The following is a 57671-nucleotide window of genomic DNA, read 5'->3' as shown; positions in this document are numbered from 1 at the left end:
AAATAGTAGTATGCAGATTCTGAAACTCCATAGGGTATTCCTTTTATATCACAGTATTTCTTTTGTATATTGAAAATCGAATTATAGCTTTCTTGAAGCAAGGTTTTAGGAAAGGGCTTCATTATTAAAAGAGGCATAAAATATTCAAACATGGTACCACTCCATGAAACCAGTGTTTTTCTCCCATAAACAGAAGTCATTGCTCTTCCCAGTCTAAACCAATGTTCAGTTCCTACATCGCCCTTAGCTATAGCTATAAAGCTTGCAGCCCTAGCCTCTGAAGCAAGTAAATCATAACAGCTGTCTCCCAAACTTTGATTTTCCATATCATATCCTATGGAAAACAATTTTTTTTCCTGATTATAAAGCACTTTAAAATCAGTTTCTTCTGCAAGCCTCTCCATACATATACACAAGGAATCTAACTTTTTGATATATCTTTTTATATTATCAATTCCTGTAATTATAAGCTTTAATAATTCTTCATTTCCTTCGCTGCTGTCACTGTAGGTCAGAACTACAATTTCAAGCTTATCAGCAAGATTTTCAAAAGATGTTGAATAAACTGTCCTTAATAAATCTTTATATATTTTATTCTCTTGAAACTTATTTACAGCCAAATCCATCCATGGAAAGAACGTTTGTATTTCCTTTATTCTTTTTGAAATATCTTTTTTAACCTTTGAGTTCCAATACTTTTTCTTTAAATGGATATTTTCTTTTTCATAATTTACTGCCCTGCTCCATATTTTGCGGATTAGCTTATTGTAGGACTCTAAGTCGCATATATTCTCAGATAAGGATATGATTATATCTTTATACATTTCTTTATTATGTTCTTCCTTTTCCGCAAGCCTTAAGGTGTCAATCAAACCTTTAACATAATTGTTTGTCACTATAGTGCTTTTCTTATACTCTTTTAAAGCTTCAATTACCACGTAGTAATATCCCACCAGATTACCGCTGTCTACTGTGGAAATATATTTTGGCCACAGCGGTTTCATGGTTTTAGTATCGTACCAGTTATACAAATGCCCGTGGAATTTATCAAGGCTCTTTATGCTTTCAATTATCCTTCCGGTTTTTTCTATAACTGAACCTATACCTATATATCCTAGGTCATAAGCAGCAATACTGCTTATTAACCCCATACCTATATTTGTAGGGGAGGTTCTGTGCGCAGTCCCCTTATAAGGTTCTTCCTGATAGTTATCCGGAGCTAAATAATTTTCTTCCTCCGTTATAAAATCTTCATAATAGGCATAAGTCTTGCGGCTTATTTCCCTTAAAAACTTTTCATCCTCAGAGGATATCTCCTCTTTTTTCTCTTTTAATTCTATGCTGATTAAATAAGCACTTAAGGGTGATAAAAACCATAAAATACATACCGGCATTATAAACCACGCAGTACTTCTTCCATACCTCATACTAAGCATTAACACTATCAAAGCTATTATGGATGCTCCCCACATGGTTTTAATATAGCTTATGAGGCTGTTTTTCACCGAAGTCTCTGCCTCTTCGGCAGTCTGCCATTGAAGAAGTTTTCTTCTACTTATAAACACCCTATATAAGCTCCTTATAACTGCATCTATCATTAAAATACTTTGATGAGGGATGAAGGAAATAATAAAAAATACCTGCTGCCATATATCTTTGGAATCGGAAAACCTTCCCTTAAGATTTATATCTTTTTTTGAGGTAATTATCCTTTCTGACATATGGAATAATAATGGCGTCCCTACTGACAGTAAAGCTATGATAAGATACAATTCACCCTGAGGAAGAAATAAAAAATGGGATAAAATTAATATTATTATAGACGGTGCCAAAAGGCTTCTTCTTAAATTGTCTGTTATCTGCCACTTACAGAGAGCACTGAGCCCACGGCTCCATAACCATGGAATTAGTTGCCAATCTCCTCTCACCCATCTATGAAGCCTTAGGCAGCTGGATTTATATGTGCTCGGATATCCGTCTATAAATTCTATATCCGATACTAAAGCAGCCCCAGCATATCCTCCTTCAAGAAGATCATGACTGAGAACGGTATTTTCAGGAATTTTATCCTTTAATATCTCATAAAAGGTATCTATATTTATAATACCTTTTCCTGTAAAGATTCCTCTTTGAAATAAATCCTGATAAATATCAGAAACCGCGGTGGTATAAGTGTCCAAACCGATTTCTCCGGAAAATATCATAGAAAACCTGCTCTTTTTCCAGGCTTCTATGCTTACTGATATTCTAGGCTGCATAATTCCGTATCCTCTGGATATAGCATCCTTAAAACCATCCATTACCGGTCTGTTTAAAGGATGCTCCATAGCCCCAACCAGCTTAAAAACGCAGTTTCTTGGAAGCATTGTATCTGCATCTAAAGTTATCAAATACTTTATTTTATTTATTTTGGTTATGTCACTGCTGATTACATTAAAGCTGTTTTTTTCCTTTCCCCTTAAAAGCTCCATAAATTCCATGAGCTTTCCTCTTTTTCTTTCCCAACCCAGATAAAGTCCCATGCTTTCGTTGTATTTTCTATTCCTGCTTAAAAAGAAGAATTTTTCTTCTCCTTTTTTGCAGTACTTATTATTTAATAATTTTATTTCTTTTAGAGCTTCTAAAGTTATTTTTTTATCCTCATCACAGCAGTGTGAAATAAAATCTTTATAATCCGCAAGGAGGGTAAAATACAAATTTTCACTTTTATTTGCCAGATAATAAACCTCTAAATCCTCTATAAGCTCCTTCACTCTGTGCTTGTTAGAAATAAGAACCGGTATAACCACCATGGTACTTATTCCCTTATGTAGCTTACCCTGTAAATCAAGTTTTGGTATCCTGCTGGGCTTAATAATATGGAGGAAGCTCCAGTTTAATATGGAGATAATCACTTCTAATAGGGGTATAGTTGTAACTGCAATAGATATAATGAGCTTACTTATAGAAAAATACCCTAATCTTTTAAAATAAATACTTAAAAGTATAATTTCCAAAACTAAAAAACTTACAGACAATATTCCGAAATAATAAAAATAAGGATGTCTCTTGAATCTGTCTTCAAGAGTCTGTTTACCTTTTTCTTTAGGGTTTAATCTTTTATATAATTCCTCTCTTCCTATATCTACTATGTAATATCCTATATGCTTTCTATAAAATTCTTCATCCTTTATAAAGGCTTCCTGAGCCAGCTTCAGCGCTTCTTCCGCTGCCGACTTTTCCGCTACCTTTGATAACCTTGCTGAAGTTTCCAAACAATGCCTGTAGTAATCTCTGGTTTCAAAGTCCATTTCTTTATAAACTGAAGAAGGATCCTGAGATAATATTTTTTCTACTTCGCTTACCTCCTCAAAAAATTTCTTCCAGTCTATACTATCTATGTTTCTTAGTGCGGTTATGCTGTTTCCAAGCTTCCTCTCAAGGCTTCTTTCAACGGAATGCTGCTTTTTTATACATTCTTCTATGCCCTTTATTTCTTCTGGAAGTGCTCCTTCAATCCATTTTATTATTTCTTTTATCTCAAGTGAATTATCTCTTAATATCCTTATTGTCCTTTCTGCAAATGAGGTGCTCACCCTTTGTATTTCCTTCATTAACCCCTTAGTCTTTTCTTGCAAATTACCTTGTACATATGTACCTATAATATCCTCACAAAAATTATCTGCGGTTATTTTATCTTCTTGAATTTCTGTAATCTCCTGTGTTAACTCAGCTATGTACTCCAATAAAATAACCTTAAGCATGAGAGGAACCGCCCACAGCTCTCCCATGCTAAAGCAGTATCTATCCTTTAAGTCAGAAATATACTCCCTGATACTGGATTCCTCTACCTCCCCCTGGCTTTTTTTAATAAAATCAGCACAGATAAAATAAATCTCCGGTGCAGATATACAGCTTTCATATCTCCAGGGAAGATTGGAATAGTACTTTAAAGGAAGATTCTTTTTTACAAATCTGTATTCCTTTTCTATTAAATAAATATTGTCTAAAAGCCACTGACAAGCATTTATTATTTCGATTTTCCCTTCTGCCAGGCCATTTATATATTCATATGCTTTAACTATTGTATGATAATTATTTTCCATATTAATGAGAATGCTCTTTTTATTTCTACTGTTACTTTTAACCATATTGCTCAGTCTCCCTTAATATAATTCCTATTAAAAAATTTCCAGATTAGTTTCCCCTGAGCAGGTTAAAGTTATACTTTTAAACTAATTATTCCTTAATATTAAAAAGCTGCCATAAAGTGAATTTCTATCATCACTATATGGCAGTCAGATAAACATATATTATATTTTAAAGGTTATAAAACTCTTCAAAAGACTTTAGTACATAATAATGGTCCATTATTCCGCCTAACTCTCTTACGGAATGCATTGCAAAAATTGGTGTTCCCATATCTACAGATCTAATATCTAAATGAGTCGATGAAATAGGTCCTATGGTTGATCCGCCAGCCATGTCAGATCTGTTTACAAATTTCTGAACAGGTATGCCGGCATTTTTGCATATTAACTCATATACCGCTGATGAATCACTGTCTGTAGTGTATTTTTGATTAGCGCTTACTTTGATAACAGGACCTTTATTTATAACCGGTCTGTTAGTAGGATCATGTTTATCCCCGGAGTTCGGATGTACAGCATGTGCAAGATCAGCTGATATCATAAAGGATCTTGAAAGAGCTCTGAAGAAATCCTCTCTCCCTCCCCCGAAACTTATTACTATCCTTTCAAGAATATTGGCTAATAACTGAGAATCGGCTCCCTGCTTTGTTGAGCTTCCCACTTCTTCGTTATCGAAGCAGACCATAACCTGAGTTCCTTCTGTATCTTTAGAATTTATTAAAGCCTTTATACCTGCGTGTACCATGGAAAGATCATCGAGTCTGGAGCTGGATATAAATTCCTCATTCTCTCCAACAAAGCATCCTTTTTGAAATTCGTATAAAAACAAATCAAAATCTATAATTTCATCAGAATTGATTTCAAGTTCACGAGATAAAATATTTAAAAGATAATTATTTTTTTCTAAGCTGTCATTTATTAAAGAAATCAAAGGAAGAGTATCCTTTTGTCTGTTAAGCTCTACTCCCTTACTTACTTCTCTATTCATATGAATAGCTAGATTAGGTATTATAACTAAAGGTCTTGCTATGTTTATAAGCTTATTCACAGGATATAATGGATTTTCTCCTTTTAAGGTAACCCTTCCGGCAATACCCAAAGGTCTATCCATCCAGGTTGATAATATAGGTCCTCCGTATACCTCTGTATTAAGCTTTAAATAAGTACCCTCCGATACTATTTCCGGATTAGGCTTTATTCTGAAACCCGGTGAATCAGTATGTGCCCCTATGAGTTTAAACCCTTTCTCCTGCGGCTTTTCCCTACCTGTTTTAAATGCTATTAAGGCTGTGCCGTTCCTTGTTACATAATAGCTTTTATTAGGCTCCAAGTTCCATTTTTCCTCTTCCTTAAGTTCTGTATAGTTATTGGATAGCAATATATCTTTAACGGTTTTAACAGCATGAAAAGCTGAAGGTGACTTATAAATAAAGTCTAAAAGCTCCGATGCCAATTCTCTCTGCATTTTAATGCCTCCTTTTAAGAAAATATATCTATATTGTAACATTTATTATGTCAGCTTTACCATATATTAAGATTTAATAATTAAATTTACTTTTACATTAAGAGTAAATAAATTAAAAAAATAAAATACTTATGCTATAATAGGCTTAATGTTTTTTATCATACCCTTTAAATTGAAATGGAGTGTTACTTATGCTATCTAAATTGCTGGTAAAAAAGTTCGTAAAAGATTATGACAATACCTCTTCTGAAAATGTCAGAAATTCTTACGGCTTTCTTGCAGGTATAATTGGAATAATAATTAATTTTATATTATTTGCAGTTAAGCTTGCATCAGGACTGATTGTGGGAAGTATAGCTGTTACAGCAGATGCCTTTAACAATCTTTCAGATGCTGCTTCGTCAATAATAACAATTTTAGGTTTTAAGCTTTCAAGCCGTCCTGCAGACGCAGAACATCCTTTTGGCCATGGAAGAATTGAATATATCTCTGCTCTTATAGTTGCATTTATGGTTATGCTGGTTGGTTTTCAGTTTATAAAAACCTCCTTTGACAGGATTATTAATCCATCTCCTGTGGTTTTTCAGCTTCTACCCTTTATACTTATATTAATATCTGTGATATTAAAGATCTGGCTCAGCAGATTCAACGGATATATGGGAAAGGCTATAGATTCCTCAGCCCTAAAAGCGGCCTCCTTCGATGCTCTTGGAGATGTAGTAACCTCAAGTACTGTAGCCTTATCCCTATTATTATCTAAAGCAACAGCTTTTCCTTTAGACGGGTATATAGGAATTCTTGTAGCCTTAGCTATTTTATGGTCCGGATATACTTTGATAAAAGAAACTATCAGTCCGCTTTTGGGGGAAGCTCCGGATCCTAAGCTTGTCAAAACCATAAATGAACTTGTAGTGAGTTATCCACATATAACTGGTGTTCATGATTTAATTATCCACAATTATGGTCCTGGAAGGTGTATGGCATCAATACATGCAGAAATCCCTTGTGATATTAATATAATGGAAATACACGATATAATCGATAAAGCCGAAAGGGAAATATCTGAAAAATTAAATATGTATTTAGTTATTCACATGGACCCTATATCCAATGACAGTGAGGAAATACTGGAGGCCAAAGCAGAGGTGGAAAAAATAATAAAATATAATCCGCTTATAAAATCAATGCATGACTTTAGAATCGTTGGTGAAAAAGAGAAGAAAAATCTTATTTTTGATGTTGTGGTTGATTACAATGCTTTAAAAAAAATAATGTCCGAGGAGGAGCTTAAAGAGAAAATCACTTCTGACATTAAAGATATACATCCTCAATATAACTGCATAATAACCATAGACCCTGACTTTATGTAGCTTTTTCTATATATCCTTAAGTATTTTATAATAGGTAACTATAATTTCATACTATGCATACTATATTATGAAATACTTGAAGGAGAGATATTATGAAAAACTATAACAGACACATGTTTCCCGGCGGCAATACTTCAAAGGGATTTCATTCCTTTTTTGGATATATACTTCCACAGGAAGACGCCAGAAGAATAATTTGTTTAAAGGGCGGCCCCGGTACAGGAAAATCATCTCTTATGAAAAATATCGCAGCCCATTTTTATGAAGAAGGATATACTGTAGAGCAGCATCATTGCTCTTCAGATTACCACTCTTTGGATGCGGTAGTTATAAAAGGTCTCAATGCCGCAGTTTTAGATGGAACTGCACCTCATGTAACAGATCCTGTAGCACCTGGGGCTGTAGATGAAATTATAAATCTTGGTATTTGCTGGAATGAAGAAGGTCTTAAGGAAAACAGAAAAGAAATAATTCAAATAAATAATACCCTTTCCAAAAATTATAAAATGATTTATAGATATCTTGGCGCTGCTAAACTTATCCATGAGGATTGGAGCTCAATAAATGCTGAAGCTCTTGATAATAATAAACTCTTAGCTTTCAAAGAAGAGCTTAAAGAAAATATACTGGGTACTATTCCTGTAAGTATCTTAGGAAGAGATAGGCACCTTTTTGCAACAGGAATTACTCCTCAGGGTATAATAACCTTTATCGAAAATCTCACAGAAGACTATAAAAATATATATGTATTAAACGGAAGTCCAGGAAGCGGTAAGTCAGAAGTTTTAAAGTATTTAATACAGGAATGCCTAAAAAGAGGAATGTTTGTGGAAGTATACCATGATCCTTTTATTCCTGAAAGAATAGAGCATATTCTTATTCCTGAATTATCTACAGCAGTTATAACTTCTAATGAAATAAATAAAAAACAGTTTGAAGGAACTCAAATTTACATGGAGGACTTCTGCCATAAAGCTTATATAGATAGCTTTTCAAAGGAAATAGAATATAATAAGTCATTATTTTATTCCATGACAGATAAGGCATTAACCATATTAAAAGATAATAAAGCTCTGCATGATGAACTTGAAAAATATTATATGAAGTCCATGGATTACGGAAAATTAAATGAGCTGGAAAAAACTCTTCTTCAGAAGCTTTTAAAGCTTCACATTGAATATAAAACTTCATAATGAATCACTAAAATAACACTTCAAAAAAGCAGCCTTGAGACGATTTTTATATCTCAAGACTGCTTTTTTCAGCGGCTTTTAAAATAATTACTTCTTATTATCATGTCACTTATGTCCCTTGCTTCTGAAACATAAGGCTTATCATTAACTCCCGCCTCTCCCATAATTCTGCCGTCTTCTAGAAGAGCGAAATTTCTATTGGTTTTAACCAGTATTCTTCCATAAGATTTATCTATAAACTTATCTTCCTCTATTCCAATTAAATATGCAGTGGTAGAGAACATATCTGCAGTTCCCCCAACGGTTTCAATTACTTCCCCTTTAATATCTGGATTATAAATTATAAAAGGGATCTTTTCATCGTATTTTTTCCACCAATCTCCAGAAAGCTCTGCATCAGCCATCTCTTCACTGTAAAACTTATGAACGCCTCCGTGATCTCCATATATAACTATTACTGTATCCTTTAAATCTCCGCTTTCCTCTAGTTTTTTGATAAATCTTCCTACCTCTTCATCCATATATCTTAAACTTTGAAAATAGGCTCCCAAAATATTCTTATCCAGATTTTCAGGAAGCTTTAAGTATTTCTTTTCTTCCGGTATTTCAAAAGGTCCGTGGGTACTTAAAGTTGAATAATTAAGATAATAAGGTTTCTTTATATCTTTTATTTTCTCTTCTATCTGGGATAATGCAGAACCGTCAGAAAGTCCCAATCCTATTATCTCATCTATTTTAAAGCTGTTAATGTCCCAAACCTCCTGAAATTTATAGGTTCCCTTGTGCATTTCTACCCAGTTCCAGCTTCCTGGCTTTTCTGCCTTTGCAGATATGGTTTTATATCCTTTTCCCTGAAGAAGCTTTGGAAGTGTTTCCACCTCCCTGGAAGGATATCTAAATACTACAGCTCCTTCTTTTGTAGGAAGCAGTCCCGTATTAAACATTAAATCAGCATCAGAGCTAGTTCCTCCGCTGTTCTGCTCATATAAATTATTGAAGTATAAGCTGTTTGAAAGCATCCTGTTAAGGTTAGGAGTTACTTCCTGATTATGCACCTTAGAGTTTATAACAAAATTCTCCAAGGATTCTATCTGTAGCGCAATGATGTTTTTTCCTTTAAGAATAGCCTTATAATTATTGTCCGAGATATTTTCTTTTTTCCATTTAAGCCAGTTTGATATTTTTTCTTCTTCCTGAGAGGATAGTTTATAGTCCCTTCCTTCATTTAAGGTTCTGTAGATATCATAAGTCCAATATCCTATAGGAGATAGGTTAGACATAGTTTGAAAAGGCGCCCAGGAATTTCTAAAAACCATTTGTCCAGGCATTCCTTTTTCCCATACATCTATCATTAAGTGATCAAAGAATATCCATCCGCACCCTAAAGCGGTGACTATAACAAATCCACCAGCATTTCTTTTAATATTTTTATAAATATCTTTGTTTCTGAATATATGTACAGTTAATATTATAATATCTATAAAAAATATAATATCTATAATTTTAAAGTTAACTATGCTCCTGGCTAATGGGTTAAAGAGTTCCGGATGCATAATGTGCCTTATGGAATAAAACCCCTGATAAGCTCTATAGTACCATAGGTTTAATACAAGCATTATACTCAAAATTACGTTTAAAGCCAGTGCGGAATACAGTTTCCCTCTGCCTTTAAACAGCAAAACAGGTGCTATAAAAAGCATTGAGAAAAATATATGAGTTCCAATGGGAGGCACTCCAAAATACATAGTAGAAAAATCAAGGTATGCTGAATTTGGAGTTCTGAATATAGCTAAAAATAGATTGGATTTAGTTAAAATTATTAAAAAACTTAAAAACCAAAAATAATCCTTATACCTAAGCTTCTTAAAAGCATTTTTTAAAAACGTCTTCATATTTCCCCCGTGTTTATAAAATTTAGTATGGAAAGGACTTTAAATGGATATTAAAGTCCTATAATTCTATTTCAACAAGTGAATGCAGTGCTCTTGTGCACATAACATACTTAATGAAGTCATTGGTACTGCTTTCTGACTTATTAATTACTATTACTCCGTCAAACTCAAGACCTTTAGCTAAATAAGAAGGTATTAAAACCGTACCTCCGCTGTATAACATGTCTTCAGTTTTAATGGAGGACACATAGGTTTTAGCTTTTATTAAAGCTTCATATTTCTCCAGTTCGTTTAGCGTTGGAGTTATTATTGCTATATTATCCAAACCTAGCGTCCTGAAGCTTTCAACCTTTTCCGCAACCAATTCACTAATTTCATCAATTTTTTCTAAGTGAATCTTTTCTACCTCTGAACCGCTTCTCACTAAAGGGAGTATCTTTTCTTCCTTCAGATAATTATTAGCATATTCCATTATTTCCTGAGTAGATCTATAGCTTTTATTTAAAGTAAAACTCTGAACATTTAGCTCTGGAAAAACATCCTTTATACTAAACATTCCAGGCTTTCTGTTAAAACCGCTTATCCTCTGATTTTCATCTCCTACGATAGTTAATGAAACCGCTTGAGTTATTTCCTTTATCACTTTTAATTGAAGTAGGCTTAAATCCTGAGCTTCATCGATTACCACATGCTTAATCTGCTCTTTATGCTTTATTCCCTTAAGCTTCAGCATCATTATAAAGAATTGGAGCTAAATCATCAATGGTTAGAGGCTTGTTGCCATTAATATGATTATAAATTTCTTCCACACTTTCCGGGATAATCCACAAATCTATTTCATCACGGGATTTCATAACCTCTCTAATTAGTTCCCTTATTTTAATTTTCCTGTTAAACTCAATATTATTTTGCTGTTCTTTTAATTTTTCTTCACTGAGGCTTTCTTTATAAGCTTTTATTTCTGCCTTTAATCTTCTGAATTCCTCATCCCTTTTGTCCTTTATCCTGCTTACAAGTATTCTCTTTATCTTTTCGCTTCTTCTAAAAAGAGGCATATATGAATAATGCTTATTGAAAAGCTCCTTTATCTCTTCTTCAGAAACTATTACCTCACCTTTAAAAATCACAGGATTAATATTAAAATAGCTTCTGTCCATGTCCTTAAGCTTTTCATCTAAATAATTCAGATAACTGCTGCTATTTTTATACTCTTCCTCTTTAATAAAGGCTTTATCACCACTTAATATTTTTTCAGTATAATCTCCAAAAGACATCACATCATCTATATTTAAAATATCTAAGGCAAAATTCATAAAAGTGGTCTGTTTTACTCCAGTTTCCCCCAAGGTTGGTAGTACCGTGGAAATGTATTCCATAAATATTTTGTTTGGACCTATTATCAAAACCTTATCCTTTAGTATATCTCTGTAATTATAAAGGAGGTATGCAACCCTATGAAGGGCTATTGTAGTTTTGCCGCTTCCAGCAACACCATTTACCACCACAGTTACCTCTCTTGGCTGTCTTATTATCTCATCCTGCTCCTTCTGGAGTGTCATTATAATATCCTTAAGCTTTTCTCCGGAGTTTGAGCTTAACACAAGCTGAAGGATGTCATCCTTCACATCCACAGCAGAATCAAACAAGCCTATAAGCTTTGCTTTTTTAATTACATATTGTCTTCTTCCCAAAATTTCAACATCGATTTTTCCCTGAGGTGAAGTATAACTGGATTCTCCTAGTGTACCTTTATAAAACAATGAAGCAATAGGAGCTCTCCAATCCACTACCGCAGGCTGATAGCTGCCCTCAGGAGTTACCCCAAATCTGCCAACATAAAAATCTTCTTTATCTTCATATTCCTTATCTAAAAAATCCACTTTTCCAAAATAAGGACTTTCCTTTAAAAGAGTTAATTCCTTGAGCCTTCTGTCTATGTTTGTAAAGGCTTCTTCCTTTACAAACCTTTCATGATCAAAGTACTCAGCTATTTTATCTTCATCATCTTTAAATTCCTCAAGAACTTTTTTTCTGTAATCAACTATATATTTACTTATGCTTTTTCTTTTATTAAGATAATTTAATATCTCCCCATTAATAATATCAATGGTTCCTGAAAGTTTAATCTTTTCCTTTTCCATTTCTAATGCTTTTTCTTTATCTACTTCCAAGGTGCTGCCTCCTTTAAGCACACAAAATTCCCGGCAATGCCGGGAATTTCGCATATTCTATTATTCTAAAGCTTTGCCAGTATTATCAGAGCTTTCTGAAGGTATCTCACTGCTTTCATTAACCATACTCATAAACTCATCTCCAAGAAGCGTTTCTTTTTCTAAGAGCTTTTCAGATATCGTTGTTAACAGATTGCTGTTACCTTTAAGCAGCTGTTTTGCTTTATCATGACATTCTTTTATTATTTCCAGAGTGACTTCATCTATTCTTGCTGAGGTTTTAGCACTGCAGTTTTGTACCGGTCTTCCATCTAAGTATCTGTTGCTTACTGACTCTAAAGCCATCATATCAAATTCCTCTGTCATTCCGTAAATAGTAACCATATTTCGAGCAGTTTGAGTAGCTCTTTCAATATCGTTAGATGCCCCTGTAGAAATACTGTTAAACTCAACTTCTTCAGCAGCCCTTCCTCCAAGCATTACTGTAATCTGATCCATCATTTCTTCCTTAGAAACCAGATATTTTTCTTCATCAGGAAGCTGAAGAGTATATCCTAATGCTCCCATGGTCCTTGGAACTATGGTAATCTTATGCACAGGATCTGTGTTTTTTAACAAAGCAGCCACCAATGCATGACCAACTTCATGAAAGGCAACGATTCTCTTTTCTTTATCTGACATTATTCTGTCACGTTTTTCTTTACCTGCTAATATGACCTCTACAGATTCTTCTAAATCCTCCTGATTTACAAGTTTCCTTCCCTGCTTTACAGCTCTTAAGGCAGCTTCATTTACAATATTGGCAAGATCTGCTCCTACCGCTCCGGGAGTAGCTTTTGCCACAGCAGTAAGATCTATGTCCTCTTCCATTTTTACATCCTTTGCATGTACCTTGAGAACATCCTCTCTGCCTTTTAAATCAGGTCTGTCTACAATTACTCTCCTGTCGAATCTTCCTGGTCTTAAAAGAGCCTTATCAAGTATTTCCGGCCTATTTGTAGCTCCCAGTATAACAACTCCTTTTGTAGGGTCAAAGCCATCCATTTCTGCTAAAAGCTGATTTAAGGTCTGTTCTCTTTCATCATTAGAACCCATAGCATTATCTCTGCTTTTACCAATAGCATCAATTTCATCTATAAATATTATACAAGGAGCCTTTTCCTCAGCCTGCTTAAAGAGATCCCTTACTCTTGCAGCTCCCATTCCAACGAACATCTCCACAAAGTCTGAACCGGAAAGTGAAAAGAAGGGTACATGTGCTTCTCCGGCTACTGCCTTGGCAAGGAGGGTTTTGCCTGTTCCTGGAGGTCCCACTAGCAAAGCTCCTTTTGGAAGCTTAGCCCCTATTTCAGTATATTTTTGCGGCTGGTGGAGAAAATCAACAATTTCTTTTAAGGATTCTTTTGCTTCCTCCTGACCTGCAACATCTTTAAAGGTTATCCCAGTTTCATTCTCTGCATACAGCTTTGCGGTGTTTTTGCCAAAGGACATCACACCACCGCCCATCTTCTTTCCCATTCTTCCAAACATTAATCTTCCTATTAAAAAGAAGAATAATAACGGTCCAACCCAGGTAATGAGAATTTCAAGCAAAAGAGGGTTGGATGCTACCGGGCCTGAAAACTTTACTCCGGCGCTTTTTAGTCCGGTTACCAGATCTTTGTCACCTATATTAGCAGTATATAGTATTTTATCTCCATAAACAGTGCCGTCTTTAGGATCTATGGTTATTTTATCCCTGGCAATGCTTACTTCTTCTATCTGCTTATTATTCAATAAAGCTAAAAATTCATCGTAGGTAACTTCCTTTGTATAAAATGATGATTTAGCATAGTTAAACAGCATTATTACTCCCAATACCGCAACTATATAAACAGCACCAAACTTCCACTTTTTATTATTATTATCATCATCGTTCTTATTGTTCTTGGTGTTTTTGTTATTCTGATTGTTCATAAATTACTGGTAATTTACCAGACTTTTGCCACTTCCTTTCTATTTAAGCTACTTCGCAAGTTCGTATATAGCAGCTCCGTATATCTTAGCACATTTTACAAGATCTTCAATTTCTATATATTCATTAGCCTGATGGTCTAAATCCGGCTTTCCTGGAAAAATAGGTCCAAAGGCTACTATATTCTCCATTTCCTTGGCATAGGTCCCTCCCCCTATAGCTAAAAGCTCCGGTTCTAAACCTGTTTGCTCCTTGTAAACCTTCTGAAGGCTTACGATAAGAGGATGTTCCTTTGGAAAATATAAAGGAGCTTGATGATCTAGATTCTTAATCTCTATATCGGTATTTAAAAGTTTTCTCTCCAATCTTGTCAGCATATCTTCAAGCTTGAAGGTTACAGGATATCTTAAATTTAAGCTCATGGTTATAACACCTTCCTTTAAGTCTATGTTTCCAACATTAAAGGAAAGCTTACCTGAGGCAGCGTCTTCAAGGTCTACTCCAAAGGATTTTCCATCTGTCTCCATACCTATATTTTCATTGCAGAATTTTATAAAATCTCCTATATCTGTACCTTCAAAAGGCAGCTCACCAAGAAAAGCAAGCAGCTGCATTATAGCGTTTTTCCCAAGTTCAGGAAGACTTCCATGAGCTGATACCCCATAGGATTTTAATAAAACTCCCTCATCAGTTCTTTCGTATGAGATATCACTTTGTTTATTTTCATACTTAAATTCGCTTAATAAGGATATAACATTTGCAGGGTCATCGGTAGCTATTAATGCTTCGCAGTAGTCAGGCACCATATTAGGCCTCTGCCCCCCCTTTAAGGACATTATTTCCATATTCCTCTTAGCTTTTGTACCTATAGTTTTAACCAGGTCAAATATAGTTAAACCTTTTTCAGCATATATAATAGGGAACTGCGCATCAGGAGTAAATCCTGCTGCAGGTGCCTTTTCTCTTGCATTGTAGTATGGAATTTCAGCACTTCCTGTTTCTTCATTGGTACCAAATATTATTCTAACCCTTTTTGAAAGAGGCAAACCTGTTTCCATTACGGCTTTAAGTCCATATAACGCTGACATTATAGGTCCTTTATCATCCATAGCTCCACGAGCATAGATTTTTCCATCATGAATTTCAGCTCCGTAAGGAGGATATTTCCAACCATCTCCTTCCGGAACCACATCTAAATGTCCCAATACAGCTATATAATCCTCTCCCTGTCCGTATTCAGCATAACCTACATACCCATCGAGATTAACGGTTTTAAACCCAAGGGCCTTACTAATTTCCAAGGCTTTTTCTAAAGCTTTTCCAACACCTTCTCCATAAGGCATCCCTGGAAGAGCGTCCTCCTCAAGACTTTTTATCTTCAGAACTTCCTGTGTATCTTTTATTAAGCTGTCCTTTAACTCTTCTATTTTTGCATTAATTTTTTCCATTTTTCAAACCTCCTATTTTATAAATCCAATTCTGTTAAAGGGATATACCCTTACCTGAGCTTTCCCTTTTATATCCTTTCCATCTATATATGGATTTTTCCACATTCTACCGTCATTGGAGTTAGCCCTGTTATCACCTAAAAACAGATACTTTCCTTCCGGAACTTCAAAGCTTTTAGTACTTTGAGCAGGATATTTAACATAGCTTTCTTCAAGTTTTTCTCCGTTTACACTAACTTCTCCGTTTTTTATATCCACTTTGTCTCCCGGCAGACCTATAACTCTTTTTATAAGCAGATCCCCAATTTCATGAGAATAAAAAACCAATATATCTCCCCTCTCTATTTTATTTCTATTATACATTTTAGTAACAAAGAGCTGATCCTTTTCATTGAGGGTTGGTTTCATGGATTCAGAAGGTATGTAAACCTTAAATATAAGAAAGGTATTGATTAAGTAGGCTATGATGATAGCCGCTATAATTGGAAATATCCAGTCAAAAACTATTTGTTTTATGAAACTATTTTCTTCTGTCTTATTTTTCATCTTCTACCCACATACCTTTCATTAAGTTCTCCATCTCATTTTTTCTCTTTAAGGTGGATTCCTTATCTACTTTATACTTTCCATCTTTTAAAATAAGAATATCTCCTTCCTTAACTTCCCCATCTACCTGCATTCTATCTATATTCACTATATTTCCTCTGCTGTCTTCGCACACTACCACAAGCTTTTCTTCAATTCTGTCTACAATCAATCGTTCATTTTCCAGCATAGCTTTACTCCTTTTCAGCAATAATCATATAATTTAGTATACCATAATAAAACCTATTTTAAATCCTGACAATGTAAGCTTATGTAAAATATATATAAATTTTTTATGTCTGTTCTGAAATTTAAAAGAGATGCTGAATTTAATCCGGCATCCCATTTAAATATTTAATAATATATTATCTTACCTCATTTTTTATAATATCTTCATAGCTTTCTCTTTTAAAGATTAAACGTTCTTGTCCATGGTTAATCATCACTACAGCTGGCTTTGGTATCTTATTATAGTTACTGCTCATTGAAAACCCATAAGCTCCGGTAGACAGCACAGCAAGAATATCGCCGCTGTATACCTTGGGTATACTTATGCCTTTAAGAAGTATATCTCCTGACTCGCAGCACTTTCCCGATATTGTAACTCTTTCCCTTGCCTCCTGAATGACTCTATTTGCTACAATGCATTCATATTGAGCACTATAAAGAGCAGGTCTGATGTTATCCGTCATTCCTCCATCTACAGCAACATATTTATTTATTTCAGGTATTTCTTTTATTGAACCTACAGTGTAAAGGGTTATTCCTGCATTCCCCACAATAGATCTTCCCGGTTCTATGGTTAAAATTGGTACAGGAATACCTAATTCACCGCTGCATTTATTTATTCTATTTATTATTGCATTACAGTATTCCTCAATGCTCTTAGGAGAATCACCTTCATTATAATATATTCCAAAGCCTCCTCCTAAGTCTAGTTCCTTCAGCATATGGCCTGTGTTTTCATATATTCTGGCTATAAGATCCATCATTATGTCGCAGGTTTCCTCATAAGGTGTTATTTCAAATATTTGAGAGCCTATATGGCAGTGTATTCCCATAAGCTCAATATTGGGAAGCTCCTCTGCCATTTTAACTGCCTCCATTACTCCATCACCAAGAGTAGAAAACCCAAATTTAGAATCAATCTGTCCCGTTTTAATATAGCTGTGTGTATGTGCTTCTATGCCAGGAGTTATTCTAAGCAGTACCTTCTGCACCTTGCCGTAGGATTCTGCTATTTTATTCAAATTATCTATTTCATAATAATTATCTACTACAAACCTTCCTGCTCCCAGCCTGACACCAAGCTCTATCTCTTCTATGGTTTTGTTGTTTCCATGAAAATAAACTTTTTCCATAGGAAAACCTGCTTTGTATGCGGTATACAATTCTCCGCCGGATACCACATCCAGCCACAATCCTTCCTCCTGTATCAATCTGCACATGGAAAGGGTAAGAAAAGCTTTCCCTGCGTAAGCAACTCTATTTATTCCTTCAACTGCATCAAATGCATTTAAGTATCTTCTGCAGGTCCCTCTTATAAGCTGCTCATCCATTACATAAAGCGGTGTACCATATTTCTGAGCCAAGCTAGTTACCTTGACCCCGCCTACGCAAAGTATATTTTCATTTAAATTCATAGTTCCGAAAAGTTTCATATTTTGTACCTCCATTCAAGATAAAAACCCCTTTATTAAAGGGGTAAAGTTTGTGAATATGCAGGGTACACCATTTTTTAAATATGCATATAAAAAAACAATGCAGCAAAGGACACCTTTGCTGCATGATAAAATGCGCTTTTGTGTACCCTGTAGCCCTCCACATGATTAACTCGTGTGACAATTGCACATATATTTTATGTACAACCAGAAAATTAAGCTTGCCAGATAATTTTCTTCGGCTGCGATTCCTTTCCCTGTTTCTCACTGCCTGCCGGCTAAAAACAGGTACTGTTAATAACAGCTCCTCTACCCAGGTTTAATACTATTTATTTACTTTGTATTATAATATCACATAATAAATAAAATGTGAATACTTTTTTATTATAGATTCTGAATATTCTATTTCATTAATAATATCTGTATTGTTATATAAATCATAATTTAGTTCTTTTTCTGTATTTGAAACTATCATAGTACATACTGCATCCCCGGTAATATTAGTAGCCGTCCTCATCATATCCAGTATCCTGTCTACGCTTAGTATCAAAGCTATACCTTCCACAGGAAGACCTACCTGCTGAAGTACCATAGAAAGCATTACGATTCCTGCGCCTGGAACACCGGCAGTTCCTATAGAAGCAAGGGTCGCTGTAAGTATTACCATAAGCTGTTGATTTATAGTTATGGGAATACCGTATACCTGTGCTATAAACATAACGGCCACCCCCTGCATTATAGCAGTTCCGTCCATATTAATAGTGGCTCCTAAGGGTATAGTAAAACTGCTTATTTTTTCTGATGCCCCCATTTTTTTCGTGCAGGTTTCCATGGTTACCGGAAGCGCAGCATTACTGCTGGAGGTACTGAAACCTACAAGCATAACAGGCCAGAACTTTTTAAAAAATATAACAGGGTTTACCCTTCCCAAGGTCTTTAAAATAATTCCGTAATTAATAACTGTATGAATCACCAATGTAAAAGCTACTACTAAAAAATACTTTAAAAGGGTGACAAGTATATCTAATCCCTGAGTTAATACCACCTGTGATATTAAAGCAAAGACACCTAAAGGAGCAATCTTCATTATAACCCCTATTATTTTTAAAAGCACATGATTTATATCAGTGAATAGGTTTATTATAGAATCACCCTTTTCACCTATAAGAGTCAAGGCTATACCAAATATTACGGCAAACGTTATAATTTGAAGCATATCTCCCTTTACCAGGGATTCAATAGGGTTAGTGGGTATCATATTTACTAAAAGATCCATTACAAAAGGTGCAGATTTTGTTTCTACAGATCCTCCCGCAATTTTCTCTACCCCCATTCCTGGTTTAAAAATGTTTCCCATTGCTAAAGCTAAGGTTATGGCAAGCGCCGTGGTAGATAAATAAAATATCAAAGTTTTACTGCCAATTCTTCCTAGCTTTTTTATATCTTTTATACTTGCAGTTCCAATGATTAGTGAAAATAGCACCAGAGGAATAACCACCATTTTAATTCCTCTTAAGAATACCTCTCCCATAGGCTTTAATATCCATAATATTATCCCTTCACTAAAAGGCTGAGGAAAAAAACTATTTCCCAATGCACCGAAAATTATTCCTAAAAATAAAGCAATTATAATTAATTTAGTTGTTGATATCTTTCTTTTCATAGTTCACCTCGCTTTGAATCTCTTAACAATCCCCTTTAAATTTTCAGTAAAATGAATAACTCCTATAACATAAAATCATAATAAATCAATTTAAACTATATTTTAGTTCAAAAATGAATTTTTCGCAAGGTTATAATTCACAAATGTAAATATAAAAAATGTATACGGTTTATTTTGATAAGTTATATCTATATAAAAAAAACCGCCAATTAAATCGGCAGTTTTTAATATATCTTATTTGATTGTTAATCCTTTAATTCTATAAGCTTTAAGGTTCCAGGTACGTCTTGAGGAAAATCAAGGAGATACCCTAATATGTATTTCATTCTTCCGTTCCAAAACCTTTCTGAATGGGAGGCTCCATTATCCGAATATATTACAAAATCTCTTTCATAGGAATACCCTTTATTAACCAACTCTTTTCCTATCTCCTTAATGGGCCTTGACATAAAATCTCCTTCATTTTCCCCAAAATCAAGCCATATTTTAAAACTTTTCATATCATAGCTGCCCTTCAGAAGCTCTGCTGTAATATTGTCTCCCACCCAAAATGAGGGAGATACTGCAGCTATCCTGGAAATCTTATGAGGATTTCTAAAGGCTAAATTAAAAGTCATAAGTCCTCCCATAGAAGCACCTATCATTACAGTATGTTCTCTATCAGATAAAGTTCTGTATTTTTCATTGATAAAAGGCATTATTTCATCTATAATCAGTTTCTCGTACTTTTCGCCCTTTCCTTCTATATCAGCCTGAAGCTTTGGAAAGCTGTAATCAAAGTAGCTTAGCTCATTAATCCTGTCATAGGTATTACTTATACCTACTATTAAATATTCCTCGGATAATCCCTTATTAAATAATTCCTCCATGGCATCTATTATACCCATAGAGTAGCCGGAAACAGAAAACCCCGGAAAAAAAGCTTCCATTCCGTCATGTATATATATGACTCCGTATTTATTTTCTTTGCTATCTTCATAACTTTTTGGAAGATAAATCAGTATATCTCTATAGTTATCTAGAGCTTTGGAATAAAAGTTTCTTTCTGTTTTAAATCTTTGAAAATCCACTTCTTCCCCTCCCTTTCAAGAGCATTTTATACATTATACTATAAAATATTATACAAAGAATTAATACAATATTAAAAAAGATCATAGGTTTAATATATATTATAATTAGCTTTCCTCTCTTGTAAGTAAATTAAATATGCCTTATAATTATTTTGACTATTAAGTCAATAAGTCAGCAATCTTAAGAACGAGGTGATATTTTGACAGAAGCTTTTACTAAAATCCCTGAAGAAAAGCAAAAGCATATATTAAATGTCTGTATTGAAGAGTTTGCAAAAAACGGTTTTCACAGTACCTCTACAGATGTAATCACTACAAAAGCAGGTATTTCTAAAGGAATACTTTTTCACTATTTTAAAAATAAAAAGAATTTATATATGTACATATTAAAGAGTGTTACTGAAGAGTTTACAAAACTTTTTACAGAAGAGTTAAACAAAATCAGTAGCCTTGAATTCTTTGATAGAATAAAAGAAGCAACAATTTTAAAATATAAGATTAGTATGCTTTATCCAAAGGAATCAGAACTCATGCTGAAAGCTTTTATAAACCCTCCCTCAGATCTTGAAAAAGAGATAAATAAGCTCTATATAAATATAGCCTCTTTATCTCAGGAAATATACCAAAAGCAGCTTTTTAATTATATGAAGGAAGAGACTTTAAAAGATGGTATTTCCAAAGAAAAAGCTATAGAAGCTTCAATTCTTCTATTAGAAGCATACTCAAACCGGCTTATGCAGCATTATAAAGGAAAAGAAGAGGAACTTCTGAATTCTATGGAGTCTGTTATAAAGGATTTAAATGAATATATCGAAATAATAAAATATGGCATTTATAAATAATCTAACCACATGAATTGATATTCTATAAATATAAAAGAAGCATTCATAAACCGCACTGGTAAATGAATGCTTCTTTTAATTGAAAATCTAATAATTGCATATTAATATTTTCTTTTATAACTTATAATCCTCCGTTACCTTCTCAAGGAACTCCTGATAGAGCATGCCTTCTTCAAAAAAGCTCTCCTTATCTGAAATTATATCAAAACGACCTGAGCTATAGTCCACAGTGCAGGAATAAATATATGTTGCATTTCCCGTAAAATTAACCTTTAATTCTCCCTGAATATTCCTGCTTACTGTACATCTTATCATTCCACCTTTATTTACCACATTTAAGACCTTACCCAGTTTATTTTCATGCTTAAGGGCAGTTCTATTGAAGATGCTGTCATTCCGGTGCCGCAGGAAGGTGTCAGACCCACGCCTCTTTCATAGGTTCTTACAAAAATACTGTCCTCTTCCAAAACCTTCACAAAGTTAACATTTACCCCCTGTGGAAAAAGTTCTGAATTATTGTTAGCAGAAAGTCCTATGGAAGTAAGTTCATTATCATCTATCTCCTCCACTATGGCCACAATGTGAGGATTGGTTATGCTTACTGCGGAAAACAGGTATTTATCCGTTAAATCTTCAAGCTTTTTAAAAGAAGCTGAGGAGAGTCATAATTTAAAGGTATGGAGGATACATTTAAATCTATAGTGTCTATTACTATTTCCACAGTAAATACACCCTTATAAATATCTTCTCGCCTAGACACATTATATTTAGCTTTCATAGTTTCTATTATGGCACTATTTTTATTTATGCTTTCCATAACGTATCTGCCTATACATCTTAATCCATTACCGCACATCTCGGCTTCAGAGCCGTCGGCATTAAATATCCTCATCTTTCCATCTGCTATTCTGCTGGGAAGAAGAAATAATATACCGTCGGCCCCCAATCCACCGGTCTTATCACAGAAAGCTTTTGCTATATCAGCTCTTTCTTCCTCAGAAAAGTCGTAGTTATTTTTTATTTCATCTATAATATAAAATTCGTTTCCTGATCCATGGCATTTTAATAAATCTATTTTCACCAGTGCACCTCTTTCCTTTTAAATTACTTAGTTGTAAAGTACTCAAATATACCGGCATTAATACTTTCAGCTATGTTGAAAAGATATTTATCCTGCTGCAGCTTTCCCCTGTCTTCAGGATTAGAGATATAACCTGCCTCTACCAGTATGGAAGGCATTTTTGTATCTCTTAATACCTGCAAGTTTTCCGTTTTAATGCTGTTATCCTTCCATCCATCCTTTGAAATTAAATTATTCTGCACTACCTTTGCTAATCTTTCTCTATCCTTTGCCTGTTCTTCATGTCCTTTTGTATAGTAATAGGTAGTTACTCCTTTGGGCTCGCCATTTTCAAAGGAATTTAAATGTATGGACACAAATATATTAGATTCTGATTTATTTGCAATATCTGTAATTTCCCTTAACCTTTTCCTTTCATCAGGATTAACTTCATCATCGGTTCTGGTCATCACTATTTTGCTTCCCCCGTATATAAGTCCCATTTTCATATATTCTGCAATTTTAAGGGTTACGTCCTTTTCATAGAGTTCTCCTACATGAGCCCCTGAATCTATACCCCCATGACCAGGATCCAGGGTAACATTATAAGAATAAGGTTCTGCTTTTTTGGCAATCAAAACGTATATCTCATTTTTATTTACCGGATGTTTATAAACAAAGTTTTCTTCATAAGTGGTTGGAAACACAATTTCTATGTTTCCTGATCGGGTTTTGATTTCCACATCCTCATTAAAGCCATAAGATGTGTTTTCCTTTAATTCTACCTCATTAAAGGATGCCTTTTCTAAAACAACTTTATAGCCTGTATTATATAGTTCACCGGTGAAATTCTCCGTTTCATCGGAAAGAACTATCTTATATCTTTCAAAGGAATCATTTTCTTCAACTGCTATAGCTCCTTTAAAATCCACTTTTTTTAATTTGTCCGGTGAAACTATAACCAGCTTATTGCTATTTTTAGCATTAGTCTTATTACCGGTAAAAGCCGAAGTAATAAAAGCTAAGAAACCAGATGTACCTACAATGGCACAAAGTAGATAAAACACGTTTTTCTTCATTGTCCTATTAACTTTCATATTTTCCCCCACACACATAAAAAATTATTGAGTAAAGTATACCATAAAATAAATTACACAGGATAGGATGTTTCCCGATAATTTAATAATATATTAAGATTATAGGATATTTTTAACATTATCTTCAAACACGATAATTTCTCTAGGTTTAATCATGGATGCAAGAATACCTAGAAGGGATATTCCTAAAAAAAGCATAAAGGCTGTTTTGTACTCTGTAATCCCATAAGCCCTGCTGCCATTAATTATTTCTCCCTGCCATTTATAATCTAAAATTAAACCTATGAGTATGCTCATAAAGGAGCTTCCTATAAATTCTCCTGAATTAACTATGCTGGTAGCTAATCCGCTATATCTTTCCTCAATGTTTTCCTTTATGTCAGTGAAGCATAATACGTGGGACATAGCCAATGCGCCCATAACAAAAAATAATACAGGTAAAACTATTAACGGGGGTTTTCCCTTTGCAATTATCAGTATATAAAACCATATTAATGATATTGATACAGATGCTATCCTGGGGTACATAACAAGATTGTCCTTAAATATATCGGACATTTTCCCAAGAAGCAGTGAACCTATTACAAATCCGTACATTACAAAGGAGATATAAAAAGCCGCACCTCCCTTTGTAATGCCATAAACAGAGGTTATATAAGTTACTCCCCAGAGCCCTGTAAAGGTAGTTGTACAGCCTACAAGGGAAAATAGAAGCAAAAAATTTCTCCAGGTGTATCTGCTTTTTATAACACTTTTAAAGGCTTCTTTAAGATTGCTGTCACTTGCGGAGTTCTCTCGCCCTGAAGCGGTAAATCCATATTCTTTAGGGGAGTCCTTCACATATCTAATGATAAGAAGTGCTATTCCAAAGCATATTACAGACATTATATAAAAGGAGTTTCTCCATCCTGCCCATACTACTAGAGCAGCTAATGGAAAGGTGGCAAGTACACCTCCTATATTTCCTATAAATGCAAGCTTTCCGGAAGCTTTTGAAAATTCCTTTAAAGTAAACCAGTTAGATTGAGCCTTAAGCACTGAAATAAAAATTACAGAAGTACCCAGTCCAACAAAAAATCTTCCCAGATATGCAAAGTACACATTAGAAGCTGCTCCAAATAGTACAGAGCCTAATGCTGTAAAAAGCATCCCTACAGCACTAATTTTTTTTGGTCCGATAGAGTCCAGAAGCACTCCTGCCGGCACCTGCATAAAAGCATGAGTATAATAGGTAATGGAGGCAATGTTGCCAAGCTGATAGGCAGAGAGGTTCAATTCTTTTGTCAGCTCATCAGCCACCACTCCTGAAGCCATTCGGTGGAATAAAGCCATTACAAAGGCTGATGCTAAAATAGACCAAATTCTCCATTTGTAAAATTCATAGTTTTTCTTCATAGTAATCTCCATACAATCAAATATTAATTATTTATTCCAATGAAGATTATATCATGACTAATAGATTAAACAAACAGAATTAAAGCCTTAATACCCCTTTTTAAAGTCTGCAGTATTGAGAAGTTTCTCATTAAGGGAATATCTTTTTAAATTTTCATAAAACATTTCTGTTCTTCTGTGAAAGCTGTTATCGCTTACCCAGGAATTATGAGGTGTAATTATCACATTTTTAAAATCCCACAGCCTGCTCTCCTTGGCAAGGGGTTCTTCCTCAAATACATCTAAAGCAGCTCCTTTAATATCACCCTTTTCCAGTTTTCTTATAAGAGCATCTTCGTCTATTACCCTTCCTCTGGAAACGTTAATAAGGCAGCTTTCTTCCTTCATTTCATCTAAAGCTTTTTCATTCAGTATATGATAGGTGTCCTCAGTGTTTGGCAGGGTCACTACCACTACATCGCTTTTATTTAATACTAAGTTAATATCCTTCATAGAATAACATTTATCAAAATGCTCCACAGCTCTTCCATCGGTGTTCACTCCCAATATCTCTACCTCAAAGGGTTTTAATCTTTTAGCTGCTTCTATGGCTATGCTTCCGGTACCCAGCATCCCTATAGTTTTCCCGTAAATCTCAGTGATATTATAAATAGGTTTCCACTTTCTTTCTCTTCTGTTTTCAAAGAAATCATAGGATTTTTTTGAAAGTTCCAGGATGTTCATCACTATCCATTCTCCTATAGGTATGCCATATCCGCCTTTGTTGTTTGTTAATATTATCCCTTGCTCTTTTATATATTCTCCCACTTCTTCGGAAATCTGATCCAGCCCTACTGATGAAAGCTGTATCCATTTAAGATTTTTAAATCTTTTAATATCCACATTATTAAAGGGATTATAACAAACCAGGATATCTATTTCTTCCATGTATGGTTTAAACTCTAAGGAGCTTTCCTTTTCATAATAAAGCTCATACCCCAAGCTCTCCAGCTCTTCTTTCTTATCCGTTAAAAATTCCTTAAAAGTAAAAAGTACCTTCATCTCACAAATCCTCCTTCTTACCACAATATAATTAAATTATAACCTATAATGCTTATTTATATATTAATAATATGTTAGTTTTATAGTCCAAAGAGCTTGAACATCTTCCTAAATACTAACTTAAGCTGATATACATAACTTTATTAAATTCAGGTAGAAATTCCTATGGGAACATGTTTAAAAAATTTTCCGCTGCTTTGGATAAAACTCTTCCTTTCTCAGAAACAATGGCTATCTGGGTAGATAAATGTGGTTCATCTATTACTTTAAATTTTAAATTTTGTCCCATTATGAGATGTAGCGATGATATAGGGACAATAGCAATACCAAGTCCAGAATCAGCCCATAAAAGAGTGGTACGTGAATCATCATTTATGCAAAAAACATTAGGTTCAAATCCGAAACTTTCACAGGTTGCTATTATCAGCTTTTCAAATCTTCTATAAATTATAAGAGGCTTATCCCTTAACTCTTCAAGGGTTATTTTTTCATTATCATTTCCTAATAAAAATTCTGAACTATAGGCAGCTATCATCGGCTCTGCCTCTAAATATCTTACATTTAACCCTTCTGATTTAAAGGGAGTTCTTACTATGCCTATTTCTATTATTCCAGAGTATATAAGCTCTATTATCTGGGGAGTTATCCCCTCATGCAGCTCATATTTTATATGAGGATAGCTTTTGCTGTAGCTGTTAAGCCTTCCGTTTAGAAGAGCTGAATCAATTGCTGAAATAGCACCTATCCTTAATGTACCTTTTAAACCTTTGTTAAAATCCCCCAGCTCCTTGTATACTGAACGTTCCAGCTCTAATATGTGCTTCGCCTTATCCAATAATATTTTACCTGCATCTGTGAGAGTAACTTTTCTTGAACCTCTTTCAATGAGTTTAACTCCCAGTTCCTTTTCTAGAAGCTTAATTTGATTGCTTAGTGCCGGCTGGGCTATATGAAGTTTTTTTGCTGCAGCTGTAATATTCCCCTCTTCTATCACCGCTGTAAAGAAATTTAACTGCTTTATATCCAAGGTTCTTCCCTCCAATCTATATATATTTATATATAATACATATAATAAATTAGTATTTTTATTATAGTACTGTATTTGATATACTACAATGGATTGATATAGATTTATGAGGTGAATTGTAAAATGAAAGATATGACAAAAGGAAATCCCACAAAAATTATATTATTTTTTGCATTTCCCATGCTTTTAGGTAATATATTTCAACAGCTTTATAATATGGTTGATTCTATCGTGGTAGGGCAATTTGTAGGAAAAAACGCTCTGGCTGCGGTAGGATCATCCTTTATGCTTATGAACTTTTTTTCAGCGGTGCTTATAGGTTTATGTATGGGAACCTCTGTGGTTTTATCTCAATTTTTCGGAGCTGGAGATTACATAAAGCTTAGGAGGGCTGTGTCTACCTCCTTTATCTTCATGCTTGTACTTACTATTATAATGTCTCTTTTAACTGTAGTATTGACAAAACCTATGCTGATATTGATGAAAACACCAGAGGAAATACTTTTAAGCTCCACCTCTTATCTGCAGATTATCTTCGGAGGTTTAATATTTACGCTGCTTTTTAACTATTCCTCTGCAATTCTTCGTTCAGTAGGAGATTCTAAAACTCCTCTTTATTTTTTAGTATTAGCATCACTTATAAATATATTTTTAGATCTTTTATTTGTAATTAAATTTAATATGGGGGTTATAGGAGTTGCAGCAGCTACAGTAATAGCTCAGGGTCTTTCTTCCGTATTGTGTCTTGCTTATGCCTTTATAAAGCTTCCTTTTATTAGAATTAATTATAAAGAAATAGTATTTGATAAGTCTCTATTTTCTCTAATAAAAAAGTACAGCCTCCTTACTGCTCTTCAGCAATCTATAATGACCTTTGGAATGGTCTGTGTCCAAGGTCTTGTAAACTCCTTTGGAACTGATACAATGGCAGCCTTTACTGCAGCTGGTAAAATTGACTCTATTGCATACTTGCCTGTACAGGATTTCGGTAATGCCTTTTCTACCTACGTTGCTCAAAATAAAGGAGCCGGCAACTTAGAAAGGATAAAATCAGGTGTAAAGTCAGCTGTTAAAACTATAATAATCTTTTGTATCCTCTCCTCTACAACAATTTTGCTGTCTTCAAGATATTTAATGCATATTTTTGTAAGTGCTGAAGAAGTTAATGTCATTAATATGGGGATTGAGTATCTTTCAGTAATATCAATATTCTACGTATTAATAGGTTTTTTATTTATGTTTTATGGATATTTTAGAGGTATAGGAAACTTAAAGACTTCAATTGTATTGACTATAGCCTCCCTGGGAACAAGAGTTTTTATGGCTTATTTTCTGTCTAGATTTCCTATGATAGGAGAAAAAGGTATCTGGTGGTCAATTCCTATAGGATGGGCTTTAGCTGACAGTTTAGGGCTTATCTTTTACAGACACAGCACACAAAAGGCCCAAATAATAGATACTTATGTGGAGGTAAGCTGAGTCTTTGGTTTAATGTGTTGTGATTAAATTAAATCTTAAAAAAGGGGTGTCCTACAAGGACACCCTTTAATAATTTGGAGGGCAAATTATATTTTATTTTTTACTTAAATATTTTCTTATATCAAAAGCAACAGCACCTATTATTATGACACCCTTTATAACCTGCTGCCAGTAAGTAGATACTCCCAGTATAACAAGTCCATTATTTAAAACTTCAAAAATTAATACCCCGGTTATTATACCTGAAACCTTTCCTATTCCTCCGGAGGTTGATACTCCACCTATAGTAGCTGCTGCAATAGCATCCAGCTCATACATTTGTCCATAATTATTGGTGGCTCCACCGGTTCTCGCTGCCAGCAAAACACCTGCAAGTCCATAAAGCGCTCCTGCTAAAGCATATACCTTTAAAAGTGTTAATTCCACATTTACACCGGAAACCTCTGCTGCTGCAGGATTTCCCCCAATGGCATATATATATTTACCAAAACGCGTTTTATTTAATATAAACCATATTAAAGCCGCTACTGCCACCGCGATTAAAATCAAATTTGGCACAATAAATTTTGCCCCGGAGGCCACAGTGGTAAAATCATTTCTTAATCCTCCTATTGGCTGGGCATTAGTATAAATTAAAGCCAATCCATAAACTATTACCATCATACCCAAAGTAGCAATAAAGGGCGGAACCTTTAAATAAGCTATGGATATACCATTCAGCAATCCTATGATCATTCCTATAACTATAGCAAGCAAAATAGGTACTATAAGAGGCATCTGCTGCAGGTTAGGAAATAACTTATAAGCATAGTCCGGTCTCTGAAGAAGACTTGCAGACACGCAGGCAGTCAACCCTACTATACGTCCTGCGGACAGGTCAGTTCCTTTGGTTATAAGCACTCCTCCAACCCCTAAGGCAATTATCATACGTACAGAAGATATAAGAAGTACATTTTTTATGTTATTAAATGAGAAAAAGCTGTTTTCCAAAAACCCTATACCTAGAAATAATACTAGGAGAACTAAATAAATAGCATTAGTGCTTGAAAATTCTCTAATAGAGCTAATATCTAACTTAAAACTTTTCTTTTCCTTTTCTGATGACATTTCTATAAGCCTCCTTGCTTAGCAAACTGAGTTGCATATTTCATTATTATTTCCTGATTTGCATCTTCAGAATTTAATGTTCCTGTGACTCTTCCTTCACACATTACCATTATTCTGTCGCACATTCCCAATAGTTCAGGAAGTTCTGAAGATATCATAATTATACTCTTACCTTTTTTTGCAAGCTCAGCAATTATAGAGTATATTTCATATTTTGCACCTACGTCTATTCCTCTTGTAGGCTCATCTAAAATCAAAATATCAGGATTACTTAATAGCCATCTTGAAAAAATAACCTTTTGCTGATTACCTCCGGATAAATTTCTTATTTGAGTTTTATAGGAGGGTGTTTTTATCCTTAAGGAGGTTATATTTTCCTTTACCGCTTTAACGCACTTTTTGCTGTTAATTGCACCTCTATGAAGATAATTAGAAATAGATGCCACCAGCATATTATCTTCTACGGAAAGTACCGGGAATATCCCCGTAACTCTCCTCTCCTCTGTAAGCAGTGCAATCCTATTTTTTATAGCATCTATAGGAGTACTGATCCTTACAGGCTGTCCCTTTAAATAAGTGATGCCTGCTGAAGTACTTCTAAGTCCAAAAAGTGCTTCCACCATTTCTGTCCTTTGAGCTCCTACGAGACCGGCTATCCCAAGGATTTCTCCCTTTTTAACGTCAAAGCTGATATTTTTAAATGACTTAGGATTAGTTGAGGTAAGCTCTTGTACCTTAAGGATAACCTCCTGCGGTACATTTTCTCTTGGTGGAAACCTATTAGTTAAATCTCTTCCCACCATCTTGTTTATAATTAAGTCAGTGGTTAATTCCTCCGCCTGCCAGGTGCCAAGATATCTGCCATCCCTCATTATTGAAACTTCATCGGATATGTTCAGTATTTCCTCCATTTTATGTGATATATATATAATAGCTACGCCTTGTTTTCTTAAGTTATTAATAATTCTAAAAAGATGAGCAACTTCTGTTTCCGTTAAGGAGGAGGTAGGCTCATCCATTACTATTATTTTTGACCTATAGGAAACAGCCTTAGCAATTTCCACCGCCTGAATTTGAGATACTGATAGCTTTGCCATAAGGGTATGAGGTTTAATACTCATTTGAAGTTCATCCATAAGAGCTTCAGTATCCTTGTACATTTTTTTATGATCTACAGGCTTTATGCCTAAAACATTTTTCACAGGATATCTTCCAAGCCATATATTTTCCATTACACTTCTATATGGAACAGGATGAAGCTCCTGATGAATCATAGAGATCCCATTGTCTAAAGCGTCCTTAGAATTTTTAAACTCTACCTTTTTTCCTTCTAAAAAAATTTCTCCTTCATCTGCTTTATAGATTCCAAAAAGACATTTCATAAGAGTTGACTTCCCTGCACCGTTTTCTCCCATAAGTGCATGAACTGAACCAGGTTTGATTTTTATGCTCACCTTGTCTAAAGCCTTTACTCCTGGAAAACTCTTGGAAATATCAAGCATTTCCAGAATGAATTCCTGCTGCATAGGAACACCTCTTTCAATCTCATTAATATATTAATTTGCTCAAGGGTATAAACCCTTGAGCAGTATAAAAGTAAAAATATTATTTCATCTTGTCAGCGTTTTCCTTTGTAACCGGCTGGTATGGAACCCATTTATATTTACCTTCTGTAACACCTTCTACAGCTTTTGTAGCATCCTCATTTTTAGCTAAAGCATAAGCTATATTAAGAATTGATTTACCTTGGTTCTTTGCATCATTTAAAACTGTTCCATATAATTTATTATCCTTTAAAGAATCAAGTGCAGGAGCTGTAGCATCAACACCTACTACTGGTATATATTTGCTTCCTGTATAATATCCTGCTCCTTTTAATGCCTCTATTGCACCTAACGCCATATCATCATTGTTGGCAAATACAACTTCAATCTTATCTCCAAAAGAAGATAACCAAGCACTCATCTTTTCCTGACCTTGAGATCTCTGCCAGTTACCAGTATCCCCAGCAAGTTTTTCAGTTTTGATTCCCGATTCATCTAAAGCCTTAATAGAAAATTGAGTTCTTAGAATAGCATCCTGATGTCCTGGTTCACCTTCTAACATAACATATTGGATTTTTCCGTCTTTGTTCTTATCTGCATCAGGAGTCTTTTTCCAGTAATCAGCAATCATTTGTCCCTGCATGGAACCTGACTCTTCAGCTTTAGCTCCTACGTAAAATAACTTTTCCCATTTAGCCATATCTTCTTTAACAGGCTCTCTGTTGAAAAATACCACAGGAATACCGGCCTGCTTTGCTTTATCTATAATAACTGATGCAGCAGTACGGTCAACCATATTAACAGCAAGCACGTCATATTTTTGAGTGATAAAGGTATCTATCTGGTCATTTTGTGAAGCCTGCTGACCTTGTCCATCGGTAAAGTTTAGTGATATTTCAACTCCGTCTTTACCTTTAATAGCTGCAGCTTCTTCTTCAATGGCTTTTCTTACAGTAGATATAAAGGTATCATCAAATTTATATAGCGCAACTCCTACCTTTATAGTCTTTTTGCCCTCTGCTCCGGGTTTTCCTGAATCAGATTTTCCGCTGCATCCAACTAATGCGGATGCTGCTATTAGGGTTGCAGCTGCTATAGCTAATATTTTTTTCATAATTTCTCCCCCTTATTGCTATTTTGTTTACGTATTAATGATATACTGTAAACGTTATTATAAACATAGAAATAATTGCTATATTGCTTAACTTTATTGCGGTTCTAACCACAAAAAAATGCTATATAGCAATTATTGGTGCCAGGCACCTGACAAGTGACAAATTAGTTATCACCTTATAACATTTTACTTTTATATTCTGTAGGACTTACCCCTTCAATCTTTTTAAATACTCTGCTGAAATAGTTAGGATCGCTGTATCCTACCTCAAAGCATATTTCCTTAATATTAAACTCTCCTTTTTTCAGCATATCTTTAGCAGCTTCTATTCGAAATTCAGTAAGGTAATCTATAAAATTAATACCGATGCTTTCCTTAAAGCATTTACTAAAATAAAAAGAACTTACATTAACATGAGCAGAAATTGATTCCAGAGTTATTTCTTTATTGTAATTTTTTCTTATATACTCCAGTGCAAGATTTAACATCTTTTTATTATGTTCCGGTTCCTCCTTAAACTCCTGATTAGAAAGATCATGAAAATTAAGCTTATTGAAATGAAGAATTTTTTCTTTTTCTCCGCAGTATTTTAATGCTTCTTCACTTTGAATATATGAATTCGGCAGTTCAAGTATATCCTTTGATACACTTCCTATTCCTATATAAGTATTTAAATTAAATTTGTCCCTAAGCATTCTTCTTATTTTTCTGGCCATATCCTCACTGTCTTTATCTCCCTCTAAATCCTCCTGTGCTTTGCAGAAAGCTATTATTTTATCTTTAGTAAGGCAATAGGCTATTATCCCAGTGCTCTCATTTCCCAGCTCTTCTATGTATTCTCTGATTATGGATAGTTTAAAAGAATTGCTGCTTATTATCCTTATTGCCATAGAATAAGCTTTCTGAAGGCTCATATTTACAGCTTCTTGATACAGTTTAAAATCTATAAAACTCAACCTGTCATGTATAATACTGCTGCAAAGCTCATTTTTCACCACTGGCTTAATGGAATAAAGCTTTTCTTTAAGCTCAAGCTCTCTTCTTCTCTTATCCTGAATATGCTTTAAATATTCCAGGGCATCTCTTATTTTTAAAGTAAAATCTTCCCTTTTAAAAGGCTTCAATATATACTGCTTAACATTATATTCAATAGCTTCCTTAGCATAATTAAAATAATCGTAGGCGGTAACAATTATGAAATAGGTATCCGGAAGATTTTTATGCATTTCCTTTATAGCTTCAATACCGTTTATTCCCGGCATTTTGATATCTATTATAACTAAATCCGGTCTTATTCTCTCCCCAAGCTCTATAGCTTCTCTTCCGTTTTTTGCTTCATATATTGAACAGTCACTGTTAAAATTATTTAATATTATGTTTCTTATGGCTCTTCTTTCAAGTTCCTCGTCATCTGCTATAAGTACATTAAACATAAACATCCTCTCCTATGCTGGAATTTTAACATAAATCTTTGTGCCCTTATTTTCCTCGCTTAATATGGTTATAACGTCTTCATCCTCAAAAAATATCCTTAATCTATTAACCACATTTCCCACTCCTAAACCGGTAGTTTGTCCATGAACCTTTGATATGTTATTGCCCTGCAATATTTCTTCAATCTTTTGATAGCTCATCCCAGCACCATTATCCTCTATCTTTATAATACAGTGATTTCTTATTTTTAATGCTTCAATATTAATTATGCCTCCCTCTTCCATGCCTTCTATACCATGAGTCAAAGCATTTTCAACCAGGGGTTGAAGTATCATTCCTGGGATTTTAACCTCTAATACCTCTTCATCCAGTTTTATATTGAATCTTACCCTGTCACCAAATCTTATACTTTGAAGAAAGAGATATTCTTTTATAATTTCAAATTCTCCTCCTATGGTGGTTATATGGTCAATCATATTAAGGCTGTACCTAAGAAGAACAGCTACTGAATTAAGCATTTTTTCAGTATTATAAGCTTCCTCCTCTACAGCAGTTAAAACTATAGAATTTAAAGCGTTGAATAAAAAATGAGGATTTATCTGGGATTGAAGAACCTTGAGCCTGGACTCCTTTATCATATTTTGCGCTGTGAGATTTTTAAGCTCCTCATCCTTTAACCTCTTCTCAATAGCGGCTTTATCCTGTATTTCCTTAACTAAATCATTTATATCCTTTACCATTGCATTAAAACCCTCAGTTACCACCTGAAGTTCATATATCTCTGGAGTTTCAAGCTCAGGTACATCAAATTCTCCCTTAGAAACCTTTTTAGAAAGATCTGTAAGGCTGTTCAAGGGCTCTGTAATATCCTTAGCCATGAGCTTGGCAAAGGTGGAAGCAAAAATCAGCATAAACGCAACAGAGATTAACAAAACTGCATTTTTTCTCGAATTGTCCTGAGATATGTTTTTGTATAACTGCTCGTTATATTTTAAATACTCATTTTGTATTTTTAAGGAATATTCATTTATGAATGTGGTGATTTCCCTGGTTTCCTGAAGCCTTTTATAAAATTCTTCTCCTCTGTCATAAATATAAAACACCAATATTGCATCCTGGGAAGATTCAAGAAAGCTTTCAACAGTATTTTTTAAATCCTCTACTAAATAAAAACCTTCATTTAGTTTATAGTCATCCAATTTTTTAACATTTTCAGCTGCCAGCTCATAATGTACAATATAATTCTTCAAATCACTATCGGTTTTTGTTAAAAAATACTTTTCTAAATATAGCTTTGAGGAATTTATTTCCTTATTGATGTTATTAATTACAAACATTTTATTTATCATATCATTATATTGATTTTCCATAGATTTAATTCTCAAAATTGAATACATGTTTATGGATATAATTGATATAATAGCTATGGAAATGAATCCTAATAATCTTATTCTTAAGCTTCTATAATTCACTTTACTCTAGCTCCTTTTTTTTCCTCCTCTAAAGTTTCATTAGTTATAATCTCTATTTCCGTTATATATTCATTTTTTTCCAAGGTTTTACCCTCAAGTATATCCATCATAAGATTTACAGCTTTATATCCCATGTCATATGGTTTTTGTGCCACAGTAGCATATATTACCCCTTGATTTATGTATTCCATGGTTTCAGGGAGATCATCAAAACTTATGACATGAACTCTTCCCTGCATTTTTATATCTGCAACAGCCCTTGCTGCACCCATTCCGTCTAAGGCGCTTGTACAAAATATTGCATCAACATAAGGTGCTTCTTTTAATATTTTTTTAGCAGCAAGTTCAGCCTCTAAAGCATAAGAATTAGAGGATCGAGTTTCAACGATTTCAATGTTACTGTATTTTTCTATATAACTTTTAAATCCTTCAACCCTTTCCAGCTGATTGGTGTTATTACTCCCTCCCATAATAATTCCAACCTCTCCGTTCATTCCCAATTTATTCATTAAAGCTCTTGCACCAGCCTCTCCTGCTTTTATATTATCTGTTCCCACGTATGCAGCCCTATTTGATTTTTTTGCATCGGTATCTACAGTTATTACAGGTATACCTTTTGACATGGCTTTATTTATATAAGGAGTGGCGGACTCCTCTGCTAATACATAGGTTATTATTCCATCCTTTTTAGCTATTATTGATTTTTCTATTAGTCTTAGGCTTTCCTCAAGAGAGCTTGTTTCCGGTCCATCGTATTCAAGTATGCAGTCCCTTTTTTCAGCTGCATCCTCTGCACCTTTCTTTACAATATTCCAGTAATCGTTGTTATAAACATGAGCAAGAAGTACTATCCTTTTCTTATCCTTTAAATTTTCTGTGTTATCTATTTGTATAGTACTTTTATTCCATATAATTGATAAAAGAAGTATACCTAAAGCTGCTATAGTTAGTACGATATATTTATATCCTTTCATAATTTCTCCTTATATTATATAAATTTACAGTATAATTCTATATTATAACATTAATGTTATAAATACATATAAGTAAAATAAAAAACGTACTATAAATATAGTACGTTTTTTTATTTAAGACTGAGGAGCTGTGAATATGTCGGCTATTTTCCATTCCTCTTTTTCGCTTACTTTAACCATTATAATCCTTTGATTATTTATTCCTCTTTTTACAGGACCTTTATAAGCGTCATCAAAGCTATATTCAACCTCTGCACAATAGGTATCTGCTAACGCAGTTTTATAGTCTTTAAGCAAGTCTTTTATTGTGCTGTCTATCCTTATAATCTTGTTAATTTTTATGGATTTTATATGGCTTAATTCACCTAACCTGTCTTTATAGTTTTTATCATAATCCGCTAGGAACATTGATTTTGCTTTGTTATAATCTTTAGAAGTCACGGCTTCAGAAAAGTTTAGTACTGCCGCAACCTGAGGTAATGAATTTTTCGCCATATCTTCCATGGTGATAAAGTCAAAGGTTATCTTTTTCTTTTCCGTATGAAGCTTAAGGAATTCATCATCGTCATATACCGCCATATTTAACTCTAAGACTTTATCTAATTTTTTTACTGTAGCTACGGATTCCTTGTTGCTTGAAGTTTTATAGACTAAAGTTGTTTTTCCGGTATTAATATTAAGAAGATACAGATCTCCTCCTCTTACCACAGTTCCATGGGCCAAACCAACTATTATAAATAAGTTTTCATCGTCAGCCCATTCAATGAATAAAGGAGAATATGCAGCAGTCTGGTTACTTTTATTTACGATATTAATATCTCTATATTGATTAAGCTTGTTGTCCTTTATAACTATAGTAGAAACGCCTTCTTCAAAAACACCTTCTACTATTTCTGACTCTTCAAGCATTTCGCCCTTGCCGTCTAATAAAGCACTGAATTTTCTACTCGGTGATGTTTTCCACGAAGAAGGATATTCATACTTTTTTCCCTGTTCTCTAGGCTGAACTATAAACTCAGGTATACTTATACCTTCTTCAATCTTCATAGATCCCTTTAATCTGTTTGCTAACTGCGAGTAATCCGGTATGGTATCCATAGCCTTAGTACTTTCTTTTATAACATTATCATTAATAGTCTTATTCTCAATATTTGCTGAAATTTTGTCAGTACTGTTAACTGCTATATTATTATTACGCGGGACCTGATTTAATATATCTGAACTAAAGACTGTAAATATAAACAAAGCTGCTGCAAAGGCTGTTATAACTTTAAATCTGTTTTTTATAAAAGCGTATTTGATTTTTACAATAGGGTTTTTTGAGTATCTCTTTTTATCTATATGATTTATTATCCTTGTTCTGGAACTGTTAAATCTGATATTTTCCCCTGCTAAAACAGAATAAAAAACATCATCTATGCTTTTTTCTTCTTCGTAAAGCTTTTTACATCCCCTACATCCATTAAGATGTTCCTCCATGGCTTCCTTGACTTCCAGAAAAACTTCGCCTTCCATGTAATCTTTTAAATATTTTTTAAATGTACTGCAGTTCATCAGCTACACCTCCCTTACACCATGATTCTGGTTTTGATCTCTGAATTCTTTAAATTTATCTCTACATTTATAAAATCTTCGTTTAACGGCAGATTCACTTATATCCATAATTTCTGAAATATCCAAAAAAGTAATCTCTTGAGTGTATCTTAACAGTAAAATCTGTCTGTCAGTTTCGCCTAAGGTATCTAAAAATGAAAGTATCATTCTTCTGGTTTCATTAAATTCTGCCTGCTCTTCCGGCTGTGGAGCTTTAGATTTAAGTTCATGTACATCTTCTAAATTAGCTTCATACACCCTTCTATATTTTCTTACATAATCAATACATTTATTTTTTGCAATTTGAATTATCCAATTTGAAAACTTATATCGGGAATTATAGGTATATAGTTTATTATAAACTGTTATAAAAACTTCCTGAGTAATATCTTCCGAAGCTTCTTTGTCCTTTAAAAAGCTATATACATATTTTAACACCATAAGTTCATATTTATTTACTAGTATATTAAAGCTATCTATATTGCCGCTTAATACCTCTTTCACAAGCTTTAAATCTTCGTTCAACTATTTCACCCCTTAGAAGCTTTGGAATCTTTACCCTGCTTATTTATACTTTTCACTATTATATACGTAATTAAATAATATATCGTTACAATAAAACAATAAAGCTGTTAAATTTACGCTCAACAATTATTAATAAATTGTAAATTAGACAAATATACTTTACAATTAATATACATATCAAAAGGTGGTGTGATTTGTGTTAAAAAACAAATTTAAAATAATGATATTTTTTCTTCTTGTGCTATCTGCTTCAGTGTTTTTTGGGGGATGTCTCCATAATTCAAAAAGAGACTTAAGTAATGATTCTGAATCAAAACCTGTACAAGCCCCTCAAAATTTAGTAGAGAATAAAGATAAATCTTCAGAAAGTAAGAAGGATAATGAGGAAAAAGAAATTCTTTTAAGCTTTGCCGGAGATTCTACTTTAGGCACTGATAAAAAATTTAATCAATCTACTTCTCTGCCAGCAATGCTTAAATCAAAGAATAATGACTATTCCTATTTTTTTAAAAATGTAAAGCCTATTTTTGAAAAGGACGATTTAACTATTGTAAATTTAGAAGGACCGCTTACAAGGCATGATAAAATAAACACCAATAAACAGTTTAATTTTAAAGGCGATCCAGAACTTGCAAATGCCCTTACCTCAGGGTCTATAGAAGCGGTAAATCTTGCCAATAACCACACCTTCGATTATGGTGAAACAGGCTTTAAAGATACTAAAAAAGCTTTAGAAGGTGAGAACATCAAATATTTCGGTGCAGGGCATAAATATATAACCGATATTAAAGGAATTAAGTTTGGATTCCTTGGTTATGAAATCTGGAATGAAGGCTCCAGTTTAAAAACAAAAATTCAGAAGGACATTCAGGAGCTAAAGTCTCAGGGTGCTATAGTTATATTAAACGCTCATTGGGGTATAGAAAGAGATTACAAGCCCTATTCCATTCAAAAAAATATGGCTCATTTTGCTGTAGACAATGGTGCAGATCTAATAATCGGTCATCACCCCCATGTGGTTCAAAGTGTGGAAAAATATAAGGATAAATATATTTTCTATTCTTTAGGAAATTTTGCTTTTGGAGGAAACAGTAATCCTTCTGATAAAGATACTATGATAGTTCAGGTGCTTTACAAATTTAAAGGAAGCAATCTTGAAAATACCGGTGTCAAAGTAATACCTGCCTCCATATCTTCTGTGAACCACAAAAATGACTACTGTCCTACTCCAGCATCAGGAACTGAAAAAAACAGGATACTTAAAAAGATAAATTCTCTTTCTATAAATTTAGATTTTCAATTTGATGATAAATTTCATTTCGTAAATTAAAAATAAAATTTCCATAAAAAAAGAGTTTAAAGATTTTTTATCCTTAAACTCTTTTTTTATAAATTATAAATATTATCCTAAAGGTTTAACCTCAACTATTTCTAAGAATAACGAATTGTCATTAGCCTTTTCTCCAGCTTCCTTTTTAAGCTTTTCTTTTGTATCCTTATCCTCAACCATCTTAACAACTAACCTTGCACCCTTATTTCTGTCGTTCTTTTCTTGAGCTGCAGGATTATAAATGTAGTAACTTATTACTCCTATTTTGTGGTTTTTAAAGTTCTCTAAAGTTTGGTTTGGAGCAAGTCCCATTACTAAATATTTATCATTTATAGCTCCAGGAACAGCAACTGCAAGGTTTGGTGATCCGTCTGGATTTGTTGTAGCTATAGTTACAGAACCTTCTCTCTTATTAATAGAATCCACTAAAGCTTGTCCAGTTAATGATCCTTTTTCATAAAAAACTTTTGTTGAAGCTTTAGATATGCTGTCTGTCTTTGCATCTTTTAAGGATATCTTTCCTTCATCGGATGAGGATGCTCCTCCGCAGCCTGTTAACGCTGCAGCCATAACAATTCCTGATAATAACACAACTAATTTCTTTTTCATAATTCCTTGTCCTCCTAATGTCATACCTTATTTGTTACTTATATCGTTGGTAGACTGTTTTAATTATAGTGTAATTTGCACGCTCCTTATAATTAACATAATAAGTATGTTAACGGAGTCAAATTAATGTTAACATATTGTTAAAATTTAATCAATATTTTTTTACTTAAGGTTTATCGGAGGCAGAATAAAGGCTATTGAAAAATAGTTTATAAAAGTCAAATATCTATTTATATTAGTATTGATAAGTAGAAGTGTTTTCACATATAGTTATAGTTAATTCTTTGTTGTTTATAACTTTTTTGTAAGAAACCAGGAATTCATTTAGTTCTACATCCTTTAAATCTATATTTTTATAGCTTTTCAATATAATATCGCTTTCTGCAATTAAAATTTCCAATTCATTTACGCTGTTTTTAATAGTATAGGTAGTAAAGGATTTTGCTGCAATTCTCTCTTTATATTTTTCATAAAAGCTAGCACTTTTCCTAAAGGCTTCGTAATTTGGACTTTTGGGGTCTATACCTAATTTATCCATATCTATCCCAAAGTTTTTCATCTGATTATTTAACGAATCCATGTCTACTCCATATCTATCCATGAGCTTTTTCTGAATATTAAAGAGTTTCTCCTCAGAAATATTATTATGCTCCATATATTCCCTTATTTTGTTAGACACCTCTGCCATAGTTATGTCTCCCGAGGACATAGAATAATAAAGCCCATATATATACTGTTCAAATTTATCTACATCTTTTTCATTAGCTTTATTTTTAAGCTCATTAAAATCTATAATATCACTCATCAAACATTCTCCTCCCAGCATTAACACTCTTTTAAAATTTTCAAACATTTAATCTTTTATTATTTATACATATTGTAATGAGTTGTCTATTCTAATATATGTGTAACTCTCACATATTAATAAATATGTTATCACTCTTTTATTAAAATTTCAGTAATAATATTAAACATTTTTTTAAGAAAATTCAGGAAGCTTTAACTTACAGTTAAAGTATATTACCATATAATTAGGAGGTGTTACTGGCATGAAGAAGAAAAAGAGAAAAAAAACAATTCTCACCAAAAATTTAATAGTTACTGCTTTCATTCTTACATTGTCCCTTACAGGGATAATGCTGATTAACTCTAAAATATCTGCAATGGACAACCATCCTCATACCAACAAATCAAAAGCTGAAGGTGTCAGTGCTGCTGATAAACAGCAAAATCCCTCTGTGAATTCAGATGAAAACTCCTCTGAATTAGATTCTTACATAAACTCTGAAGAGGTTTCCAAGGAAGGCTATGAAGCTGATAATAAACTATCAGAAGGCTCACAGCATAATAAATCAACAGCTTCAGAAGCCGAAACTCTTTTGAAAGAAATGGAAAATAACATAAAAAATTATATGGGAGCAGACTTAAACAGCTTAGGATTTATATATTATGATACCAGCACCGGAGAGAAAATATCCATAAATGAAAATAAAATTTTTTTAGCTGCCAGCACTGTTAAGGTTCAGCTTAATATGATTGCCTATGACTGGGCAGAAAAAGGAAGGTTATCTTTAGATGACTCTATAAAGTACAAGGAGTCAGATAATGAAGACGGTACAGGAATACTTCAGAATCAGGATAAATCACAGCCTTTTAAAATTCAAGAGCTTCTGGATTATTCCATAATATATTCTGATAATATTGCAACTAATATGCTATTCAGAACACTGGGAGGATATAAAAAAGTTAGGAGTATGGTAAATAAAAAGTTTGGTATAAACATGGATACTTCCGGCAATTATATCACCCCTCAAGGTGAATTTACTATTTTGAAATATCTTTATGATAACAGGACAAACAGTAATTATGCCCATTTAATTGACGTTATGAAAGGTACAGTATTTCATGACAGAATTGACAAATATATTCCTCAGGATATATCTGCACATAAAACCGGTGAGTATGATTATTATGTAAATGATGTAGGTATTATTTTTACTGAAAACCCCTATATTTTAGTAGTATATACTTATAATATTGAGAATGCACATGAGAAAATAGCTGAAATTTCTAAAATGATTTATAATTATCACATTAACAAATAAATTATAAGCTAATTACGAGAACGTTAGAAAATTTCTGTAAAAAGTCTTCTAACGTTCCCAATTAAAAACTTTGATTTTTTGTAGCCTAAATATTTACATAGTCTTTTTCTTTATTTTGTTTACTGCTTAAAAATCAACTACTTATAATATCTGTTTAAATCATATGCTGAATAAATACCCTTATTAGTTACAATTCCACTAACTAGCTCAGGTGGCGTAATATCAAAGGATGGATATAGTCCCTTAACACCTTCCATAGCTGTTCTTACTCCCATTGCCTGAAGAACAAAATCCCCATCTCTCATTTCAATATGAACAGAGTTTATGTCTTCATGGGATTTGTCAGGAATACCTGTTGCAAAGTAAGGTATTCCAAAATGCTTGCATAGTATAGCAATTTGATATGTTCCTACCTTATTAACAACATGTCCATCTAAAGATATTGCATCAGCAGCTGATGTAAATAAATCTATTAATCCATTTTTCATGGCATAAGCTATCATATTATCTGTTACAACTGTTACATCAAATCCCTGATCATAAGCAACGCTTGCAGTGAGCCTGGCCCCTTGAAAATATGGTCTTGTCTCTGCACACATAATCTTAATATCTTTTTTTCTTAACTTAGCTTCCTTAAGCATTAACCCAACAATAGTTTCCCCAAAACATTGAGTTAATACTGTTCCCTTATCCGGAAACATATCAACTAAATACTTTGCTACTTCTCCTATTCTTAAGTACTTATTATTTATTTCTTCTAATGTATGTAAAAATATTGATTGATCAGTTTCTTTACCATTTTCTAAAGCTTGAACTGCTTCTTCATAACATTTTTTTGTAATAATCTCCATACGAGCTGCTGTAGTTGGTCTTGCATGCGATAACGTATATGCAGCCTTTTTCAAATATTCTAATTGCTCATTTTTAGACATATTTTTGCATTCATATGCAGCTAAAGCCATCCCCATTCCTGCCGCTAAATAAGGTCCTGCACTTTGAGTTACCATATCCGTAATTGCTTGTGCCACTTCTGAGTGATGCTTACATATAACAAATTCAACTTTTGTTGGGTAAATTCTTCTATCTAATATGCTAACTTTTCCCTCTTCATACCATGCAACATTTTCATATTGAAGCATAAATGCTAGATCTTTATCTGCTCTTATCATTTTAACTTCCTCCAATTACATTAGCCTTCTTAATATATTTATTATTTCTTCCTTAGTTGGCATAACTGGCGATGTAAAAATACAACCATCTTGAAGAGATTTTTCTGCCAATATATCAATATCCTCTTCCTTAACTCCAATATCAGTTAAAGATTGTGAAGTTCCAACTCTTTCTGATAACTCTTTAATTAATCTAACTGCATAACTTGCTTTTTCTTTCTCTGTCATGTTTATGCATTCTATAGGTTTTATGCTTTCTGCAATTAAAGCATAGTCCTTTATACATGAATTTTTATTGAATTCCATTATTTCTGGCAATAATACCGCATTACATAAACCATGTGGTAAATTATAAGTTGCTCCTATTTGATGAGCCATAGCATGTACCAAGCCTAACCCTGCATTACCAAAGCTTAATCCTGCTATGTATTGACCATAAGCCATAGCATCTCTTGCTTCCACATTACCTAAATCTTCTACAGCTTTAGGCAGATATTTATAAATGAGTTCAATGGCTTTAATTGCTAAAATATTAGTTAAAACCGAATTATTTTTAGAAACTAATCCTTCAATAGCATGTGTTAATGCATCCATCCCTGTTTGAGCAGTTATACTCTTAGGTAATCCCATCATAAGTTCTATGTCATTAACTGCTATAGACGGCATTGCATAATCATCCTTAAATATTAGCTTTCTTTTTTCCTTTTCATCGCTAATTAAATAAGCTCTTGAAATTTCACTAGCAGTACCCGCTGTTGTATTTATTGCAACCAGCAACTTGCCTTTATTTTTACTCTTATTTCCACCTTGGTAATCTTTAATACTTCCACCATTTGATATTAAAACATTTATTGCCTTAGCGCAGTCATTTGCAGATCCTCCACCAATAGCCACAATAAAGTCACAATTTTCTTCTTTGTACCTAGCACTGCCGTTTTCCACATTATCTAAAGTTGGATTAGGAGTAACATCCTTATATATGGTATATGCAATTTGTGCTTCATCCAATACTTCTGTAATTTTACTAACTATTCCTATTTCAAACAGAACCTTATCTGTAACAACAAGCGCCTTCTTTACTCCTTCCCTTTTTAGTAAAGGTATTAGCTCTTTTCTCGAACCATATCCAAATAAACTCATTGGTGCTGCTGCAAATGTTTTTATCATATAAACCACCTACTTTTTCAAATTATATCTTTCCCTTAATATATCTTGCGCTTTCTCTGGTACCATCTGTGGCTCTCCCATAAGCTTTGCATAATGATATGCCTTTGCTGCATCTTCAACGTAAATAGCTCGTATGTATGCTTGCTCTGGAGTATTACCTACAGCTACAACTCCATGATTTTGAAGTAAAGCTGCATTTCTATTTGCCATAACATCAACTGCATGTAATCCAACTTCTGAAGTTCCGGGCATTCCAAATCTAGCCACTGGTATATCTCCCCCTAAGAAAGGCAACATCTCAACTAATATTAGAGGAATTTTTTCATCTACAATTGCAAATCCTGTTGCATATGGTGAGTGGGTGTGTATTACTGAATTAACATGATCATAATGTTTATAAAGTTCAACATGTAACAACCATTCTGAAGATGGCTTAAACTTTCCTTCTACAACTTCTCCATCTAAGTTAATCACAACAATATCTTCTGGTTTCATTGCTAAATAATCACCATTTGTTGGTGTAATAAATACTTTATTGCTTTCCCTATCATAATAACTTACATTTCCACTAGTTCCAGCTACTAGACCCTCTTTATATGCTCTCGTAGCTACTTCTTTTACTCTTTTTTTAATTTCATTCCACTCTTTCATTTCTTTCTCCTTTTTTAGTGTAATTTTTAAAATGGTCCCCAATTTATCTTCACTGCAAACAGTAAAAACACCCATGTAACTGCGTATACAATTAAAACTACCTTATATGCAAACTTTACCCACTTTCCAAAAGGAACACGTGCAAGTCCACACATTGCCATAAGTGACCCTAGTGTTGGATAAATTATATTTGTTATGCCGTCTCCAATTTGGAAGGCTAAAATGCTAACTTGATTTGTAAGCCCAACTACCTCTCCTAATGGGAACATAATAGGTATTGTAGCTGCAGCTTGTCCACTTCCTGATGGTATTAAAAAATTTATTAGCCCATGTATTATTGTCATTATAATTGCTGAAGAATATTTGCCAAACATATCTAATTTTTGTGAGAGTCCATAAATAACACTATCTAGGATATTACCATTTTCAAGGATAATTTGTATTGCACGACCAAGACCAACCATCATGGCTGCACCAAACATCACACCAGCTCCACTTGTAAAGATATCTATAGCCTTATTAATTGGCATTTTGGTAATAATGGCAACAATAATAGCAACCACCAAAAATGCAGTCATCATTTCATCAAGATACCAGCCATACTTTATTGGTCCAATAATTAAAGCGATAAATAATCCAAGTAACGCTAATAAAACATACTTATCCTTTTTATTTATTGTATATTCATCGAAATTTTTCGAAAAACCAAGCCCTTCTGTGCTAATTCCATTAACTAAACTTTTCTCAGGATTTTTTTTAACCTTATTTCCATACCATACAATAACACTTGCACCTGCAATTGTTGCCGTTAGCCAGCAAACTGTTCTAAGCAGCATTCCTGAAAATAGTGGTAATCCCGCTATAGCCTGAGATGTACCTATTGTAGAGGCACAAATTGGTCCAAGTGCAAAACCTATTCCTCCTCCTACAACTATCATTGCCAGTCCAACAATTAAGTCATATCCAAGTCCCAAAGCTATGGAGACTCCAATAACTGTAAATGGAATCTGAATTTCAGGTCCAACTACTAATCCTAAACAAGAAAATAAAAATGTAACAATATAAACTACTGCACTTGATGGAATTTTTGACTTATTTATTTTCCTAAGCAAAACCCCTATACTGTTTTCCAATGCTCCAGTTGAATTAATTATTTTGAAAGCCCCTGATGAAATTAATATCATAAATATAATATTTGAAGCTGCTTGTAATCCCTTAGGAATAGCAGTAAACATCTCAAAAATCCCTGCTGGATTTCCATCTACCTCATGGAAAGTTCCCGGAACAATAACTAATCTATTTGTTCCTTCTACAGCAACTCTTTCAAAGGCTCCTGGCTGTATTATCCATGTCAAGGCTGTGGCAAAAATAATGATTGCAAATAATATCACATAAGTATTAGGCATTTTGCTATACCATTTATTTTTCTTATTCTCCATAATAATTCCTCCACAATTTCTTTTAGTCAATGTGGTTTTTTATTAATTATTGACTGTTTTTGTTTGGTATATTAAAATATTTTATATAATAAATTAAAAGAGAGGTTTATACATATGATTCCAGCAGTTCGTCGTGAACAAATCAAAAAAATGATACTTACAAAGAAGAATGTTTCAGTAATCGATCTTTCACAGTCCTTTTCAGTCAGTGAAGAAACTATAAGGAGAGACCTTAAAATTCTTGAAGAAGAAGGCATTCTTACCAGGACACACGGTGGTGCTATTATAGAAAATCGTGTTGCAAGTACTGTTAGCAATACAGTTCTTGAAAACATATTTGTTGAGAATAAACAGCAAATAGCTATACAGTCTAAGCATTTCATTAAAAATAATGATGTAATTTATTTAGATTCATCAACAACATCTTTTCATATTTGTAAAGAAATTCTCGATCTAAACCTTACAATTGTCACCAACTCTTTAAGTATTATTAACTTGCTAAGTGAGCATTCAAACATTCAAGTTATAAGCGTCGGTGGTTCTTTGTCTACCTCCAGGAAATGCTTTATAGGTAGAAATGCAATACAATCTTTAAGTAAGTATTACTTTGATAAAGCATTTATATCTTGCCGCTCTTTAAGTATCGAAGAAGGTATCACTGACTCTAATGATAATGATGCAGTTATAAAAGAAATTGTATTAAGCCGTTCAAAAAATACTTTCCTAGTAGCTGACCACTCTAAATTTAATCGTGTATCATTTTCATACATTGCTTCTTTAAAAGATATTAATCATATTATTACAGACTCCCCTGTTGATAATGACTGGATAGAATATGCAAAAGTTAATAACATTACTATTTGGGATACTACTGAAAATCCTACTCATTTATACAAAGAGCAGTATTAGATACCGCTCTTTGTTATGTTTTTATACTTTTTAGAATGGTCCGTAGTTTATCTTAACTGCTATAAATATGAATATCCATGATACAACGAATACTGCTAAAACTAATTTAAGTGCAAATTTAACCCATTTTTCAAATGGTACTCTTGCAAGACCACACATAGCTATAGTTGCTCCAACTGTTGGAAGAATAACATTAGGTATGGTGGCTCTAGCTTGCATAGCTAAAACTGTTGTTTGCTGAGTCATGTTTAATAATTCTCCAAGTGGTGATAAAATTGGCATCATTGTAACTGTTAATCCACTTCCTGATGGTATAAAGAAGTGAACAATAGCAGTAATAAGAGATATACCAATTCCTGCAAGAGTTGGACTTAATGCTGATAATGGCTCTGAAATTGAATTTATAATGGTATCCATAATCATTCCGTTTTCTAATACAATTTGAATTGCTCGTGCTATACCAACTACTAAAGCAATACTTGCTGTGTTTTTAGCTCCTAATGTAAATCCATCAATAATATCTTTTGTTTTTAATCCATATAAATAACCTGCAGCAAGTCCACCTATTATAAATACTGCACTCATTTCATCTAAATACCACCCAAATTTACTTGCACCAATTACTATTGCAAAGAACATTGCTAATAGTACAAGGAGTACTCTCACATGTTTTGCTGTTACTTTATATTCATCAAAGCTCTTTTCAAAACCTAAACCTTCTGTGTTTATACCTTTAACAAGACTCTTATTCGGATCTTTTGATATTTTTTTAGCATATAACGATATTACTGATGCTACTACACATGTTGTAACAAACCATAATAACATACGGAATCCAAAACCTGAAAAAGCAGGTAACCCAACTACAGAGTGAGCTGTTCCTATAATTGAAGCATTTATTGGACCCATAGCCCATCCCATGTATCCGCCTCCCATTACCATAGCTAGACCAACTATTAAATCATAGCCAAGGCCAAGAGCTATTGATACACCTATTAAAGTAAATGGAATTTGTATTTCCGGGCCAACAATCAAACCAAGAGAAGCAAATATAAATGTCATTATCCAAATAACTAGTGTTCCTGGAACATTACTTTTCTTTATGAATCTTAATAAAGAACCAACACCATTTTCAAGTGCTCCTGTCTTATTAATAACAGCAAAAGCTCCCGTAGATAAAATAATTATAAAAATAATATTTGCTGATGCACTCATTCCCTTTGGAATAGCTACAAATAAATCAAATAACCCTGTTGGATTTGACTCAACTACTTTGTAAGAGCCTGGAACAACCACCGGTCTCGAAACCCCTTCAACGGTCTCTCTTATGAAAGATCCTGCAGGCAATATATATGTAAGTACTGCTGCTGCGACTACTATTAGAAACAGTATTACATATGTATCCGGCATCTTTTGCCACCATTTCTTCTTTCCTTCTTTTATGTTCGTGTTCATTATTATTTATCCCCCTAATTTTTTATATTAAATGAATAATTTATTTTCATATTGTACCTCTTCCCCTTAAGATGAATAGGCTTTTTAAAATGTGTAAAGTTTATGCTATTTGGAAAATACTGAGGTTCTAAACAAATTCCCATTCTTTTCCCATACTTTATACCATATTTTCCAATATGTTCTCTTATATAGTTGCCACTATAAAATTGTAATCCAACAGCATCAGTAGAAAGCTTCATTTCAATCCCACTGTTATCTCCATATAGAATAGCAGACACTTCTTCTCCATCTAAAACAAAGTTATGATCATATCCATTAGCATATTTTATTTGCAGTTCTTCCTCATCAAATAAATTCTCTATTTTAGTTAACTTACTAAAATCAAATACTGTGTTTTCAGTTTTTATAATTTCTCCTGTTAAAAGACCATTACTTCCAAGTGGTGTTATGTACTTTGAATTTATTTGTAATTCTTGAGAAAATGAATCTACATTATCTAGCCCATTTAAGTTGAAGTATGAGTGATTTGTTAAATTAACAACTGTATCCTTATCTGAAATTGTTTTATACTCACTAAGTAATTCATTATTATCGGTCCATCTATAAATTACCTCCAACTCTAATTCTCCTGGGTAATTTTCTTCTCCGTCTGGGCTAATATATTTTAGTAACAAACCGTCTTCTAAAATTACGTAATCAAAAACCTTCTTATTAAATCCTTCTTTACCACCATGCAGATGATTTTTCCCTTCATTTGCAAAAAGCTTATATTCTTGGTTATTAAGTTCAAACCTAGAATCATTAATACGATTTGCACATCTTCCCACAAGGGCTCCAATAAATCCACCTGCACTATCATAGTCTTCAATTGTATCAAAGCCCATAACCACATCTGTTAACTTGTTATTTTTATCCTTTATCAATATAGATTGTATAATGCATCCATAGTTTAAAATTTTAACAACATTACCTTTGTTATTTGTAATAGTAAAAATAAATACTTTTTCATTTTTCTCAGTCAATCCAAATAATGCTTTTTCTATTTTCATAATTATTTCCCCTAATTATGCTTATTTATTTCTTCTATATAAGCTTGTCCATTTAAAAATAATGAACGTTTCTTAATTGCATTTTTTGAAATACTAATCATTTTTCTTTCAACTGCTGCCCTTGCCTCAGAATTACTTATATTTGTTAAATCTCTAACTTTTGCAACCCCAACAATTCTTCTAATAATTTCCATCCCCATAGTTCCGGCTGCGTCACTTAGAATGCCTTCAATATAGTACTTTTTAAATTCTTCTGTTTTAGCTAACTCTTCTTTAACTATCTCATCATACTTTGCATTTATCTTCTCAACAAATAAATCTACTATATTTCTAATACTTTCTTTAACCCATGAAATAAACATTTCTTTTTTGCTACTATCATCTAAAGTAGCTTCAGCATGATACAATGCAAAAATTAAGTGAGCAATAACATTTCCCAAGTCATATCCTATTGGCCCATAGAATGCAAATTCCGGATCAAACACTTTTGTCTCTTTATTTGTTACGAATATAGAACCTGAATGTAAATCTCCATGAATTAAAGCTTGTGCATTATTCATAAAGCCAAACTTTAATTTTGTTCCTTCTAAAACTAATTCCCTATCTTCATAGATTTCCTTGCGAACATAATCTTTCATTTCGTCAATTGTATAATTTTTATTACTAAAGTTTTGTAAAGCTTCTGAATAAACAAGTTGTTCACTTATATCACATAAATCTGGATTGATATATTTTTTTACCATTCCTTTTTTTTCTTTATGATCCATAGCTATATCTGTAGTCGGTAATAAAATATTAACTAAGTAAGTTGTAATTTGATCTGCGAAATTTGGAAAAGTTTTATAATTTAAAAGAGCATTTCTCATAATCTCATATTCCTTTAAATCTTCCATTGCACAGCAACACATCACTGAATCATAACCATATACTTTTGGCACATACTCTTTTGCATACTTTGCCTGGTGCATTAATATTTCAGCTTCAATTCTATTTCTATCAGTATCAACAATTCTCCCTGATTTGCTGCGTGTTTCCACACCTGAGTGTTTTAAGATTACGGATTTTCCATCTTCATCCATAACTCTAAATACATAATTTAAATTTCCGTCTCCAATTTCTTTACATTTTAGTTTTGCATCTTTTTTGAAGAAATCATACTTTTCTTGTACATATTCCATTATATCTTCTTCATTCATCAAAAAGTACTTATCAAATTTGCCCATATACGCTTCAGCCCCTTTCTTTATTTTAGTTGTTAAGTATTGTTTTATTTGTGTTTTTGTTGTTTTAATATTAACATAAGTGTGGTTTTTTTGTCAATATCCATATGTAAATGTTTTTAGTTGTTTTAAAGATTACTTTTGTGTGTTTTTGTTGTTTTTAATTATTCGTTAATTTAGAGTTTTATATTCTATTAAAGCATTCTTATTCTTTATATCTTTAAATGTAAATTAGAGATTTTTCTTTCAATTAGTACACATATTACACTAAAAAAATATTTTCATGATATTATATTATTTTAAATAATTCTTATATAAAAAAATCCAGTAGCAGATAAATAACAAATAAATTACCCGCTGCTTACCAAGTAAAGCAGCGGGTAATTTATTCAACACTAATATCCCAATATCTTTTCAATTCCAGTTTCTTTTTGATCTATGTCATTATTTACTTCCCAAATATTTTCCGCCTTAAATCCAAGAAATCTTTCAGCCTTTTCTGTGCTTTCAAAGCCTTCATGATCCATAAAAGTTCCCCTTACTTCTGCATTCGGCATATATTTATTAATTAAATCTATGCTTGGCGTGAGACATCTGGTATTAGGCGCAGCTATATAAAACACTTCATGCCCTTTAAAGTCCGCTTCTATAGCTAATCTAAAAGCTCTTGCACAATCTTCTTTATCAATATAAGACCATAGGTTCCATACATAAAAATCAACATCTTCATCCTGAGCAAAGTTCATATCATTTTTGACCTTCTTAACATCTGCAACATAAGTAATTCTCAGGCTTGAAATCGTCATATCCGGGAACCTATGAGCAAAGGAATCCGCAATTTGTTCTCCAACAATTTTTGATATTCCATAGCTGTTATCCGGAGTAGCTGGATGCTCTTCATCCACAGGAATATACTGTGGAACTACAGGTTTATGTGCAAAGGTAACTCCTAAAGCGCAATCGCTGGAGGCTATGGCCACCTTTTTTATTCCCTGAATGCCTGCAGCCATCAATATATTGTATACTCCCATTACATTATTTTGAAACACTCTTGGATCGTTATCTTCCTTATCTGGCTGAGGTATAGCAGCAAGATGTATAACCGCATCGCAGCCTTTTATTGCATTGAATACTTCATCATAATTTCTTATATCAACATTTATCTGTTCAGTAGGGCATCCCTTCCAAAAATTTCTAGTAAGTGCAGTTACCTCATATCCACTTTTCATTAAATGTTTTATTACATTTTGTCCAACCAATCCATTGGCACCTGTTACTGACACCTTCATTTATTCTCCTCCTTTTTCCACTTCATTTTATATGTTCTATCAGTATTACAATATTTTTTACCTTAGTTTATATAGTTGCTTCAGCAGATATGTTAACTGCATCCCAAGCAGTTGCATAAGGAGGTGTATACCCTAAATCCATTAAGGCAATTTCCTCTAAGGTCATATCATTATATATAGCGGCAGCAAATACACCTATTCTTAATGCGGCGCCATCCTTGCCAAGGGTTTGAGCACCAAGAAGCCTGTGGGTATCTTTTTCATAAATAATCTTTATATACAAATCAGTTTGGTCCGGATAATATGAAACATGATTTTTAGCTTTTATAAAGTTAGTTTCATAGTTTATTCCTTTAGCTTTTGCCTGAGCTTCGCTTATCCCTGTCATGGCTGCCTGAAGTTTCATAACTTTTAACATGGAACTGCCTAAGGTTCCGGGAAAACTCCTGCTGCCTCCTGCCATATTTTCTCCGGCTATTTTCCCCATTTTGTTAGCAGTGGTAGCAAGGGCAATATATGTGTTTTCCTTTAATACTCTGTGATAAACAACGGCACAGTCACCAGCTGAATATATATTCTTATAGTTAGTTCTCATATAATTATCAATTATCACAGCACCTTTTTCAGTAAGCTCAATACCACTGTCCTTTAAAAATTCAGTATTTGGCCTTACGCCAATGCTCATTATTACTATATCTGCATTATAAGTATTCTCAGAGGTTTTAACTGCTTTTACATACTCTTCTCCTATAAGTTCTTCTACCTTTTCTTTTACACGAATCTGTACTCCTTTGCTCCTCAATTCCTCCTGTACCAATTCAGAGATCTCCTTATCAAAAACGTTTAAAACTCTTTCTCCCGCCTCGATTATACACACTTCCTTGTTTAGCTTCACCATGGATTCCGCAAGTTCCACACCTATATATCCTCCACCTACAATGGCTACCTTTTTAATCTCCTTACTTATCAATGTCTTTTTTAGCTTAATCGAATCCTCCAAGGTCTTTAGTGTATATACATTTTTAAGTTCTTTCCCCTTAATTGGCGGTACAATAGCTGAGGCTCCAGAAGCAACCATAAGCTTATCAAAGTTATCTTCAAATACTTCTCCATTTTTTAAATTTTTAACTATGAGTTTATTTTCTTTAGGAAACACTTTTATAACTTCATGATTGGTTTTAACCTTTATATCCTTTTTATAAAAATCCTCTGGAGTTCGTTGAATAAGAGAATTGAAATCTTTAGTTATACCTGAAATATAATAAGGAATTCCACAGGAGCCGTAAGATATATATTCTCCCCTTTCATATACTATAATCTCTGCATTTTTATCCACCCTTTTAGCTTTTGCAGCTGCACTCATTCCCGCAGCTACTCCACCTATAACTATTATTTTCAATTACTATCACATCCCATTCTTATTAAGAAACTTCACTTATATACATTTTACTTATAAAATACATATAATCCTTAAAGGTTTTGTGAATATACTATAAAAAAAGAGACAAAGCATATATGCTTTGCCTCTTTCTTTATTATTTATTTATAAGTTGCTCCGCTTTATTTACTATGTTTTCTACAGTAAATCCAAACTCTTTGAATATTTCCTCTGCTTTTCCTGAAGCTCCAAAATGGTCTAAAGATATTATATCACCATCTAGCCTATATATTTATGCCATCCAAAAGAGCTTGCAGCTTCTACAGCAATTCTCTTCCTCACATTTAAAGGTAATACCTTTTCTTTGTATTCTTCGCTTTGTGCATTAAACAACTCCATTGAAGGCATACTTACTACTCTTGCTGCTATTCCTTTTTCTTCTAACTCCTTAGCTGCATTGTAGATAAGCTCAACCTCTGAACCTGAAGCCATTAATATAACATCTGGTGTTTCTTTGCTGCTTTCTTTTAAGATGTATCCACCCTTTAGAGCTTCTTTTCCCGTCTCATCGAATAAAGGAAGCTTTTGTCTTGTAAGGACCAAGGATACAGGGCCATCATTCTTTGTAACAGCTAAATACCAGCCCGCAGCAGTTTCTTTAGAATCTGCAGGTCTATATACAGTCATATTAGGTATACTTCTTAAAGCTGCTAAATGTTCTATAGGCTGATGTGTAGGTCCATCTTCTCCAACTCCTATACTGTCATGAGTAAGTACATAAGTAGTTGGAATACCCATAAGGGCAGACAGCCTCATAGATGGCTTCATATAATCACTAAATACAAAGAAGGTTGATACAAATGGCCTTAAACCTCCATGAAGGCATAGTCCATTACCTATAGCTGCCATAGCATGTTCCCTTACACCGAAATGCAGGTTAGCTCCGCTTCTATCTTCTGCTGAAAAATCCCCTTTATCTTTTATATAAGTTTTTGTAGAAGGTGCCAGGTCTGCAGAACCTCCTATAATGTTAGGTATAATTTCTGCAAGCCTATTGATTACAACTCCTGAAGATTCTCTTGTAGCCATTGGCTTTTCAAATGTCCAAAAACTTTCTTCATTAAGGGCATCAACATTTACGCTGCCGCTGAACCATTTTTCCCATTCCTCAGCAAGAGCTGGGAAGTTCTTTTTATAATCCTGGAAAAGAATATTCCATTCCTGTTCCTTTTGTTTTGCATTTTCTCTAAACGCCTTCATTTCTTCCTTTACTTCTTCAGGCACAGTAAAAGGCTCCTGGTTCCAGGAAATCAAATCCTTAAATTCTTTAATATTCTCTTCTCCTAAAGGCTCGCCGTGAGCTGAAGCTTTTCCCTGCTTCTTTGGAACGCCATAGCCTATTATGTTCTTAACTATTATTATTGTAGGTCTTGAGGTATCTTTTTTACCTTCCTCAATAGCCTTACTGATTTCTTCCATGTTGTTTCCATCTTCAACCCTAAGTACCTGCCAGCCATAACCTTCATATCTCTTTGCCACATCTTCACGGAAAGCGATATCAGTGTTTCCTTCGATGGAAATATTGTTAGAATCATAAAGCATTATAAGTTTTCCAAGAGCCAGAGTACCTGCAAGAGAACTGGCTTCTCCGGAAATACCCTCCATAAGGCATCCATCACCGGCAATAACATAAGTATAGTGATCTACTATATTGTAACTTTCTCTATTGAATTTTGCTGAAAGATATGCTTCTGCCATAGCCATACCTACTGCATTTGCCACGCCCTGTCCAAGAGGTCCTGTGGTGGTTTCTACTCCATCAGTGTGCAGATATTCAGGGTGTCCTGCAGCTTTGCTGTGAAGCTGTCTGAAATTCTTTATATCTTCCATGGATACATCGTAACCAAAGATATGAAGAAGTGAATATATAAGCATAGATCCATGTCCTGCTGAAAGAACAAATCTGTCTCTGTCCACCCACTTAGAATTTGCAGGGTTGTGTTTTAGATGTTTTGACCATAGAGTGTAAGCCATTGGAGCGCAGCCCAATGGAAGACCTGGATGTCCTGATTTAGCTTTTTCAATAGCTTCAGCTGAAAGTACTCTTATAGTGTTTACCGCCATATTGTCTATATTATTCATACTGTTCCTCCTTATTTATTGAATACTGAATTCCAATCCTTCATAAATTTTTCTATTCCGCTGTCGGTTAAAGGATGTTTCAACATTTGTATTATAACATTGTATGGAACAGTTGCGATATGTGCACCTGCTTCAGCAGCATGTATTATATGCATAGGATTCCTTATGCTAGCAGCGATAATTTCAGTATCTATTCCATGTATTTCAAAGATATTTACTATTGAATTTATTAATCCCATAGAATCGGAAGTAATGTCATCTAACCTGCCTAAAAATGGACTTACATAAGTGGCTCCTGCTCTTGCAGCAAGAAGTGCCTGACCAGGATTAAAAATTAAGGTTACATTTGTTTTTATTCCTTCCTTTGAAAGAACTTTTACAGCTTTTAATCCTTCTTCTGTTATAGGAAGCTTAACTACCATGTTTTTATGCATTGCAGCTATTTCTCTTCCCTCTTTTATCATTTCTTCAGCTTTAGTCCCTATTACTTCACCACTTATAGGACCATCTACTATGGAAGTGATTTCTTTAATAACTTCTTTAAAATCTCTTCCTTCTTTTGCTATAAGGGATGGATTAGTTGTAACCCCACATATTACACCCATTTCTTCTGCTTTTCTTATTTCTTCTAAGTTAGCAGTATCAATAAAAAGCTTCATATTTTACATCCTCCTATACTTTAACTATTTTTACTAAGCTTATCATAAATTGCTAAGCTTCAAGTGTCTCTGTTATTATTCTACCACTCAATTTAATTATTTGGAATTATATATTATAATCTTCTTTAAAATGCGATTTTTATTCACTGTATATAAAATTTTATACAAAAGCTAATATTATCAAAGAAGAAGACAAAACATAATGTTCTTTTTTAGCTTTTTTTGATAGAATTTACTATCTCTTCAATTGAGTACTTAAATTGTTCTCCGCTTTGCATATTTTTTAAAGTTAGCTTTCCGCTTTCAATTTCATCGCTTCCTATAATAATTACGTATGGAATTCCAAGCTTATTAGCATAGTTGAGCTTTTTAGCAAATTTGGTTTCTTCAAAATATACCTCTGATATTATTCCATATTCTTTAAGCTTATTTGCTGATTTAATAGCATAAGATGCATTATCATCCATTGGTATTACAAGGACTTCAGTTAAGGTAGAATTCTCCTTTTTCATTAAACCGGCTTCGTTAAGCTGATAGAATAATCTGCTTAACCCTATAGAAATTCCTACACCGGGAAGCTTCTCCTTAGTATAATAATCTGCAAGATTATCATATCTCCCACCTGAACAAACGGACCCTATGGAAGGATATTCATTTAATATAGTTTCATAAACGGTACCGGTATAATAATCAAGACCTCTTGCAATCTTTAAATTGATTTTAAAATTCTCCTCCGGTACTTTAAATTCTCTTATATAATAAACAACTTTTTCTAATTCATCTACACCTTCAAC

At 33.6% G+C, this 57671-nt stretch carries 45 protein-coding genes, 2 pseudogenes and 1 riboswitch (1 of these 48 running past the window's edge); of the genes and pseudogenes, 7 read left to right on the top strand and 40 right to left on the bottom strand.

Annotated features, from left to right (window positions below):
- A protein-coding gene (locus TA89_RS01155; protein WP_052447256.1) for a GH36-type glycosyl hydrolase domain-containing protein crosses the window boundary here: on the bottom strand, positions 1–4130 show its 5' end (the start). It extends 4444 nt beyond the left edge of the window; only the first 4130 of its 8574 coding nucleotides appear in the window; it begins with the start codon at positions 4128–4130; its stop codon lies off the left edge, out of view.
- Between the two features lie 169 nt (positions 4131–4299).
- Complete coding sequence (locus TA89_RS01150) at positions 4300–5595, bottom strand: M18 family aminopeptidase (protein WP_040210204.1); 1296 nt, start codon at positions 5593–5595, stop codon at positions 4300–4302.
- Positions 5596–5786: 191 nt separating this feature from the next.
- On the opposite strand from TA89_RS01150, the gene TA89_RS01145 reads away from it, so the two are divergent.
- A complete protein-coding gene (locus TA89_RS01145; RefSeq protein WP_040210202.1) occupies positions 5787–6965 on the top strand; it encodes a cation diffusion facilitator family transporter in 1179 nt (392 codons plus the stop codon).
- Between the two features lie 92 nt (positions 6966–7057).
- Entirely contained in the window at positions 7058–8158 is a 1101-nt protein-coding gene (locus tag TA89_RS01140) for a PRK06851 family protein (RefSeq protein ID WP_040210201.1), read from the top strand.
- A gap of 68 nt (positions 8159–8226) precedes the next feature.
- On the opposite strand, the gene TA89_RS01135 is transcribed toward TA89_RS01140, so the two are convergent.
- The 9 genes and pseudogenes from TA89_RS01135 to TA89_RS01095 all read right to left on the bottom strand — a co-directional run bounded on the left by TA89_RS01135 (position 8227) and on the right by TA89_RS01095 (position 20602).
- Entirely contained in the window at positions 8227–10050 is a 1824-nt protein-coding gene (locus TA89_RS01135) for an LTA synthase family protein (RefSeq protein WP_040210200.1), read from the bottom strand.
- A 58-nt stretch (positions 10051–10108) separates the two neighbouring features.
- Positions 10109–12191 (bottom strand): annotated as a pseudogene (locus tag TA89_RS01130) (HelD family protein).
- Between the two features lie 90 nt (positions 12192–12281).
- Complete coding sequence (ftsH, locus tag TA89_RS01125) at positions 12282–14177, bottom strand: ATP-dependent zinc metalloprotease FtsH (protein WP_052447255.1); 1896 nt, start codon at positions 14175–14177, stop codon at positions 12282–12284.
- Positions 14178–14225: 48 nt separating this feature from the next.
- Positions 14226–15623: a dipeptidase PepV gene (gene pepV, locus TA89_RS01120; RefSeq protein WP_040210198.1), complete on the bottom strand. Its 1398-nt coding sequence runs from the start codon at positions 15621–15623 to the stop codon at positions 14226–14228.
- A gap of 12 nt (positions 15624–15635) precedes the next feature.
- A complete protein-coding gene (gene lepB / locus TA89_RS01115; protein WP_052447254.1) occupies positions 15636–16169 on the bottom strand; it encodes a signal peptidase I in 534 nt (177 codons plus the stop codon).
- The gene (locus TA89_RS01110; protein WP_040210196.1) at positions 16159–16398 is read right to left on the bottom strand and encodes a DUF3006 domain-containing protein; all 240 of its coding nucleotides are present in this window, start codon (positions 16396–16398) and stop codon (positions 16159–16161) included. The genes lepB and TA89_RS01110 overlap by 11 nt, the downstream gene beginning before the upstream one ends.
- Before the next feature lie 175 nt (positions 16399–16573).
- Positions 16574–17869 (bottom strand): diaminopimelate decarboxylase, encoded by a 1296-nt coding sequence (gene lysA, locus TA89_RS01105; protein ID WP_040210194.1) that lies wholly within the window; start codon positions 17867–17869, stop codon positions 16574–16576.
- Between the two features lie 145 nt (positions 17870–18014).
- Positions 18015–18189: riboswitch (Lysine riboswitch) on the bottom strand.
- A gap of 23 nt (positions 18190–18212) precedes the next feature.
- Positions 18213–19532, bottom strand: coding sequence for a dicarboxylate/amino acid:cation symporter (locus TA89_RS01100; protein ID WP_040210192.1), 1320 nt, complete (start codon positions 19530–19532; stop codon positions 18213–18215).
- Between the two features lie 245 nt (positions 19533–19777).
- The gene (locus TA89_RS01095; RefSeq protein WP_052447253.1) at positions 19778–20602 is read right to left on the bottom strand and encodes an alpha/beta hydrolase; all 825 of its coding nucleotides are present in this window, start codon (positions 20600–20602) and stop codon (positions 19778–19780) included.
- 200 nt (positions 20603–20802) lie between these two features.
- Between TA89_RS01095 and TA89_RS01090 the strand changes: the two genes are divergently transcribed.
- Positions 20803–21444: a TetR/AcrR family transcriptional regulator gene (locus tag TA89_RS01090; RefSeq protein WP_040210189.1), complete on the top strand. Its 642-nt coding sequence runs from the start codon at positions 20803–20805 to the stop codon at positions 21442–21444.
- A gap of 114 nt (positions 21445–21558) precedes the next feature.
- On the opposite strand, the gene TA89_RS18725 is transcribed toward TA89_RS01090, so the two are convergent.
- The 7 genes from TA89_RS18725 to TA89_RS01065 all read right to left on the bottom strand — a co-directional run bounded on the left by TA89_RS18725 (position 21559) and on the right by TA89_RS01065 (position 27064).
- A complete protein-coding gene (locus TA89_RS18725; protein WP_242850049.1) occupies positions 21559–21759 on the bottom strand; it encodes a hypothetical protein in 201 nt (66 codons plus the stop codon).
- 20 nt (positions 21760–21779) lie between these two features.
- Positions 21780–22022: a diaminopimelate epimerase gene (locus tag TA89_RS18720; RefSeq protein ID WP_242850048.1), complete on the bottom strand. Its 243-nt coding sequence runs from the start codon at positions 22020–22022 to the stop codon at positions 21780–21782.
- A gap of 47 nt (positions 22023–22069) precedes the next feature.
- Positions 22070–22525, bottom strand: coding sequence for a diaminopimelate epimerase (locus TA89_RS18715; protein WP_242850047.1), 456 nt, complete (start codon positions 22523–22525; stop codon positions 22070–22072).
- A gap of 23 nt (positions 22526–22548) precedes the next feature.
- Positions 22549–23601, bottom strand: coding sequence for an N-acetylmuramoyl-L-alanine amidase family protein (locus TA89_RS17545; RefSeq protein ID WP_052447252.1), 1053 nt, complete (start codon positions 23599–23601; stop codon positions 22549–22551).
- A gap of 99 nt (positions 23602–23700) precedes the next feature.
- On the bottom strand, positions 23701–24996 hold the full coding sequence (locus TA89_RS01075; RefSeq protein WP_040210187.1) for an MFS transporter: 1296 nt from the start codon (positions 24994–24996) through the stop codon (positions 23701–23703).
- Positions 24997–25083: 87 nt separating this feature from the next.
- Positions 25084–26037, bottom strand: coding sequence for an NAD(P)-dependent oxidoreductase (locus tag TA89_RS01070; protein ID WP_040210184.1), 954 nt, complete (start codon positions 26035–26037; stop codon positions 25084–25086).
- Positions 26038–26200: 163 nt separating this feature from the next.
- A complete protein-coding gene (locus TA89_RS01065) occupies positions 26201–27064 on the bottom strand; it encodes a LysR family transcriptional regulator (protein WP_040210183.1) in 864 nt (287 codons plus the stop codon).
- Between the two features lie 123 nt (positions 27065–27187).
- Between TA89_RS01065 and TA89_RS01060 the strand changes: the two genes are divergently transcribed.
- Positions 27188–28543 (top strand): MATE family efflux transporter, encoded by a 1356-nt coding sequence (locus TA89_RS01060; protein ID WP_040210181.1) that lies wholly within the window; start codon positions 27188–27190, stop codon positions 28541–28543.
- Positions 28544–28636: 93 nt separating this feature from the next.
- On the opposite strand, the gene mglC is transcribed toward TA89_RS01060, so the two are convergent.
- The 8 genes from mglC to TA89_RS01020 form a co-directional block, all read right to left on the bottom strand.
- Positions 28637–29650: a galactose/methyl galactoside ABC transporter permease MglC gene (gene mglC, locus TA89_RS01055; protein WP_040210179.1), complete on the bottom strand. Its 1014-nt coding sequence runs from the start codon at positions 29648–29650 to the stop codon at positions 28637–28639.
- 2 nt (positions 29651–29652) lie between these two features.
- A complete protein-coding gene (locus TA89_RS01050) occupies positions 29653–31176 on the bottom strand; it encodes a sugar ABC transporter ATP-binding protein (protein ID WP_040210178.1) in 1524 nt (507 codons plus the stop codon).
- 79 nt (positions 31177–31255) lie between these two features.
- Entirely contained in the window at positions 31256–32308 is a 1053-nt protein-coding gene (locus TA89_RS01045) for a galactose ABC transporter substrate-binding protein (protein WP_040210176.1), read from the bottom strand.
- A gap of 176 nt (positions 32309–32484) precedes the next feature.
- Complete coding sequence (locus TA89_RS01040) at positions 32485–33741, bottom strand: response regulator (protein WP_040210174.1); 1257 nt, start codon at positions 33739–33741, stop codon at positions 32485–32487.
- 12 nt (positions 33742–33753) lie between these two features.
- The gene (locus tag TA89_RS01035) at positions 33754–35214 is read right to left on the bottom strand and encodes a sensor histidine kinase (RefSeq protein ID WP_040210172.1); all 1461 of its coding nucleotides are present in this window, start codon (positions 35212–35214) and stop codon (positions 33754–33756) included.
- Positions 35211–36188 (bottom strand): sugar-binding protein, encoded by a 978-nt coding sequence (locus TA89_RS01030; RefSeq protein ID WP_040210170.1) that lies wholly within the window; start codon positions 36186–36188, stop codon positions 35211–35213. The genes TA89_RS01035 and TA89_RS01030 overlap by 4 nt, the downstream gene beginning before the upstream one ends.
- Positions 36189–36302: 114 nt before the next feature.
- The gene (locus tag TA89_RS01025) at positions 36303–37742 is read right to left on the bottom strand and encodes a DUF4652 domain-containing protein (protein WP_040210168.1); all 1440 of its coding nucleotides are present in this window, start codon (positions 37740–37742) and stop codon (positions 36303–36305) included.
- A 3-nt stretch (positions 37743–37745) separates the two neighbouring features.
- Positions 37746–38306, bottom strand: a complete 561-nt coding sequence (locus TA89_RS01020; RefSeq protein WP_040210166.1) for an RNA polymerase sigma factor — start codon at positions 38304–38306, stop codon at positions 37746–37748.
- A 196-nt stretch (positions 38307–38502) separates the two neighbouring features.
- On the opposite strand from TA89_RS01020, the gene TA89_RS01015 reads away from it, so the two are divergent.
- On the top strand, positions 38503–39636 hold the full coding sequence (locus tag TA89_RS01015) for a CapA family protein (protein WP_040210164.1): 1134 nt from the start codon (positions 38503–38505) through the stop codon (positions 39634–39636).
- Positions 39637–39708: 72 nt separating this feature from the next.
- Here TA89_RS01015 and TA89_RS01010 read toward each other — a convergent pair whose 3' ends face one another.
- A complete protein-coding gene (locus tag TA89_RS01010; RefSeq protein WP_040210163.1) occupies positions 39709–40245 on the bottom strand; it encodes a hypothetical protein in 537 nt (178 codons plus the stop codon).
- A gap of 235 nt (positions 40246–40480) precedes the next feature.
- On the bottom strand, positions 40481–41050 hold the full coding sequence (locus tag TA89_RS01005; protein ID WP_040210160.1) for a DUF3867 domain-containing protein: 570 nt from the start codon (positions 41048–41050) through the stop codon (positions 40481–40483).
- Positions 41051–41294: 244 nt separating this feature from the next.
- Between TA89_RS01005 and TA89_RS01000 the strand changes: the two genes are divergently transcribed.
- Positions 41295–42350 (top strand): serine hydrolase, encoded by a 1056-nt coding sequence (locus tag TA89_RS01000; RefSeq protein WP_052447251.1) that lies wholly within the window; start codon positions 41295–41297, stop codon positions 42348–42350.
- Between the two features lie 137 nt (positions 42351–42487).
- Here TA89_RS01000 and TA89_RS00995 read toward each other — a convergent pair whose 3' ends face one another.
- The 4 genes from TA89_RS00995 to TA89_RS00980 are packed head-to-tail and all read right to left on the bottom strand — an operon-like array spanning position 42488 to position 46776.
- A complete protein-coding gene (locus TA89_RS00995; RefSeq protein ID WP_040210159.1) occupies positions 42488–43519 on the bottom strand; it encodes a s-methyl-5-thioribose-1-phosphate isomerase in 1032 nt (343 codons plus the stop codon).
- 15 nt (positions 43520–43534) lie between these two features.
- Positions 43535–44686 carry an iron-containing alcohol dehydrogenase gene (locus tag TA89_RS00990; RefSeq protein WP_147590042.1) on the bottom strand — a complete coding sequence of 384 codons (1152 nt, stop codon included), beginning with the start codon at positions 44684–44686 and terminating at the stop codon, positions 43535–43537.
- Between the two features lie 9 nt (positions 44687–44695).
- Positions 44696–45337: a class II aldolase/adducin family protein gene (locus TA89_RS00985; protein WP_040210157.1), complete on the bottom strand. Its 642-nt coding sequence runs from the start codon at positions 45335–45337 to the stop codon at positions 44696–44698.
- 26 nt (positions 45338–45363) lie between these two features.
- Positions 45364–46776: a YfcC family protein gene (locus tag TA89_RS00980; protein ID WP_040210156.1), complete on the bottom strand. Its 1413-nt coding sequence runs from the start codon at positions 46774–46776 to the stop codon at positions 45364–45366.
- A gap of 114 nt (positions 46777–46890) precedes the next feature.
- Here TA89_RS00980 and TA89_RS00975 point away from each other — a divergent pair, with 114 nt between their 5' ends.
- Positions 46891–47685 carry a DeoR/GlpR family DNA-binding transcription regulator gene (locus TA89_RS00975; RefSeq protein ID WP_040210155.1) on the top strand — a complete coding sequence of 265 codons (795 nt, stop codon included), beginning with the start codon at positions 46891–46893 and terminating at the stop codon, positions 47683–47685.
- A 30-nt stretch (positions 47686–47715) separates the two neighbouring features.
- On the opposite strand, the gene TA89_RS00970 is transcribed toward TA89_RS00975, so the two are convergent.
- From TA89_RS00970 to TA89_RS00935, 8 genes and pseudogenes are all read right to left on the bottom strand, one after another.
- The gene (locus TA89_RS00970; RefSeq protein WP_040210153.1) at positions 47716–49140 is read right to left on the bottom strand and encodes a YfcC family protein; all 1425 of its coding nucleotides are present in this window, start codon (positions 49138–49140) and stop codon (positions 47716–47718) included.
- A 14-nt stretch (positions 49141–49154) separates the two neighbouring features.
- Entirely contained in the window at positions 49155–50189 is a 1035-nt protein-coding gene (locus TA89_RS00965; RefSeq protein ID WP_040210151.1) for an aldose epimerase family protein, read from the bottom strand.
- A gap of 11 nt (positions 50190–50200) precedes the next feature.
- Positions 50201–51385, bottom strand: coding sequence for an S-methyl-5-thioribose kinase (gene mtnK / locus TA89_RS00960; RefSeq protein ID WP_242850046.1), 1185 nt, complete (start codon positions 51383–51385; stop codon positions 50201–50203).
- A gap of 419 nt (positions 51386–51804) precedes the next feature.
- Positions 51805–52698, bottom strand: coding sequence for an NAD-dependent epimerase/dehydratase family protein (locus tag TA89_RS00955; protein WP_040210146.1), 894 nt, complete (start codon positions 52696–52698; stop codon positions 51805–51807).
- Positions 52699–52765: 67 nt separating this feature from the next.
- A complete protein-coding gene (locus TA89_RS00950) occupies positions 52766–54097 on the bottom strand; it encodes a CoA-disulfide reductase (protein ID WP_040210143.1) in 1332 nt (443 codons plus the stop codon).
- A gap of 136 nt (positions 54098–54233) precedes the next feature.
- Positions 54234–56218, bottom strand: a pseudogene (tkt, locus tag TA89_RS00945) (transketolase).
- A gap of 11 nt (positions 56219–56229) precedes the next feature.
- Positions 56230–56877 (bottom strand): fructose-6-phosphate aldolase, encoded by a 648-nt coding sequence (gene fsa, locus TA89_RS00940; protein ID WP_040210141.1) that lies wholly within the window; start codon positions 56875–56877, stop codon positions 56230–56232.
- A 212-nt stretch (positions 56878–57089) separates the two neighbouring features.
- A partial coding sequence (locus tag TA89_RS00935; protein ID WP_040210139.1) for a His/Gly/Thr/Pro-type tRNA ligase C-terminal domain-containing protein occupies positions 57090–57671 on the bottom strand: 582 nt, incomplete at its 5' end.

It is taken from the genome of Clostridium polynesiense (genome assembly GCF_000820705.1).
GTDB classification, from domain to species: Bacteria; Bacillota; Clostridia; order Clostridiales; family Clostridiaceae; genus Clostridium_AA; species Clostridium_AA polynesiense.
Note: the sequence above shows the minus strand (reverse complement) of the source record. Positions and strands in the feature narration are given on the sequence as shown.

Bases quoted from the DNA above. Each gene is read 5' to 3' on its own strand.
- TA89_RS01150 (WP_040210204.1), bottom strand. From the start codon at position 5,595: ATGCAGAGAGAATTGGCATCGGAGCTTTTAGACTTTATTTATAAGTCA.
- TA89_RS01145 (WP_040210202.1), top strand. From the start codon at position 5,787: ATGCTATCTAAATTGCTGGTAAAAAAGTTCGTAAAAGATTATGACAAT.
- TA89_RS01140 (WP_040210201.1), top strand. From the start codon at position 7,058: ATGAAAAACTATAACAGACACATGTTTCCCGGCGGCAATACTTCAAAG.
- TA89_RS01135 (WP_040210200.1), bottom strand. From the start codon at position 10,050: ATGAAGACGTTTTTAAAAAATGCTTTTAAGAAGCTTAGGTATAAGGAT.
- ftsH (WP_052447255.1), bottom strand. From the start codon at position 14,177: ATGAACAATCAGAATAACAAAAACACCAAGAACAATAAGAACGATGAT.
- pepV (WP_040210198.1), bottom strand. From the start codon at position 15,623: ATGGAAAAAATTAATGCAAAAATAGAAGAGTTAAAGGACAGCTTAATA.
- lepB (WP_052447254.1), bottom strand. From the start codon at position 16,169: ATGAAAAATAAGACAGAAGAAAATAGTTTCATAAAACAAATAGTTTTT.
- TA89_RS01110 (WP_040210196.1), bottom strand. From the start codon at position 16,398: ATGCTGGAAAATGAACGATTGATTGTAGACAGAATTGAAGAAAAGCTT.
- lysA (WP_040210194.1), bottom strand. From the start codon at position 17,869: ATGAAACTTTTCGGAACTATGAATTTAAATGAAAATATACTTTGCGTA.
- TA89_RS01100 (WP_040210192.1), bottom strand. From the start codon at position 19,532: ATGAAAAGAAAGATATCAACAACTAAATTAATTATAATTGCTTTATTT.
- TA89_RS18725 (WP_242850049.1), bottom strand. From the start codon at position 21,759: ATGATAAGATGTACAGTAAGCAGGAATATTCAGGGAGAATTAAAGGTT.
- TA89_RS17545 (WP_052447252.1), bottom strand. From the start codon at position 23,601: ATGAAAGTTAATAGGACAATGAAGAAAAACGTGTTTTATCTACTTTGT.
- TA89_RS01075 (WP_040210187.1), bottom strand. From the start codon at position 24,996: ATGAAGAAAAACTATGAATTTTACAAATGGAGAATTTGGTCTATTTTA.
- TA89_RS01070 (WP_040210184.1), bottom strand. From the start codon at position 26,037: ATGAAGGTACTTTTTACTTTTAAGGAATTTTTAACGGATAAGAAAGAA.
- TA89_RS01060 (WP_040210181.1), top strand. From the start codon at position 27,188: ATGAAAGATATGACAAAAGGAAATCCCACAAAAATTATATTATTTTTT.
- mglC (WP_040210179.1), bottom strand. From the start codon at position 29,650: ATGTCATCAGAAAAGGAAAAGAAAAGTTTTAAGTTAGATATTAGCTCT.
- TA89_RS01050 (WP_040210178.1), bottom strand. From the start codon at position 31,176: ATGCAGCAGGAATTCATTCTGGAAATGCTTGATATTTCCAAGAGTTTT.
- TA89_RS01045 (WP_040210176.1), bottom strand. From the start codon at position 32,308: ATGAAAAAAATATTAGCTATAGCAGCTGCAACCCTAATAGCAGCATCC.
- TA89_RS01040 (WP_040210174.1), bottom strand. From the start codon at position 33,741: ATGTTTAATGTACTTATAGCAGATGACGAGGAACTTGAAAGAAGAGCC.
- TA89_RS01030 (WP_040210170.1), bottom strand. From the start codon at position 36,188: ATGAAAGGATATAAATATATCGTACTAACTATAGCAGCTTTAGGTATA.
- TA89_RS01025 (WP_040210168.1), bottom strand. From the start codon at position 37,742: ATGAACTGCAGTACATTTAAAAAATATTTAAAAGATTACATGGAAGGC.
- TA89_RS01010 (WP_040210163.1), bottom strand. From the start codon at position 40,245: ATGAAAAAGAAATTAGTTGTGTTATTATCAGGAATTGTTATGGCTGCA.
- TA89_RS01005 (WP_040210160.1), bottom strand. From the start codon at position 41,050: ATGAGTGATATTATAGATTTTAATGAGCTTAAAAATAAAGCTAATGAA.
- TA89_RS01000 (WP_052447251.1), top strand. From the start codon at position 41,295: ATGAAGAAGAAAAAGAGAAAAAAAACAATTCTCACCAAAAATTTAATA.
- TA89_RS00995 (WP_040210159.1), bottom strand. From the start codon at position 43,519: ATGATAAGAGCAGATAAAGATCTAGCATTTATGCTTCAATATGAAAAT.
- TA89_RS00990 (WP_147590042.1), bottom strand. From the start codon at position 44,686: ATGATAAAAACATTTGCAGCAGCACCAATGAGTTTATTTGGATATGGT.
- TA89_RS00985 (WP_040210157.1), bottom strand. From the start codon at position 45,337: ATGAAAGAGTGGAATGAAATTAAAAAAAGAGTAAAAGAAGTAGCTACG.
- TA89_RS00980 (WP_040210156.1), bottom strand. From the start codon at position 46,776: ATGGAGAATAAGAAAAATAAATGGTATAGCAAAATGCCTAATACTTAT.
- TA89_RS00975 (WP_040210155.1), top strand. From the start codon at position 46,891: ATGATTCCAGCAGTTCGTCGTGAACAAATCAAAAAAATGATACTTACA.
- TA89_RS00970 (WP_040210153.1), bottom strand. From the start codon at position 49,140: ATGAACACGAACATAAAAGAAGGAAAGAAGAAATGGTGGCAAAAGATG.
- TA89_RS00965 (WP_040210151.1), bottom strand. From the start codon at position 50,189: ATGAAAATAGAAAAAGCATTATTTGGATTGACTGAGAAAAATGAAAAA.
- mtnK (WP_242850046.1), bottom strand. From the start codon at position 51,385: ATGAATGAAGAAGATATAATGGAATATGTACAAGAAAAGTATGATTTC.
- TA89_RS00955 (WP_040210146.1), bottom strand. From the start codon at position 52,698: ATGAAGGTGTCAGTAACAGGTGCCAATGGATTGGTTGGACAAAATGTA.
- fsa (WP_040210141.1), bottom strand. From the start codon at position 56,877: ATGAAGCTTTTTATTGATACTGCTAACTTAGAAGAAATAAGAAAAGCA.